This is a genomic window from Streptacidiphilus rugosus AM-16 (assembly GCF_000744655.1).
Taxonomy (GTDB): Bacteria; Actinomycetota; Actinomycetes; order Streptomycetales; family Streptomycetaceae; genus Streptacidiphilus; species Streptacidiphilus rugosus.
The window spans coordinates 4873612-4927904 of sequence record NZ_JQMJ01000004.1; the positions used below are offsets into that span (position 1 = coordinate 4873612).

At 70.0% G+C, this 54293-nt stretch carries 67 protein-coding genes and 2 pseudogenes (1 of these 69 running past the window's edge); 41 read left to right on the plus strand and 28 right to left on the minus strand.

Annotated features, from left to right (window positions below; genetic code table 11):
* From BS83_RS31340 to BS83_RS31365, 6 genes are all read left to right on the plus strand, one after another.
* A protein-coding gene (locus BS83_RS31340) for a hypothetical protein (protein ID WP_051944390.1) crosses the window boundary here: on the plus strand, positions 1–279 show its final stretch. The gene continues 519 nt to the left of window position 1, outside the view; 279 of the gene's 798 nt are visible here — the last part of the coding sequence; the start codon falls outside the window, past its left edge; it ends in the stop codon at positions 277–279.
* A 6-nt stretch (positions 280–285) separates the two neighbouring features.
* Positions 286–954, plus strand: a complete 669-nt coding sequence (locus tag BS83_RS31345) for a class F sortase (protein ID WP_063774409.1) — start codon at positions 286–288, stop codon at positions 952–954.
* Positions 955–972: 18 nt separating this feature from the next.
* Positions 973–1653 (plus strand): hypothetical protein, encoded by a 681-nt coding sequence (locus BS83_RS31350; RefSeq protein WP_157597386.1) that lies wholly within the window; start codon positions 973–975, stop codon positions 1651–1653.
* A gap of 39 nt (positions 1654–1692) precedes the next feature.
* Complete coding sequence (locus BS83_RS42975; RefSeq protein ID WP_063774263.1) at positions 1693–2112, plus strand: cupredoxin domain-containing protein; 420 nt, start codon at positions 1693–1695, stop codon at positions 2110–2112.
* A 10-nt stretch (positions 2113–2122) separates the two neighbouring features.
* Positions 2123–2590 (plus strand): hypothetical protein, encoded by a 468-nt coding sequence (locus BS83_RS31360; protein ID WP_051944393.1) that lies wholly within the window; start codon positions 2123–2125, stop codon positions 2588–2590.
* Positions 2591–2743: 153 nt separating this feature from the next.
* Positions 2744–3670, plus strand: coding sequence for a hypothetical protein (locus BS83_RS31365; RefSeq protein ID WP_037606777.1), 927 nt, complete (start codon positions 2744–2746; stop codon positions 3668–3670).
* 16 nt (positions 3671–3686) lie between these two features.
* Here the strand turns inward: BS83_RS31365 and BS83_RS31370 are convergent, their stop codons facing one another.
* Entirely contained in the window at positions 3687–4061 is a 375-nt protein-coding gene (locus BS83_RS31370; protein ID WP_037606779.1) for a hypothetical protein, read from the minus strand.
* A gap of 701 nt (positions 4062–4762) precedes the next feature.
* On the opposite strand from BS83_RS31370, the gene BS83_RS31375 reads away from it, so the two are divergent.
* Positions 4763–5764, plus strand: a complete 1002-nt coding sequence (locus BS83_RS31375; RefSeq protein ID WP_232248536.1) for an acyl-CoA desaturase — start codon at positions 4763–4765, stop codon at positions 5762–5764.
* 581 nt (positions 5765–6345) lie between these two features.
* On the opposite strand, the gene BS83_RS31385 is transcribed toward BS83_RS31375, so the two are convergent.
* The 3 genes from BS83_RS31385 to BS83_RS31395 form a co-directional block, all read right to left on the minus strand.
* Complete coding sequence (locus BS83_RS31385) at positions 6346–7482, minus strand: SPFH domain-containing protein (RefSeq protein WP_037606782.1); 1137 nt, start codon at positions 7480–7482, stop codon at positions 6346–6348.
* A gap of 133 nt (positions 7483–7615) precedes the next feature.
* Positions 7616–7987 carry a hypothetical protein gene (locus BS83_RS31390; protein WP_037606784.1) on the minus strand — a complete coding sequence of 124 codons (372 nt, stop codon included), beginning with the start codon at positions 7985–7987 and terminating at the stop codon, positions 7616–7618.
* Positions 7988–8107: 120 nt separating this feature from the next.
* Positions 8108–8758, minus strand: a complete 651-nt coding sequence (locus BS83_RS31395) for an MIP/aquaporin family protein (RefSeq protein ID WP_084715153.1) — start codon at positions 8756–8758, stop codon at positions 8108–8110.
* Between the two features lie 65 nt (positions 8759–8823).
* On the opposite strand from BS83_RS31395, the gene BS83_RS48430 reads away from it, so the two are divergent.
* Positions 8824–8952, plus strand: coding sequence for a hypothetical protein (locus tag BS83_RS48430; RefSeq protein WP_269664875.1), 129 nt, complete (start codon positions 8824–8826; stop codon positions 8950–8952).
* Positions 8953–9405: 453 nt separating this feature from the next.
* On the opposite strand, the gene BS83_RS31400 is transcribed toward BS83_RS48430, so the two are convergent.
* Positions 9406–9828, minus strand: a complete 423-nt coding sequence (locus BS83_RS31400; protein WP_232248537.1) for a hypothetical protein — start codon at positions 9826–9828, stop codon at positions 9406–9408.
* Between the two features lie 118 nt (positions 9829–9946).
* Here BS83_RS31400 and BS83_RS31405 point away from each other — a divergent pair, with 118 nt between their 5' ends.
* The 3 genes from BS83_RS31405 (at position 9947) to BS83_RS46745 (ending at position 10830) form a co-directional block, all read left to right on the plus strand.
* Positions 9947–10168, plus strand: a complete 222-nt coding sequence (locus BS83_RS31405) for a hypothetical protein (protein ID WP_037606786.1) — start codon at positions 9947–9949, stop codon at positions 10166–10168.
* A 107-nt stretch (positions 10169–10275) separates the two neighbouring features.
* Positions 10276–10632 carry a PRC-barrel domain-containing protein gene (locus tag BS83_RS31410; protein WP_037606788.1) on the plus strand — a complete coding sequence of 119 codons (357 nt, stop codon included), beginning with the start codon at positions 10276–10278 and terminating at the stop codon, positions 10630–10632.
* A gap of 30 nt (positions 10633–10662) precedes the next feature.
* Positions 10663–10830 carry a hypothetical protein gene (locus tag BS83_RS46745; protein WP_198035338.1) on the plus strand — a complete coding sequence of 56 codons (168 nt, stop codon included), beginning with the start codon at positions 10663–10665 and terminating at the stop codon, positions 10828–10830.
* A 220-nt stretch (positions 10831–11050) separates the two neighbouring features.
* Here BS83_RS46745 and BS83_RS31415 read toward each other — a convergent pair whose 3' ends face one another.
* Positions 11051–11701: an integrase core domain-containing protein gene (locus BS83_RS31415; protein ID WP_332262359.1), complete on the minus strand. Its 651-nt coding sequence runs from the start codon at positions 11699–11701 to the stop codon at positions 11051–11053.
* 301 nt (positions 11702–12002) lie between these two features.
* On the opposite strand from BS83_RS31415, the gene BS83_RS31420 reads away from it, so the two are divergent.
* Entirely contained in the window at positions 12003–12197 is a 195-nt protein-coding gene (locus tag BS83_RS31420) for a hypothetical protein (RefSeq protein ID WP_157597387.1), read from the plus strand.
* Between the two features lie 635 nt (positions 12198–12832).
* Here BS83_RS31420 and BS83_RS31425 read toward each other — a convergent pair.
* Positions 12833–13087 carry a hypothetical protein gene (locus BS83_RS31425; protein ID WP_037606792.1) on the minus strand — a complete coding sequence of 85 codons (255 nt, stop codon included), beginning with the start codon at positions 13085–13087 and terminating at the stop codon, positions 12833–12835.
* A 44-nt stretch (positions 13088–13131) separates the two neighbouring features.
* Positions 13132–13455, minus strand: coding sequence for a hypothetical protein (locus tag BS83_RS31430; protein WP_037606794.1), 324 nt, complete (start codon positions 13453–13455; stop codon positions 13132–13134).
* A 719-nt stretch (positions 13456–14174) separates the two neighbouring features.
* On the opposite strand from BS83_RS31430, the gene BS83_RS46750 reads away from it, so the two are divergent.
* Positions 14175–14453, plus strand: a complete 279-nt coding sequence (locus BS83_RS46750) for a helix-turn-helix domain-containing protein (protein WP_232248767.1) — start codon at positions 14175–14177, stop codon at positions 14451–14453.
* 4 nt (positions 14454–14457) lie between these two features.
* Positions 14458–14634, plus strand: coding sequence for a hypothetical protein (locus BS83_RS46755; RefSeq protein WP_232248538.1), 177 nt, complete (start codon positions 14458–14460; stop codon positions 14632–14634).
* Between the two features lie 483 nt (positions 14635–15117).
* Here the strand turns inward: BS83_RS46755 and trhA are convergent, their stop codons facing one another.
* Entirely contained in the window at positions 15118–15900 is a 783-nt protein-coding gene (gene trhA, locus BS83_RS31440) for a PAQR family membrane homeostasis protein TrhA (RefSeq protein ID WP_198035341.1), read from the minus strand.
* A gap of 27 nt (positions 15901–15927) precedes the next feature.
* Between trhA and BS83_RS45885 the strand changes: the two genes are divergently transcribed.
* The gene (locus tag BS83_RS45885; RefSeq protein WP_157597388.1) at positions 15928–16089 is read left to right on the plus strand and encodes a hypothetical protein; all 162 of its coding nucleotides are present in this window, start codon (positions 15928–15930) and stop codon (positions 16087–16089) included.
* Positions 16090–16350: 261 nt separating this feature from the next.
* Entirely contained in the window at positions 16351–16587 is a 237-nt protein-coding gene (locus tag BS83_RS31445) for a hypothetical protein (protein ID WP_157597389.1), read from the plus strand.
* A gap of 184 nt (positions 16588–16771) precedes the next feature.
* Here the strand turns inward: BS83_RS31445 and BS83_RS31450 are convergent, their stop codons facing one another.
* Entirely contained in the window at positions 16772–17365 is a 594-nt protein-coding gene (locus tag BS83_RS31450) for a TetR/AcrR family transcriptional regulator (protein ID WP_037606798.1), read from the minus strand.
* Positions 17366–17527: 162 nt separating this feature from the next.
* Here BS83_RS31450 and BS83_RS31455 point away from each other — a divergent pair, with 162 nt between their 5' ends.
* The 5 genes from BS83_RS31455 to BS83_RS31475 all read left to right on the plus strand — a co-directional run bounded on the left by BS83_RS31455 (position 17528) and on the right by BS83_RS31475 (position 23649).
* Positions 17528–18160, plus strand: a complete 633-nt coding sequence (locus BS83_RS31455; RefSeq protein ID WP_037606800.1) for an NAD(P)-dependent oxidoreductase — start codon at positions 17528–17530, stop codon at positions 18158–18160.
* 249 nt (positions 18161–18409) lie between these two features.
* Positions 18410–19675: an IS701 family transposase gene (locus BS83_RS31460; RefSeq protein ID WP_037601117.1), complete on the plus strand. Its 1266-nt coding sequence runs from the start codon at positions 18410–18412 to the stop codon at positions 19673–19675.
* Positions 19676–19839: 164 nt separating this feature from the next.
* Entirely contained in the window at positions 19840–20172 is a 333-nt protein-coding gene (locus BS83_RS31465) for a hypothetical protein (RefSeq protein WP_198035342.1), read from the plus strand.
* Between the two features lie 378 nt (positions 20173–20550).
* Positions 20551–21843, plus strand: coding sequence for a hypothetical protein (locus BS83_RS31470; RefSeq protein ID WP_037606802.1), 1293 nt, complete (start codon positions 20551–20553; stop codon positions 21841–21843).
* A gap of 807 nt (positions 21844–22650) precedes the next feature.
* Positions 22651–23649: a hypothetical protein gene (locus BS83_RS31475; RefSeq protein WP_157597390.1), complete on the plus strand. Its 999-nt coding sequence runs from the start codon at positions 22651–22653 to the stop codon at positions 23647–23649.
* Between the two features lie 89 nt (positions 23650–23738).
* Here BS83_RS31475 and BS83_RS31480 read toward each other — a convergent pair whose 3' ends face one another.
* The gene (locus BS83_RS31480; protein WP_198035343.1) at positions 23739–24776 is read right to left on the minus strand and encodes a tyrosine-type recombinase/integrase; all 1038 of its coding nucleotides are present in this window, start codon (positions 24774–24776) and stop codon (positions 23739–23741) included.
* Positions 24777–25326: 550 nt separating this feature from the next.
* On the opposite strand from BS83_RS31480, the gene BS83_RS31485 reads away from it, so the two are divergent.
* Positions 25327–25797 (plus strand): carboxylesterase family protein, encoded by a 471-nt coding sequence (locus BS83_RS31485; RefSeq protein ID WP_037606806.1) that lies wholly within the window; start codon positions 25327–25329, stop codon positions 25795–25797.
* A 279-nt stretch (positions 25798–26076) separates the two neighbouring features.
* Here BS83_RS31485 and BS83_RS31490 read toward each other — a convergent pair whose 3' ends face one another.
* Positions 26077–26640: a DUF6529 family protein gene (locus BS83_RS31490; RefSeq protein ID WP_232248539.1), complete on the minus strand. Its 564-nt coding sequence runs from the start codon at positions 26638–26640 to the stop codon at positions 26077–26079.
* 131 nt (positions 26641–26771) lie between these two features.
* Positions 26772–27902, minus strand: coding sequence for an NHL repeat-containing protein (locus tag BS83_RS31495; RefSeq protein ID WP_232248540.1), 1131 nt, complete (start codon positions 27900–27902; stop codon positions 26772–26774).
* A gap of 623 nt (positions 27903–28525) precedes the next feature.
* Between BS83_RS31495 and BS83_RS31500 the strand changes: the two genes are divergently transcribed.
* Both BS83_RS31500 and BS83_RS31505 read left to right on the plus strand, forming a co-directional pair.
* The gene (locus tag BS83_RS31500) at positions 28526–29113 is read left to right on the plus strand and encodes a COG4315 family predicted lipoprotein (protein ID WP_037606810.1); all 588 of its coding nucleotides are present in this window, start codon (positions 28526–28528) and stop codon (positions 29111–29113) included.
* A 222-nt stretch (positions 29114–29335) separates the two neighbouring features.
* Complete coding sequence (locus BS83_RS31505; RefSeq protein WP_198035344.1) at positions 29336–29866, plus strand: hypothetical protein; 531 nt, start codon at positions 29336–29338, stop codon at positions 29864–29866.
* Positions 29867–30363: 497 nt separating this feature from the next.
* Here the strand turns inward: BS83_RS31505 and BS83_RS48435 are convergent, their stop codons facing one another.
* On the minus strand, positions 30364–30492 hold the full coding sequence (locus tag BS83_RS48435) for a hypothetical protein (protein WP_269664876.1): 129 nt from the start codon (positions 30490–30492) through the stop codon (positions 30364–30366).
* Positions 30493–30780: 288 nt separating this feature from the next.
* Here BS83_RS48435 and BS83_RS45890 point away from each other — a divergent pair, with 288 nt between their 5' ends.
* Positions 30781–30972 carry a hypothetical protein gene (locus BS83_RS45890; protein ID WP_152627562.1) on the plus strand — a complete coding sequence of 64 codons (192 nt, stop codon included), beginning with the start codon at positions 30781–30783 and terminating at the stop codon, positions 30970–30972.
* 112 nt (positions 30973–31084) lie between these two features.
* Here the strand turns inward: BS83_RS45890 and BS83_RS45895 are convergent.
* Positions 31085–31297 (minus strand): annotated as a pseudogene (locus BS83_RS45895) (IS30 family transposase); the annotation flags it as partial.
* Between the two features lie 301 nt (positions 31298–31598).
* Here BS83_RS45895 and BS83_RS31520 point away from each other — a divergent pair.
* From BS83_RS31520 to BS83_RS49020, 4 genes are all read left to right on the plus strand, one after another.
* Positions 31599–31847, plus strand: a complete 249-nt coding sequence (locus BS83_RS31520) for a hypothetical protein (RefSeq protein WP_037606818.1) — start codon at positions 31599–31601, stop codon at positions 31845–31847.
* 336 nt (positions 31848–32183) lie between these two features.
* On the plus strand, positions 32184–32594 hold the full coding sequence (locus BS83_RS31525) for an STAS domain-containing protein (protein ID WP_157597393.1): 411 nt from the start codon (positions 32184–32186) through the stop codon (positions 32592–32594).
* A 431-nt stretch (positions 32595–33025) separates the two neighbouring features.
* Positions 33026–33541: a DUF3040 domain-containing protein gene (locus tag BS83_RS44445; protein WP_084714443.1), complete on the plus strand. Its 516-nt coding sequence runs from the start codon at positions 33026–33028 to the stop codon at positions 33539–33541.
* A 35-nt stretch (positions 33542–33576) separates the two neighbouring features.
* A complete protein-coding gene (locus BS83_RS49020; RefSeq protein ID WP_084714446.1) occupies positions 33577–34152 on the plus strand; it encodes a universal stress protein in 576 nt (191 codons plus the stop codon).
* Positions 34153–34278: 126 nt separating this feature from the next.
* Here the strand turns inward: BS83_RS49020 and BS83_RS31535 are convergent, their stop codons facing one another.
* The gene (locus BS83_RS31535; protein WP_051944396.1) at positions 34279–34698 is read right to left on the minus strand and encodes a hypothetical protein; all 420 of its coding nucleotides are present in this window, start codon (positions 34696–34698) and stop codon (positions 34279–34281) included.
* Positions 34699–34785: 87 nt separating this feature from the next.
* Entirely contained in the window at positions 34786–35061 is a 276-nt protein-coding gene (locus tag BS83_RS31540) for a hypothetical protein (protein ID WP_037606822.1), read from the minus strand.
* A gap of 484 nt (positions 35062–35545) precedes the next feature.
* On the opposite strand from BS83_RS31540, the gene BS83_RS31545 reads away from it, so the two are divergent.
* From BS83_RS31545 to BS83_RS31565, 6 genes are all read left to right on the plus strand, one after another.
* Complete coding sequence (locus BS83_RS31545) at positions 35546–36163, plus strand: DUF5994 family protein (RefSeq protein ID WP_051944397.1); 618 nt, start codon at positions 35546–35548, stop codon at positions 36161–36163.
* Between the two features lie 5 nt (positions 36164–36168).
* Positions 36169–36339, plus strand: a complete 171-nt coding sequence (locus BS83_RS45900) for a hypothetical protein (RefSeq protein ID WP_157597394.1) — start codon at positions 36169–36171, stop codon at positions 36337–36339.
* Between the two features lie 115 nt (positions 36340–36454).
* Entirely contained in the window at positions 36455–37456 is a 1002-nt protein-coding gene (locus BS83_RS31550; RefSeq protein WP_232248541.1) for an SPFH domain-containing protein, read from the plus strand.
* Positions 37457–37720: 264 nt separating this feature from the next.
* On the plus strand, positions 37721–38119 hold the full coding sequence (locus tag BS83_RS31555) for an STAS domain-containing protein (protein ID WP_232248542.1): 399 nt from the start codon (positions 37721–37723) through the stop codon (positions 38117–38119).
* A 353-nt stretch (positions 38120–38472) separates the two neighbouring features.
* Positions 38473–39210 (plus strand): ANTAR domain-containing protein, encoded by a 738-nt coding sequence (locus BS83_RS31560; RefSeq protein ID WP_051944398.1) that lies wholly within the window; start codon positions 38473–38475, stop codon positions 39208–39210.
* A gap of 5 nt (positions 39211–39215) precedes the next feature.
* Positions 39216–39956: a GAF domain-containing protein gene (locus BS83_RS31565; protein ID WP_037606824.1), complete on the plus strand. Its 741-nt coding sequence runs from the start codon at positions 39216–39218 to the stop codon at positions 39954–39956.
* Positions 39957–40163: 207 nt separating this feature from the next.
* Here the strand turns inward: BS83_RS31565 and BS83_RS44455 are convergent, their stop codons facing one another.
* Both BS83_RS44455 and BS83_RS46760 read right to left on the minus strand, forming a co-directional pair.
* Positions 40164–40337, minus strand: coding sequence for a CsbD family protein (locus tag BS83_RS44455; RefSeq protein WP_084714452.1), 174 nt, complete (start codon positions 40335–40337; stop codon positions 40164–40166).
* 42 nt (positions 40338–40379) lie between these two features.
* Positions 40380–40919, minus strand: a complete 540-nt coding sequence (locus BS83_RS46760) for a hypothetical protein (protein WP_063774265.1) — start codon at positions 40917–40919, stop codon at positions 40380–40382.
* A 170-nt stretch (positions 40920–41089) separates the two neighbouring features.
* On the opposite strand from BS83_RS46760, the gene BS83_RS31575 reads away from it, so the two are divergent.
* Positions 41090–41794 (plus strand): TetR/AcrR family transcriptional regulator C-terminal domain-containing protein, encoded by a 705-nt coding sequence (locus BS83_RS31575; protein WP_084714455.1) that lies wholly within the window; start codon positions 41090–41092, stop codon positions 41792–41794.
* 79 nt (positions 41795–41873) lie between these two features.
* Here the strand turns inward: BS83_RS31575 and BS83_RS31580 are convergent, their stop codons facing one another.
* The gene (locus BS83_RS31580; RefSeq protein WP_037606825.1) at positions 41874–42398 is read right to left on the minus strand and encodes an inorganic diphosphatase; all 525 of its coding nucleotides are present in this window, start codon (positions 42396–42398) and stop codon (positions 41874–41876) included.
* Positions 42399–42849: 451 nt separating this feature from the next.
* Between BS83_RS31580 and BS83_RS42405 the strand changes: the two genes are divergently transcribed.
* The 3 genes from BS83_RS42405 to BS83_RS31595 all read left to right on the plus strand — a co-directional run bounded on the left by BS83_RS42405 (position 42850) and on the right by BS83_RS31595 (position 44596).
* Entirely contained in the window at positions 42850–43245 is a 396-nt protein-coding gene (locus BS83_RS42405; RefSeq protein WP_051944399.1) for a CBS domain-containing protein, read from the plus strand.
* A gap of 61 nt (positions 43246–43306) precedes the next feature.
* Positions 43307–44272 carry a ribose-phosphate diphosphokinase gene (locus BS83_RS31590; protein WP_051944400.1) on the plus strand — a complete coding sequence of 322 codons (966 nt, stop codon included), beginning with the start codon at positions 43307–43309 and terminating at the stop codon, positions 44270–44272.
* Positions 44273–44323: 51 nt separating this feature from the next.
* Positions 44324–44596 carry a hypothetical protein gene (locus tag BS83_RS31595; RefSeq protein WP_037606827.1) on the plus strand — a complete coding sequence of 91 codons (273 nt, stop codon included), beginning with the start codon at positions 44324–44326 and terminating at the stop codon, positions 44594–44596.
* Between the two features lie 39 nt (positions 44597–44635).
* Here the strand turns inward: BS83_RS31595 and BS83_RS46765 are convergent, their stop codons facing one another.
* The 5 genes from BS83_RS46765 to BS83_RS31615 all read right to left on the minus strand — a co-directional run bounded on the left by BS83_RS46765 (position 44636) and on the right by BS83_RS31615 (position 48116).
* Positions 44636–44803, minus strand: coding sequence for a hypothetical protein (locus BS83_RS46765; protein ID WP_170183521.1), 168 nt, complete (start codon positions 44801–44803; stop codon positions 44636–44638).
* Positions 44804–44834: 31 nt separating this feature from the next.
* Positions 44835–45191: a PRC-barrel domain-containing protein gene (locus BS83_RS31600; RefSeq protein WP_037610249.1), complete on the minus strand. Its 357-nt coding sequence runs from the start codon at positions 45189–45191 to the stop codon at positions 44835–44837.
* A 53-nt stretch (positions 45192–45244) separates the two neighbouring features.
* Positions 45245–46225: a magnesium transporter CorA family protein gene (locus tag BS83_RS31605; protein WP_037606828.1), complete on the minus strand. Its 981-nt coding sequence runs from the start codon at positions 46223–46225 to the stop codon at positions 45245–45247.
* 82 nt (positions 46226–46307) lie between these two features.
* Entirely contained in the window at positions 46308–47576 is a 1269-nt protein-coding gene (locus tag BS83_RS31610; RefSeq protein WP_037606829.1) for an ATP-binding protein, read from the minus strand.
* 57 nt (positions 47577–47633) lie between these two features.
* The gene (locus tag BS83_RS31615) at positions 47634–48116 is read right to left on the minus strand and encodes a DUF5994 family protein (protein WP_037606830.1); all 483 of its coding nucleotides are present in this window, start codon (positions 48114–48116) and stop codon (positions 47634–47636) included.
* A 286-nt stretch (positions 48117–48402) separates the two neighbouring features.
* Between BS83_RS31615 and BS83_RS31620 the strand changes: the two genes are divergently transcribed.
* The gene (locus tag BS83_RS31620) at positions 48403–48660 is read left to right on the plus strand and encodes a hypothetical protein (RefSeq protein WP_037606831.1); all 258 of its coding nucleotides are present in this window, start codon (positions 48403–48405) and stop codon (positions 48658–48660) included.
* A gap of 387 nt (positions 48661–49047) precedes the next feature.
* On the opposite strand, the gene BS83_RS31630 is transcribed toward BS83_RS31620, so the two are convergent.
* Both BS83_RS31630 and BS83_RS31635 read right to left on the minus strand, forming a co-directional pair.
* A complete protein-coding gene (locus BS83_RS31630; protein WP_037606833.1) occupies positions 49048–49446 on the minus strand; it encodes a hypothetical protein in 399 nt (132 codons plus the stop codon).
* Between the two features lie 548 nt (positions 49447–49994).
* A complete protein-coding gene (locus tag BS83_RS31635; RefSeq protein WP_232248543.1) occupies positions 49995–51332 on the minus strand; it encodes a tyrosine-type recombinase/integrase in 1338 nt (445 codons plus the stop codon).
* 679 nt (positions 51333–52011) lie between these two features.
* Here BS83_RS31635 and BS83_RS49025 point away from each other — a divergent pair.
* A pseudogene (locus BS83_RS49025) lies at positions 52012–52171 on the plus strand (ISKra4 family transposase); the annotation flags it as partial.
* 156 nt (positions 52172–52327) lie between these two features.
* Here the strand turns inward: BS83_RS49025 and BS83_RS31645 are convergent.
* Complete coding sequence (locus BS83_RS31645; protein WP_157597395.1) at positions 52328–53584, minus strand: HEAT repeat domain-containing protein; 1257 nt, start codon at positions 53582–53584, stop codon at positions 52328–52330.
* Positions 53585–54293: the final 709 nt, after the last annotated feature.

Here is a 54293-nt window from a genome sequence, read left to right on the forward strand (position 1 = left end):
ATCGTGGTCCACGGCCTGGATCCGACGACGCTGAGCGCCAAGGCCCAGGCCGAGCCCAGCGACCTGGTGCCCTCGCTGCCGCTGGCCGCGACCTCCCCCGCTTTGTGCGGGCCGCTGGCCGTCTCCCAGATGGCCATGGTTCCCAGTGGTGGCGTGAACACCGGTGGCGGCGGGACCTCCGGAACCCACGACGTGGGGCTCTACGCGGCCGGTGCGGGCCTGGCAGCCGCCGCCGGAGGCGTGCTGGTCCTGCGTCGACGCACCAACGTCGAGAAGTAGATGCCCATGTCCTGGGCGGCACGACAGTTCGGTCGTGGCCGCCGGCGCCTGCTGGCGTCGGCGGCCGCCGCCCTGCTCACGGCGGCGGGAGGGACGGTGGCCCTCGGCCTCTCCGGCCAGCAGCACGCGCCCCAGCCGCCGGCCTCGGCCGCGCTGCCGGCCGCCGCGCCGCGCGCGACCACCAGCGTTCCGACGGCACCGGCCGCCCACGCCGCGACTCCGACCGCGATCAGCATCCCGGCGATCGGCGTGCACCATGCACTGCTGAGCCTGGGTCAGAACTCTGACGGCACCCTGCAAGTACCCCCGATGTCGGACGTGTCGGCCCCCGGCTGGGACCGGAACTCACCGAGTCCCGGCCAAGTCGGCCCCGCGGTCATCGTCGGCCACATCGACGGCACCACCGGGGCTGAGGGCGTGTTCTACGCACTGGGTGCGCTGCGTCCCGGCGACACCGTGGCCGTCACCCGGAGCGACGGCACCGTGGCCGTGTTCCGGATCGACGGTGTCAACACCTACTCCAAGGCCGCATTCCCCACCCTGACGGTCTACGGCAACACCACCGATCCCCAGCTCCGGCTGATCACCTGCGGCGGTCGGTTCGACCACGCCACCCAGCACTACCTGGACAACACCGTCGCCTTCGCCACCCTCACCGGCATCCACCGGGGCTGACCACACGAGGAGGAGACGATGAACACCCGAAAACGAACCGTCGGATCTGCCGCGGCCCCCATTGGACGACACGGCATCCGCGTCTGCGCGCTCGCCGCCGCGGCCGCGATCGGGGCACTGGCAGCGGGATGCGCCTCGGGGAGCGCCCTCAGCTCCGCCGCATCCGGCGCGGCCGCATCGGCGAGCGCACCGGCGCACGCCGACGTCCTGACGCCCCCGAGCGCTTCGACGCCGCCGGGGATGCCGATGCCCGGCGCGGCACAGGCCACCGCACCCTCGGCGACCGCGCTCATGGTGTGCTCACCCGAGATCCGCAAGGACGTCACGAAGATCCTGACACCGGCGAACGCGCCCACCACGACCACCACCTGGACCGACCACCTCTACACCTGCACCTACCACCTGCCGACCGGCCAACTCGTGCTGACGGTGAAGGAATCACCGGACGCGGCGAGTGCGACCAGCTACTTCGAAGCACTGCGTACCCGCCTGGGCCGCACCACGCCGCTGACCGTCGCCCAGGCCCTGGGCAACCCCGGCTACGAATCCCCGGGCGGCACGGTCGTCATCCTCAAGGACGGCAAGACCCTTCGCGTCGACGCCACCCGCTTGCCGGCCGCGTCGGGACCACACCACCTCTCCCGGTCCGATCTGGCCTACGAGATCGCCAGCGACATCCTCGGATGCTGGAACGAGTAGCCCACGATCCACGGCCCGGTTCACCCGCAAGGAACTGACATGCCAAGAATTCCGCTCCGCGTCGCGTTGCCGGCAGCCGTGCTGCTGCTGGCCGCGGGCGGCTGCTCCTCCGCAACCGTCCGGTCGAGCCAGACCCCGGCAGCACCCCCGAGCGCTCACAGCGCGCCCAGCAGTCCGGGCACCTCGATCTCCCCGCCCACCGCGACGACCGGGCAGATCGTGATCGACAACTTCGCCTTCAGTCCCACGAACCTGACCGTGCACCCCGGGGAGAACATCACCGTGATCAACCACGACTCCACCACACACACCCTCACCGCGCGTTCCGGCGGCGCCTTCGACACCGGCGCCATCAACCCGGGCAAGTCGGCGACCTTCACCGCGCCCACCGCCGCTGGCGCGTACCCCTACGTCTGCTCCATCCACGCATCCATGCACGGCACACTGACAGTCGGCTGAGGAGCCCGTCATGGCCGCACGGCACATCGTCCTCCGAGGCACCGCGGCAGCGGGCCTCGCCGTCGACGCCTCCATCCACCTGAAGCTCGCCCACCAGTACGCCCCGGTCGCCTCCTCCACCATCAACGAAGGCACCCTGTTCCGCATCGAGGCCACCGCCGCCATCGTCGCGGCGCTGCTCGTGCTGCTGTGGCGGCACCGGTTCGGCGACCGATTCGCCTGGCTGACCGCCGCCGCCGGACTCGCCGCGATCCTGTTCTACCGCTATGCCGACCCCGGAGCCCTCGGCCCGCTGCCCGACATGTACGAGCCGATCTGGTTCACCGACAAAGTCTGGGCTCTGCTCGGCCAGGCCACTGCCCTGGCGGCACTCACCCCGTTGATCGCCAGACGAAGCCGCCGGCACGGCGGGCACCGCGTTCACCACCAGGCCGAAGACACAGCAGCCGGGCCAGTTCGCGATCGTCCCGGTGCGTGACCCCACCCGAGGTCCGCCGCCGCGGCCACCGACGCCTGATACCCGATACCCGACATCTGGGCGACACCAAGGTGCTCGCCGCCGTAACCTCGCGCGTGTCGAGGCCCCACCAGGCCCGCCGCGCGCACGCACCACCCGGCCCTGGAGGCCGCCATGACTGTGACCCGCCGACACATCCAGATCGTCCTGGGAGTGCTCTGGCTCCTCGACGGCGCCCTGCAACTGCAGCCGTACATGTTCACCAGCGGCTTCGCCCACCAGATCATCGACCCCGCCGCCACCGGACAGCCCGCCGCCGTGGCCGCGTCCGTCCACTGGGCCGCCCACCTGATCGCCGCCGCGCCCGCCCTGATGAACACGGGATTCGCGCTCGGCCAACTCCTGCTCGGGGCCGGATTGCTGTGGGCGCGCACAGCACGCTGGGCACTGGCCGCCTCCATCGCCTGGGCTCTTGCGGTGTGGCTTCTGGGCGAGGGTCTCGGCGGCGTGGCCGGCGGCCACGCCCTCCTGCTGACCGGCGCGCCGGGGGCCGTGCTGCTGTACGCCCTGGCTGCGTCCCTGGCCTGGCCCAGGCCGACCGACCAGGACCGCCCCGGCCGGCGGTGGCGCAGCGACGTACCGCCTTCCGCCTGGGCGGCTCCGGTCTGGGCCGTGCTGTGGATCGGCGGCGCGCTCCTCCAAGTCCTTCCGGGCAACGGTGCGGTGGCGGCCATTGCCTCCTCGGCCGACGCCGCACCGGGCCCGCTGGCGTCGCTGGACCGTACCGTCGCCTCCGCCACGACCGCCTACGGCACCGCGATGACTGTCACCCTGGCGCTGGTCATGGCAGCGGTGGGCCTGGCAGTCCTGGCCCCGAGGCCCTGGCGTTCTGCAGCCGGGTGCGCTGGCATCGTCCTCGCGCTGCTGTTCTGGGCGCTCGGACAGGGTGCCGGGCTGCTCACCAGCGGTCACTCCACCGACCCCAATGCCGGGCCGCTGGTCGTCCTCCTCGCCGTCGCCGTCCTCGGCGTCCGAACCGACCTCATCGGCTCTCGTCCGCCTCGAACGGAGACGGCAGGTGTGTCGCGTGCACGGAACTGATGATTTGCAGAGCCTGTCAGCCCGCGAGCGGGTCCGGTTCTGCCACGCGGCTCAGGCCCAACTCCTGCTCCAGTTGCCTGATTTGCCGCTGCCGCTGCCGTTCGGCGGCCCCGCCGCTCTTCCCGGTGGGCGGTGCCGGGCGCAGCACGGCCATTGTGATCAGACGGCGCGCCAGCAACAGCGGCGCGCTGACCGGCCAGGAGGCTCCTACGAGCAACGCGATCGCTTTGGCCTGATCGCGCTCCTGGCGGCGGAAGAGGCCTTCGGCCGCGGCGTCCGGTCGGCCTTCGGCACGCCGGGCTACGAAGACTGCTCGCTGGCGGGCGAAGACGCAACGGGCGGTCCAAAGGGCCACCGAAGCGTAAATGATCAGAGCTGTCGCCACGAGCATGATGCCGTCCTTCTACTCGGATCACCGGTGTGCCGCACCTACCCCAGGCGCGCGTCCGAAATCGTCCGAGTCACGGGCATCGTGGGCCCCGCGCACACCATTGCGCCCGAATGTTGATGACCACGGGATGGGGTAGGCGCGCGGGGAGTCGGAGCAAGGAGGCGCACGTCGATGCTGAAACCACCATGGCCAAGTGGCTCGGAGCCGGCCGTCAAAGCACCGACCCCCTCCCCCGCGACGAAGGCCACCGCAGATCCCTTGCCCTCCACCGGTGAGGGCGACCGGCTTGCGCACATCATCTGCGTACGCTGCTACCCCGCCTTCGACGGCGCCCGCGAGGCTCCGCAGGACGCGGTTTGCATCTGCGGCAAACCCGTGAAGGCCGGGGACCGGCGCCCCGAGGGGAGTGCGACGCGGTGCGTCGTCTGCCGCGAACTGCGCGGCCATCACGAGCGCGAACGGCACGCGACCGGGCGGTGACGGCGCAATGGCGCCGCGCCCCGCCGGCCCGAGGTCCGAGGAGGTCCGCACGCGAGGCCTGCCGAGGCCGGAAGTCCGTCGCAGAACGCGCTACGCTGGAGACAGGCACCGTCCAAGCGTGCGATCAACACCGCGAGCGCACTGTGAGACCGTCTTCGACGATGTCGTCCGGCTGCCCCTGACCCTGGCTGCGTCGCACTTCGAGACCGCCAGGAGCGTCGGTGTCCTCCCTTGCCGAACACGCGGCGTCGCCGTCGCTGCGCAGCACTGCGGCGAGCGTGCGCCCGACCTATACCGGCACGGAGCCCTTCCCCGCCGCACCGGCCGCTGTCGAGCGGCGGCCGCAGGGCTGGCAGGTGATCATCACCGCGGTGATCGTGGCGTTTCCGTTCCTTGCGGTCGTCCTGGCGGCCTGGGTCCTGTGGGGCCGGCTGATCGGCCCGCTCGATATCCTGCTGGCCGTGGCGCTCTACACCCTCACCGGCCTGGGCGTCACCGTGGGATTCCATCGCTGCCTGACCCACCACAGCTTCACCGCCGCTCCCACCCTCAAGGTCGTGCTCGCCGCAGCGGGGTCGATGGCGTTCCAGGGCGATGTGATCAGTTGGGTCGCCACGCACCGGCGCCACCACGCGTTCACGGACCGCCCCGGTGACCCGCACTCGCCCTTCCGCTACGGAACCACGCTGCGTGGCCAGCTCCGCGGCCTGGCCCACGCCCACGTGGGCTGGCTTTTCGCGGGCGACGCCACCCCGGCCGAGCGGTACGCGCCCGATCTCCTGTCCGACCGCGCCATGCGCAGGGTCTCGGCCGCATTCCCCGCCCTGTGCGTGCTCTCCCTCGCCCTGCCGTTCGGGCTGGGATGGGCCATCGGCGGCACGCTCCACAACGCCCTCACCGCCCTGCTGTGGGCGGGCCTGGTCCGCGTCACCGTGCTCCAGCACGTGACCTGGAGCGTGAACTCCCTGTGCCACATGATCGGCGAGCGCCCGTTCCGCACCCGCCGCCACGACCGCGCCACCAACCTGTGGCCGCTGGCGCTGCCCTCGTTCGGCGAGAGCTGGCACAACCCCCACCACGCCGACCCCACCTGCGCCCGGCACGGCGTCGACCCTGGGCAGATCGACCTGAGCGCCACCGTCATCCGCCTCCTGGAACGGGCCGGCTGGGCCACCGACGTCCGCTGGCCCACCCCCGCCCGGCTGGAAGGCCGCCGACTGTGAACCACCCGAACAAGGCCGGCACTCATGCCCCACTCCCCTCGGATGCGGGCGCGAGGCCCCCGGCCAAGCGTCGACTCCGGACTTCCAGATCCTTCCTTGAGCAGATCGATGACCTGCTCAAGGAAACCGCTCAGGGGGACACAACGGCGTTCTCCGCCCTCTACGACAAGCTCGCACCCGCCATCTGGCTCGCCGCCCTCTCCGCCTGCCAGGACCAAGGCAGTGCATGCGCGGCGACCGAGGAGGTCTTCGTCCAGGTTTGGCGAACCGCGCCGTCCCTGGCCGTCCGATCCGACTGCCCCGTGAGCGGTCTGCTCGAAGTCGCAAACCGCGTCCTGCGCCGACACGCCCGGAATCCGGCCCTGTGACGGCCTCGACTACTCCGTCGCCCACCTTCCCGGTTCCTGTATGGGCGCCGAACAACCCGACCTCTTGATGAAGGATCATCAGGTGATGTCTTCGGCGGTTGGTGAGGGTGTTGCGCGTCGAGTCGGCGTGCTCCGCCGTCCGTGGGTGCTCGGCGATGACCTGCGCGAGGAGCCCTGGTCTCTGTCCGCGCGACTCGTAGCGTGTCGGGCGCGTCAGTCGACCGGACCGATCCGTTTGAGGGGTCCGCCTTCGCCGTTGGCACGGGGCCGAGATGTGCCCAGGTTCTGGCGGACCGAGTCCAAGATGGTCAGGCCTTGGCCGACCAGCCCGGCGGCGATCTCGCCCAGGCCGTCGGTGCCGTTGAGCACGTTGACGTTGGCGCCCTTGAGGCCGCCGGCGGCCTCCTTGACGATCAGCGGCAGCTGGTCGATCAGGAGTCGGTCCAGGGCGACCCGGTCGTTGGACGCCGCCGCCTCCGCCTGGATCTTCATCCGCTGCGCGTCGGCGAGCGCGAGGACGCGGATCCGTTCGGCTTCCGCCTCTGCGGGCCGCACGATTTCCGCCACCAGCTGCTGCTGGCGCAGCTCGGCAGCGCGCTGGGCCAGCTCGGTCTGGGCCGCGAGCACCTCCTGCTGCGCATGGGCTGCTGTCAACGGTCCGGCCTGGGCGGCTTCCGCCTGGGCCCGGTCCACCTCGGCGGTGTACTGCGCCGTGACGACCGCAGTCTGACGGGCGTACTCGGCCTGGTTTCTGGCCGCCGCCTGCTCCGCCTCGGCGGAGGCCTGGGTGGCGGCGGCCTGGGCTATCTTGGCCTGCCGCTGGATCGCGGCCTGATGCGGGGCGGCCATCGCTGCGATGTAGCCGGTCCGGCCGTCGTCGATGGACTGGATCTGCAGCGAGTCGACGATCAGGCCGATCCTGGCCATCTCCGGCTTGGAGGTCTCCAGCACCTCGGTGGCCAGCTTCTGCCGCTCGGTGACGATCTCCTCGACCGTCATCGAGCCGATGATCGAGCGCAGGTGACCGGCGAAGATCCGGCCGGTCAAGACCGACATCTGGTCCTGGTCGGACAGGAACCGCTGGCCGGCGTTGACGATGCTCTCCTTGTCATTGCCGACCTTGAACGCGATCACCGCCCGCACCGTGAGTGCGATGCCCTGGTGGGTGACGCAGTTCTCGTGGACCTCCGCCTCGCACATGGCCAGGGTCAGGAAGCGGGTTTTGCGGTAGACCGGCAGCACGAACGCGCCGTGCCCGGTCACCACGCGGAACGGGGCGGTGCCCATGCCGCGCCGACCTCCGGAGATCAGCATCGCCTGGTCCGGAGCGGGAACCCGATAACCGAACATGGTCATCTCCTCTGCTGTGGAGCACCCCTCACGGTTCCGACGGGAACCACCATTGGGGCGGCTCGGTCCTCCAGGCCCCTTTCGTCCCGGGATCGGGTTCGGCCCCTGGCCGCGTCGTCGAGGTAGTCAGAGATCAACGTGCGGGCGTGGTCGCTGAGGGCGGTAGCCCGCCGAAGGTGAATGACGGGTGAGATCGAGTGTCCGTCTCAATGGGGTCGGCTGCGGCTTTGGTGGCCAGCCCGGAGGACGATTGGAAGGGGCCGTCTTCGTCGTGGGCCCACAAGGCGATGGCGTCGGGATCGCCTTCGGGGCGTTCTTCCCAGATCCGAACCTCCACGCGATGGGGCATGGGTTCCTGGGTGAACTGCCGAGCCTGCAGTTCCGCCAGGAGGTGCTGCCGGGCCAGCTCCTTCGCGCTGATGGGCAGGTTTTCAGGCTCGCTTGGGGCGATTATGCGGGCGTTATCCCACGCTTCTTCTGTGATGCGGAGTTCGCAGTAGTACATCAGGACCTCCTTGTGGGCGCGACTACCCACATCCCGGCTGCGCAACCCCCGGCCAGGCGCCCGGCCCGGGGCGTGCCTGCCTGGGCCGGATCTGCCCGCTCCTTTGCCTTTGCTGGGGTGTCAGCGGTGCTTCGTGGTCGGCGGCTGGAGGATGCCTTGGGCCGCTTTGGAACCGCCCCGGCCGCCACCGGATCCTCGCAGAATGAGAGCGGCGGTGACCGCGACAAGGGCCCCGAGCAGTGGCGCGGTGAGGTAGATCCACAGGTCGTGCAGGTCCCCGCTGGCCTGGGCGGGTACGAGGGAGCGGGCGGGGTTCATGGACGCTCCGCTTACGGGACTGGCCCACAGGCCGGCGAGCACGATGTATGCGCCGACACCGACTGCGGACAGTGGTCCTGGGTTCTGTGCGCTGGAGGCGGTGCCCAGGATGGTGCTCACCAGTCCCAGGCTCAGCACCGCTTCGATGACGAAGGCCTGGGCCAGGGTGAATCCGGGCCCGGGCAGCGTCGTGCCGAGGTGCGCGACGTTGCCGAAGATCGCCCGAAGGACCAGGCAGGCCAGCAGCGCGCCCGCGCACTGGGCGGCGATGTAGCCGGGCACGCGGCGCCAGGCGAAGTCGCTGCGGAGCGCGAATGCGATGCTCACCACCGGGTTCAGGTGGGCTCCGGAGACAGCGCCCAGCATCCACGCCGGGCGGGCATACTCGGGCTCGACGGGCCTGCCGATCGGAACATTGGGCGTGGGCTGAGTCTGTGCCTGGTGGTCTGGCATGATGCGGTCCACGAGCAGACGGCGTCCTTACCCTGGCTGAGGAGGAGGCGGCCTCGGACCGCAAGGTGCACCGGTCGGCCTGGGAGACGCTGCGGCGCGCGGCGCTGCTCGGCTTCCTGCAGCCGGAGGGCGCGCGCCTGGTCGACGAGCTCCACGAGCCGTACCCGGCCTGGCGTGTGGAGTGGTCGAGGTGAGCCCGATCGAGGCAGAATCTGGTGGCAACTTGCCACGGGTTACCCGCGTGCTGCCCTGGCCGCCGCGTCGTTCTCGGCTGCCGCGGACAGGTGCCCGCACTGCGACTTCCCGTTCGACCGCACGGAGCATCACGTGCGCTGCCGGGGCTACATCGTCAGCGCCGCGGACATGCCGTCGTGCTCATGCCCGTGCGGCGAGGCCCGGCGGGCGGCGGCTGCGGGGCCGCAAGCCGAATGCGTTCTACGACCGGCCGCGCTGGTGGCGGGACCTCCACCCCGAACGCCTCCACGCCAGCTGGAAACAGCGCTCCTGGTAGAGCCACCCGGCCGGGTGCCCGACCCCCCAGGCGATCCCGGACGGGCCGTGATCCGCAGGGGCCGTGGAGGAACCTGTGGACACACGATGGCCCCCGACGCTGCGGACTGAGCGTCGGGGGCCATCGGCGTTACTGCTCAGAGGCTGACCTTGCTCAGGCCGGCCTGGACGTCTTCGAAGTTCATCACCGGGATGAACTCGACCTTGGCGCCGAGCTTCATGAAGAATGGCTCCACGATCTTGGGGATGTCGGACGTCTCCTTGAGATCAAAGACGATGAAGGCGGTGCGGCAGCCGTCCTTCGCACCGAAGTACGCGGCCTCCGGGTGCAGGGAGCCAAAGTCTCCTCCGTGATCTCGCCGAGGCGCTTGTCCATGCTCGCCCGGTTGCCCTTCGCCATGTCCATCTGTGCGGTGAACAGAACTCGCATGTCGCACCCGTTTCTTTCGGTTTTGCGGCACCTGTGTGCCGTCAGCCCCAGGCTCATCGGACCGCGCCGAGATCGCCCGGCGGGCGGGTCCATTGGTGACCGGCGGTAGTCGCTCGGCCGCAGCCTCCAACGACTGCGCCCTGCCGCGAATATCAGCGCCGAGGCCTCGTCGTGTTTGGTGGCGGGATCTGTGGGCAGTCGCCCGACAGGCCGCGGTCCGACCGTGGCCGTCGTCCTTGGAGGCCTGCATGCTGTACGAGCTGCGCGAGCAATTCATCACCTCCGAGGACTGCATGCCCGCAGGCAAGTGGCACATCGTTGAGTCCGGTTGGATGCGCGCCTTGTGCGGGCACTCCGTCGCCCTGGACGAGGCCGCGAGGCCGCTGGCGGACCTCAGCGACATCGACTTGGACTGCGCCTGCGACAAATGCGAGCAGATCCACCGCGACATCGCCGCCCGGGGCCTGTGAGCGGAGCAGGTTTGCCCCCGCGGTCTCCGGCAAGCCGCATCCGCGGACGGCCACAAACTGGAACTACGCAGGCCACCCGTGGCTGACCTGCCGAAGGGAGTCGTGCCGTGATCGAGGCAGCCGACATCCGTGAATGGCGCACGCACCAGGTCATCGACCCCGGCGGCCACAAGATCGGGGTTCTGGAGGCCATCTACGTGGACACCAGCACCGACGAGCCGGCCATGGCCACCGTCCAGGTCGGCCTGCCCACCCGCCACCGCCTCGTGTTCGTCCCCCTGGACGGCGCGATCGTCGGCCCCGGATACGTCAAAGTCAGCTACGACAAATCCCTGGTCAAGGACTGTCCCGCGATCGGCACCGACGATGTGCTGCCGGCCACCGATGAGGAAGCGGTCTTCCAGCACTACGGCCTGGCCTACCAGTCGGGCACCGCGGGTGAGCGGCAGCTCGCCCGCCGCTGATCCGTCCGCCGCGCACAGGAGCCGCCGACCATGGTTCTGTTCCTGCTCGTAATCATCCTCGCAATCGTGCTGGGCATCATCGGTGCCGTCGCACACGGGCTGCTCTGGCTCCTCGTCATCGGTGTCGTGATCCTCGTTATCGACCTGGTGTTCGCTGGGCTGCGGTTGCGACGTTCGGGGCGCACAGCGCAACGCTAGCCCCAGCGTGCTGACGCACCATCCCGCGGGCAGCAGTGAGCGGGAGCGGGTGCGCGCAGCGATCGAGTGGATCGGGAGAAGTCCGCCCGGCGGACCGCGGCAACGTGGGCTCAGGGTTCGGCGGTGAGCGAGTGCAGGATCTGGGTGAGCCGGGTGGTGATCTGCACGTGGAGCTGGTCGAACTCAACTTTGCGCCTGCCGATAACCTCATCCATGCAGCTCAAGCAACATGTCGGTACTCGTGGATGACCCGGCCAAGACGATCTCTCCGACGTATCTCCAGGCGGGCGATCGCCCCCGGTTCGAGTAGTTCGGGCACTGCTCGCAGTGGCGCCGCCTGGTTCATGGCTTGGTGGGGCCGGTGGGTGTTGTGATGCTGCTCGAACTCGTGCCGTGCACGGCGCAGGTGGCGTTCGTTCCAGATCAGGGTCCGGTCCAGGAGTTCGTGGCGGCAGGTCTGGACCCAGCGCTCCATGAGGGAGTTCATGCGCGGCGTCCGGATGCCGGTGAGGACGACCTGGATGCCGGCGTCAGCCAGGATCTGATCGAACTGTGCCGGATATTTCGCGTCCCGGTCCCGGACGAGGTATCTGACGGTGGCTCCGGCGTCCTCCAGGTCCATGACCAGGTCCCGTGCCGCCTGGGTGACCCAGTTCGCGGCGGGGTGCGCAGCAGTGCCGAGGATCCGGACGCGGCGGGTGGCGTGCTCGATGACCGCCAGAATGTACTGGCGTTCACCGGTCAGAGTGACCGTCTCGATGAAGTCGCAGGCCAGCAACGCATCGGCCTGCGTACGAAGGAAGTCCGCCCAAGTGGTCACGCCGCGGTCAGGCGCAGGATCAATACCTTCGGCCTTGAGGACCTCCCACACCGTCGAGGCGGCGACCTTGATACCCAGCGTGGCCAGCTCGCCGTTGACCCTGCGGTAGCCCCATCACGGGTTCTCGCGCACCAGGCGCAGGATCAAGAGCCGGATCGAGCGGATCGTCTCCGCCGGCGTCTGCGCCGAGCTGGAGACCGGGCTCACCGCTGGCATCGTCCTCGTCGACCGCGCCGCCCTGGACCCGTTCGCCTACTGGCTCGCCGCCGCCGAGCTCCGGCGCGAACTGCTGCCCGGCGCGGACGTCGACCGGCTCCGGGACCTGGTCACGGTGCACTGCCGCGGCTACGACATGATCCTCGCGACGGTGCTCGACGAGGAGATCCCGCTAGGCGACCACCGCGACCGCGACCCGCTGCTTCGCCGCGAGGTCGACCGGGTGATCCACCGAGAGCTCGCCACGCTGTGCCTGCGTCACCAGCGGCTCACGAGTGAGCCCGGCGACCAGGGAACGGCGATCAAGGCGGTGCTCGCCGCGGTCGCCTGACAAGCTGCCCGGCCGGATGCACCGCCCCCAGGCGACCCCGGACGGGCCGACCGCCGGCTCGCAGTGGAAGCGGGGCCGGCAACACAAGATCCCCTGGTACCGAGCGGACTCTCGGTACCAGGGGCATCGTCGTATATGGGGAAAGGGACGTGTGGGCTTCCCGATGGGGCCGTCCGGCCCAAGCCTGAGCCCGTGCGCGCGTGCACCGTCATACCAAGCAGGTGATCCGGATGCCCTGCCTGGCCGCCCTGCTGCCGAGTGGCGGTCCTGCGGGTGTCGGGGTGGTGCTGGCCGTGCCCCCGTCGTGGTCTCGCCGCCCCAACTCTCCGCCTACTACCCAGGCAACGCAGGTGAGAGTCATGGCCTACAGGCTGAAAGCCGAGTATGAGTTCCGGACCGTGGCTGCGTGGCACGTTGTGCCCGACGGAGAGTCTCGGGGCTTGTGCGGTGCACCCCTGGCGCCCGCTGCTCCCACGCGGCCAATCAGCGACCTCGAGGTCGCGCGCGACGCCTGCCAGGCCTGCGAGGCGCTGCACGCTTCTCTCCGCACCCAGCATTCCCGGGCGAAGGCTTCCGAAGGTGGTACGGCGGGCTGACTCGGGTCGCGACCAGCTCCCTCCTCGAGCCCGGTTGGTTCAGGGCAGTCCGATGGCGCTCTCGGTGTTGATCTCGAAATAGTCGTTCTCGGCGATTCCGGTGGTCGCGGGGTCGATCAGGCTGCGAACCTCGTCGACGGACGGGGCCTCCCACAGGCAATGGGCGTGGGTCCCGTCGACCGCCGGGAACACCTGGTGACAGGCCAGGCCCTTCGGGAGGTCTCCCAGGAGCTCCTGGGCGCCGGCGAAGAACTTCTCCGGGTCGGAAATGGTGTGCGTGACTCCGATCAGCATGCTGCTCACCTCTTGGTTCGTGATGCTGTGGATTCGGCCGGACCCTACGGCCAGGGGGTCTCTCGGGCCTGAAGGGTGCGTCCGGCGTAGCGGAACCCGTTGATGCCGCGCTTGGCCATCCACTGCTCGAGCACGGTGCGGTCCGCGAGTGCCTCGGGGTATGCCGCGAGTTTCGCACTGGCCAGGCGGCGAGTTGCCCAGAGCAGCGCCCAGGCGGCGGTGGCCGGCTCCATGGTCGCGCGTTCCCGCCAGAGTTCCTGTCGCTGTCGCAGGTGTTCGGCCGCGTCCGTTGATGTATCGGGGCCGCCGGCTTCGATCAGTGCGGCGGTGAAGTAGCTGGTCATCACGCGGTCGATGTTGGCGTCCATAGCCGTGCCGCCTTCCGAACCCCTCCTTCATCATCCATCGCTGTCAGGCAAAGCGATAGTGCCGCAGGTCGTGAATGCCGCTGGCCTGGTCCGAGCGCGATGAAGGTCCGGGGCTCGTACCGACGCCGTTGACGTGCGGGAGGAGCCCCGGACGGGCCCGTCCGCAGGCGGGCCAAGGGGCGGACGGCCGCCAAGGTGGGAGAGGCGGCGCGTCCTGCTCTCACCGTGCGTCGGGGGGTGCACGCCGAGGAGGAGGCGCGCCGAACGCATCCAGGTGAAAGAGAGACCGCCCGGACGGCGAGGCAGGGCGGTCCCCTTGTCCGCCGGCCGCGGGAATGACGGAGCGGCGGATCACGGAGCACCAGCCGCGCAGCAACCAGCTTGACCAACGAAGCCAGCAAGAGCACCACGCCCAGAACAGCGACGTCCAGGACCACCTTCCACGTCCAGATGCCCGCTGGGACAGGTCGGTATCGCTGGCGCACTCGCGTGCGAAAGTGCCTGCCTTGGTGGCTTGTCAATCGGGGCTTCCCTGGCAAGGGCGCGCAAAACTGCGAATCGCATGAGTGGTACAACCACGATGGCCGCGTTGCCCGGTGCTACCACTGCGAGGTCGGCGAGCGGCCCTGGGGGCGACGTCCAACAAGCCGCGTCCTTCCCGGGACAGTTGATACGGCTGCGCTCCTGAACCAGGTTGCCTCCGAGATCTGATCTTGGAGGTGCTCGTGGGGCGTCGTCCGGAAGTGTTCGTCCGGCCGGTGAGCATGGAGGAGGGCCGCCGGCTGCAGCGGATCGGCCGGACCTCGAAGGATCCGGTCCGGCTGCGACGGGCGATCGTGATACTGATGTCCGCGCAGGGCGGGTCGGTGCGGGACATCACCTCGCTGCTGCAGGTCGGCAAGGACTACGTGCGCGATGTCGTCCATGCCTTCAACGAGCGGGGGTTCGACGCATTGGACCCAAAAATGGAGCGGGGGACGCCCAAAGGCGATCCGTGACCAGGTGCGCGAGCGCATCTTCCTGATCGCCCGGACGTCCCCCGCAGACTGGGGCATCACCGCGTTCTCCACCTGGAGCCTGGCCAAGCTCGCCGCACACCTGGTCGAGCGCAAGGTCGTCACCGCGGTCAGCCGCGAGACCCTGCGACGGATCCTGCGCGAGGGCAGGGTCTCCTGGTAGACGACAACGACGTGGAAGGCCTCCACGGACCGGGAGTTCATCGCCAAGATGCACCGGGTCCTGGAGCTCTACGACACGCCGCCTACCGACGGCCGGATGGTCTGTTTGGACGAGTTCGGCCCGCTCAACCTTCAGTCCCGCAAGGGGAAAGCGTGGCGCATGGCGCGTTCGCCGCGTCGGCTGAGGGCCACCTACAACCACTACGACGGTGTGATGCACATGTTGGCGGCCCTCGACCTCGCTACCGTGGTAGCCGAAGACCGCCAAGCCGTGGGGCGCAGAGCGTGGGCGCTGCCGGTGTTGGCCAGGACGCCGGCCACGCCAACGACCACTGCGGCGATCAGGAGGATGAGTCCAGGAATGACGATCATGGCGCGCTCCGAAGATTGCCTGCGGCCTTGGAATCGGGCGTGCGCCACTGGTTCGAGCGGGCGTCCAGGAAGAGTCACGGTCATAACCGCACGGGCGGGCTCGCCCCGCTGGTCATGTTGTGACAATGAGGATGGCCGTGTAGTGCGATGCGAGGGCGGCGATGGTGAGGCTGTGGAAGACCTCGTGGAAGCCGAACCAGCGCGGTGAGGGGTCGGGGCGCTTGAATGCGTAGACGGCGGCGCCCGCTGTGTAGAACAGGCCACCGGCAATGATGAGTGTGACGACCAGGATGCCGCCGGTGTGCGCGAAGGCGGGCAGGTAGAACACGGCTACCCAGCCCAAGGCGAGGTAGCACAAGGTGTAGAGCCAGCGTGGCGCCTTGATCCAACAGACGCGGAACGCGATGCCGGCAGCGGCCCCACCCCACACCAGGGACAGCAGCACCAGTCGCCGGCCCGCGGGCAGCAGCATGACCGCCACAGGCGTGTACGTACCGGCGGTGATCAGGAAGATGTTCGCATGGTCCAGCCGCCTCAGCACGGCCTCCCCGCGTGGACCCCATGTTCTCCGATGGTAGAGCCCGCTGGTACCCAGCAGCAGGCAGACGGACAGCGCGTACACCGAGCTGGCCGCTGCCGCCGTTGGGCGCGCGAGCGCGATCAGGACGATGCCGCCGGCCAGCGAGAAGGGGAACATTGCGGCGTGCAGCCAGCCGCGCAGCCTCGGCTTCGGCTCAACCCCCGCACACTCCACCAAGCCTTCCGACCCGGCAGCCAGCCGGACGGTTGCGGCGCGTGAATCGACCACCGGGGTGCGGAGAGTGTCGGGCCTGGTGACGGAGCGGTCATCGCGCTCGCGTCCGCATGCCGGCGGCTGCGCGTCTTCAGCGATCACACCCTCATGTTATGAATCCGACGAAGGGTGCCGCGGCACCGGCACGCGGCAGCGATCGGCAGGTCAGTCGTCGGTCGTGTTCTTGGATGCGGCGCGGCGATCACCAAGGGCGTGATCATCAGCCTGGGCGGGACGCTCGCCTGGGCCCTGGTCAACTGGTTCACCAGCACGGCCTCCCGCTCCCTGTAGCGAGGGTTCGCAGTTCGCCGGGGCACGTTCGGCGCGTAGGCGCCTCCCCCGGCCGACTCTGCGTCTGCCGCTAGGGGTCAAGGGGTCGCAGGTTCAAATCCTGTCGTCCCGACCGCGTTTTTGCAGGTCGGAGGCCGTTTCCACCGGAGGTGTGAGCGGCCTCTTCCGTTGGCGGTCGTATTTGGTCGTCATATCCCGGCTCGGATTTCGGAGTGAGCTGACGGGGCTTCAAGCGGCCGGACCGTACTGGCCGGTGCCGGCTTGACGATGCCGGCGGCCGGGCCGGGTGGTCGGCTGGTGGTCGTGGCGCCGTTCCGCGTGGTCGAGTTCCGCTGCGATCGCGTTGACGGCCTGGCGCCCTCCCCCCGTACCGCGTTCTGGGCCTGCCGCCTGGGTGACATGGCGCCGATCTTCGAACGCGCCCAGGCCCGGCGCGAGTTGCCCGAGGGTTACGACAGCGAGGTCGCGCTCGCCATGACCGGCGACGGCGTGTACTAACGGCTCCTGGCCACCGGCGGCGACGCCGACGCCCAGTGGATCGAGCGCGTAGTGGCGATGCAGGGCATCCGCCGGCCGCAGGCATGAGCGCCGCACCGTTGGCGCGCGACAACTGACGGGCGGCACCCGGGGACCTCGCCCGTGGGGCCTCGCGGCCGGGCCGCTGACCGTGAGCCGCGCCGGGTCAGGCCGGATCGGCCGCAGCCGGCTGGGAGCGGTTGCCCGCTGCGAAGCCGGCCAGCATCAGGGTCAGCCAGCGTTCGCGGGCGGCGGGGGGCGCGTCGGCGGGGGCGGTGTGCAGCAGCAGGTAGACGTCCTCGATGGTGATGTCGGGGTGCATGTCCCCGTCGGCCTGGGCTCGGGCGACCAGCTTGCGTCCGGCGTCGGTGGCGCGCTGGAGGCGGTCGCCGGTGAAGCGGTACTCCTGCACCATCCGGTCGGCGGCGGCGCGGATCGCACGGTCACGCGAGGCGTGCTCGACATAACGGCCGGCGAGCGCCCGGAACTCGGCCATGGCCACGGCCTCGCCACTGTCCACCCGCGCCCAGGCGTCCTCGGTGAGCTGGGCCAGGTCATCCAGCGCGCCGCTGAGCACGGCGTCGATCAGGGCCGCCTTGTCCGGGAAGTGCCGGTACAGCGTGCCTGCGGCGACCCCGGCAGCCTCGGCGATCGCATCGGTGGACACCCCCGCGCCGTACTGGGTGATCAGGTCCCGGGCACTGTCGAGGATCTTCTTACGGTTGCGCAGCGCATCCGCGCGCAACGGCCTGTCCTGCATCGTTCCTGCTTCCCGTCCAAGTGGTGCGCCTCGGTCCATCATGCCGCTTGCCAAAACATGAGCGCTCCCTCACCATAAAGGTGGGCGCACGCTCATCATAGCTGCCTGCGCTCTCAGCCGCCTCGCCGCGAGGCGGACGCACGCAGAGGAAGAGACCGAACCATGCAGCTCACCGTCCTCGGGGCCACCGGCCCCACCGGCCAGCAGGTCGTCAAGCAGGCCCTGGCCGCAGGCCACCGCATCACCGCCCTGGTCCGCGACCCGGCCCGACTGCCCCAGCGTGAAGACGAACGCGTCACTGTCGTGGTCGGCGACGCCACCTCGCGCGCGGACGTCGAGAAGGCCACCCGGGGCAGCGACGCCCTGATCTCGGCCCTGGGCCCCGGCAAGGACTTCAAGTCCACCCTCGCCAGCCAATCCGCCGGCCCCGTCCTCGAAGCGGCAGCCGCCGCTGGCGTGCAACGCCTGATCTGGCTCTCCGCCCTCGGCGCGGGCGCCAGCGGCCGGCGCCAGTCCCGCATCCAGGCAAGTGCCTCGAAGCTGTTGATGAGCAAGCTCATGGCCGACAAGGGCACCGCCGACGACGCCATCGCGCGCAGCGGCCTCGCCTGGACCATCGCCATGCCCGTCATGCTCGGCAACGGCGCCGCCACCGGGACCTACAAGGCCCTCCCCCTGGACAGCGGCACCACCCGCATCGGCGGAAAGATCAGCCGCGCCGACCTCGCCGACGCCCTGCTCACCGCCGCGACCACCACCCAGTGGACCCGCCAGCGCATCATCCTCACCCACTGACCCCCGCCTGGGCGGGCACCTGCCGACGACCGAGCCGGCACCCGCCCGATCAAGGGCAAGGATCACCAGCTCGGTCCGCGTCTGTGGACAGGTGGACCAGCTGTGACCGAGGCCGGTGGCATGGCCGAAAGTCGAAGTTCGTGTGCAGCGGCCCGGTGCGATTTCTGGGCGATCAGGGTCGCTAGTAGGGCTTGGTCAGGTGTACGCGCTGGTGGCGTGTCCTGGTGGGGTTGCGCGCGTTGATGGTGTGTGACACCTGGGGAGTTGGATCAGGTCCGGGAGGACCTGGTGGCGTTCACGGCGGAGATGTTCGAGGCGTTCGCGCGCACCGATCAGCACCGCTGGGGGCAGGCGTATGTGCGTGGGCTGCTGTTGGACGGGCGGCGCAAGTCAGTGGAGCCGATGGCCGCCCGGCTGGGAGAGGACGGAAACCGCCAGGCCCTGGCCCATTTCGTGACCTCCAGCCCGTGGGACTGGGCGCATGTGCGGGCGAGGCTGGCGTGGCGGATGCACGAGGCGATCGACCCGAGCGTGCTGGTCGTGGACGACACCGGGTTCCTCAAGGACGGCGACGCTTCCGCGGGCGTGTCGCGGCAGTACACCGGCACCGCGGGCAAGGTCACCAACTGCCAGGTCGGCGTGTCGGTGCACCTGGCCCGCGACCACGCCTCCGCGCCGGTCAACTGGCGCCTGTTCCTGCCCAAGTCCTGGGACCCGGGCTCGGATCAGGCCGACCCCGTCAAGGTCGCCCGCCGGGATCGCTGCGGCATCCCGGCCGACCTGGGCCACGTCGAGAAGTGGCAACTCGCGCTCGACATGATCGACGAGACCCGCTCGTGGGGCGTGGACGTGCCGCTGGTCCTGGCGGACGCGGGCTATGGCGACGCTGCCGCGTTCCGGCTGGGGCTGAACCAGCGCGGTCTGCACTACGTAGTCGGGATCTCGACCACACCCACTGCCCATCCGGCTTCGGCCCGCCCGGTCACGCCGCCGTACAGCGGCACCGGGCGGCCACCGGTGCCGAAGTACCCCGAGGCGGCCCGCTCGGTCAAAGCCCTGGTCATCGAGGCAGGGCGAAGTGCGGCACGTCCGGTGCAGTGGCGCGAGGGTTCACGTCCGGGCACGGGCCGCAGCGGCTACAAGCGCATGTACTCGCGTTTCGTGGCCCTGCGGATCCGCCCCGCCGGACGCGAGATCCGCGACGCCACCCAGGGCGTGGAACTCGCCGAGTGCTGGGTGCTGGCCGAATGGCCCGCGAAGGAAGCAGAACCGGTCCAGTTCTGGCTCTCCGACCTGCCTGCCGACACCCCACTGACCACCCTGGTCCGGCTGGCCAAACTGCGCTGGCGGATCGAGCACGACTACCGCGAGATGAAACAGGCCCTCGGCCTGGCCCACTTCGAGGGCCGCACGTTCAACGGCTGGCACCACCACGTCACCCTGGTCTCCCTCGCCCACGCGTTCTGCACGCTGCGCAGGCTGACCACCGCCCCAAAAGACGCGGCGCCGGCCTGAGCCTCTACCAAATCGTCCGGGAGTTGCAGTTACTCCTCGCCACCTGGGCCGGCGCCTGCCCTACCTGCCACCGCGACATCCCCACACCCATACGAACCTGACCAAGCCCTACTAGTGCCGTGACCGCATTGGTTCGCCGGGTGTGGTCCGGCAGGATCTCGCTCATGTTCGAAGAGAAGCTCGACGCGCTCTCGCAGATGATGGCTGAGCACATGGCCATGCCGTTCCCGCCAGGCTTCCGTGGCCTGGACATCAAGGACCAGGACATGGTGATGCTGGGCGCCGACACCTACGGCTACTGCCTGGGCGTTCTCAAGGGCCCGCTCGACGAACACGGCGGCAGAGGCTTGATCCGGCTGATGGCAGTCTTCGAAGGGGTACTTGCAGCGCCCCCGTCCCACGTCAGGCGGCCAAAGCCACCACTGATGACGCTAGGGATCACGGGCACGAGCGAGGAGCCTGCCAGCACCCCCCTTCGAGACAGCACAGGAACGTAGGAACGGGTGGAGCCGGCTCCACCCGTTGGCCCTGCCGCCGGTCGGCCACCTGCCGCACAGCTCGTGCATTCCCTCGCCGACAGCGCCGAGGCCGGACTGCGTCCGTGCAGGTCAGCCGTCTGCTCGGCCGTCACCCCAGGTGCGCGCGTCCGCGGCCCGTACAGAGTTTTCGTGGAGCCAGTGGTGAGGGGGCTCACCCGCGGACGGTCCCCGGCCCGTCTTCCGTGGGCCCTGGCGGAACCTCAGATAGCTGGTGCACGCCGCGCCTTCCGCTGAATGGCCGTGTTGCCGCGACCCGCGCCGGTGACGGCGGTTGCATGAGAACGGACGCGGACCGCACTCGGCCGAGTCATGTCATGACGTAGATCGGGAGCCACATTGAAGACCACACTCGCGGGGACGACGCTCGCCGCCGTCGGAGGACTGCTGATCGCCGCCCTCGCACCCCCGGCCGCCGCGCAGGCCGGTACCGCCGCCCACGTTCCCTGCGCCGGCCCCCACGGCGGCGCCGCCGGCCTGGTCGCCGCGATCCGCGCCGCGAACCGTCGCGGTGGCGGCGTCATCGAGCTGACCCCCGGCTGCACCTACAGGCTGACCGCGCCCGACAACTCCCAGCCCATGATCGGCGGTAACGGCCTGCCCGTCGTCACGAGCCGGATCACCATCGAGGGGAACTGCGCCACCATCAGCCGCAGCCGTACGTCCAAGGCGCCGTTCCGTATTGTGGAAGTCGCCGGTCCGAAGGGTGATCTCACCCTGCGCGATCTGACCCTCACCGGGGGCGCGGCCCCTTTCGGCGGCGGGATCTTCAACGACGAAGGCGCCGTCACCCTCGACCACTCGCTGGTGACCCGCAACACCGGACAAATGGGTGGTGGCGGCATCGCCAGCGGCATCGGGCCGGACCACCCGAACGACATCGGTCCCATCGGCACCCTCACCCTCGACCACAGCGACGTCACCGACAACAGCGCCCTGCCCACCGGTGGCGGAGGCGGCATCCTCAACCGCGCCGGCACCCTGTCGGCCTACCAGAGCCGGGTGAGCGGCAACCATGCGGGCAACGGCGGCGGCATCGCGAGCGGCCCCGGCAACGGCGGCGTCGCCGGCAACAGCATCCTGAAGCTCAAGTACACCCAGGTGAACGACAACACGGCCGTCAACGCCCAGGGCGGGCCGGGTGCCGGCGGCATCGCCAACGGCGGCAGCGCGGCCCTGTTCGCCACCGAGGTCGACGGCAACCGGGCCCCCGGCGGTCTCGGCGGCGGCATCGTCAACCACGGAAAGATGACGATCGACAACAGCCGCGTGGTCGGCAACTCCGCACCCACGGACGCAACGGGTCACCAGGGCGGGGGCGGGGGCATCCTCAACGCCGACCTGGGCACCCCGGGCTCCCCCATCCCGGACAGCGGCGTACTCACCATCAGCAACAGCCAGATCAGCCGCAACAGCGCCAGCGGCAACGGCGGCGGAATCTTCAACAATCTCCCCGGCCAACTGCCGGCCGCCCTCACCCTGGACCACAGCCGGGTCACCGGGAACGCCGCTGACACCGGCGGCGGGATCTTCAACTTCGGCGGCCCCGTCTCACTGAAGCACACGGTGGTCCGCGACAACCGTCCGGACAACTGCAGGCCTGCCGGGAGCGTCCCGCGCTGCGTCGGCTGAATCAAGCCGGACTCGGACGAGGCTCTGTCATCCCCCGGCGGCAGAGCCTCCCTGCCGCCCGCCTCGGCGCACCTTCAGCGCAGGCGGCCGGGGGTTCGACGTGCCGTGGATGTACTGCTCCAACCCGGTCGACGGCGAACTGACGGCCGGCTGCTTGAGCAGGTTGCCGTGCACCGGGCTGGGGGTCAAGGGGTCGCAGGTTCAAATCCTGTCGTCCCGACTTGCTTAACCGCAGGTCGGAAGCCGTTCTCACCTGAGGGTGGGGACGGCTTTTTCGTGCGTGTCGCGGGGTGGTGGTCGCAGGGTGGTCGCACCTCGTCCGGCCGCGGAGCGCAGCACGGCCGCCGGCCGAGGCGGTCAACTCACCGGCACGTGAGCGGAGTTGGTGCTCGTGTCTCGATCGGCAGCCCGGCCTGCGACGCATGAGAGCCTCCACGCAAGGGTGATCAGCGGGCTTCCGGTTGACGTCCGCGGGAGAGGCGCTTCGATCCGGCATCCCACCTGCCCCGCTTTGTCCCGCTTTTCCGGCCCCGAATGGTGCTGGCGAGCCTTGGACGGCTCCCACGGGCTGCGACCACCATGCGATCACGCGGCGCCTTCGGGTCGTTCTGACCTGGCGCTCCCCCTTTGGGGTTCATCAAACCCGCTGCCCGGTCCACGGTCGAACCCCTGGGCTCTCGCACACGCGATGTCCTGCCTGGTCAGCCACAGTGAGCCGGGGCGGAAGCCCCTGCACGGATGCAGCCCGTTCCCGATTTTGCGTTCGCCCGGAGGCGGCCGTTGATGCCACCGTCTCCTTTTCGGCGGATGCGTCTGGGGCAGATCCTCGCCCCCACTATTCCGCTCGGGCCTTTCGCGAAATCTCGGCTCGAATTCTTAGCTCCTGCATCCGGCAATGGTCTGCTGCACGGCGAGCGGGAATGCGGCCGATTGCGTTCGGCCGCAGCGGTCGTCGGCCAGGAGTGGCTTCTGGAAGAAGCGCTTGGCCGTCTGTGTGGTCACTGTGCGTGGCCAATCCCGGAAGACGACCCTCTGATCGGGTTCATCGAGGCGTTGAGCCATCTCCGTGCGGGGACGCCCGACGGCACTGCGCCGGGCAGCCCGGTGTCCCGAGTGGATACGTGCCGTCAGTGGCGGCAGTGGCAGACCCAGTTGCTGCGCGTCGCTCCGCTCGCGGAGGCGTATCCGTGGCTGCGTCCGTGGGCCGATCCACTGCGTGCGCGCCTGGCCGAGCGCGTGGAGGAGGCGCGTCACGCGTTCGCTGCTCTCCTCGACCCTGTCGCCCTGATGGAGTCCGCCTGCGCGGCGCTCCTGCCCGATCCGAGTCCGGACACCGGTGCTGTGTTCGCCATGCTCGGCGCGGACGCCCCGTGGCTGATGCAGGAGGCTTGGATCCGGTGGCAGCAAGCGTGTCTGGACGGCTGGGACGGACCGTCAGCGGCGGCACCCGCGGCTTCCGCCGTCTTCTACGACGCATTCGGCGCCCGCCGGCGAGGCCGGGCCCAGACTCTGGAATCCGTCGGCGTGATGACGACGCGGTGGGCCGCGGCAGCTGCCCAGGCCGCGCGAGATCAGCAGGAAGTCCCCGGCCCGGCGGTGACCGTGCGGGTTCCTGTCCTTGGAGCAGCCGGAGCCGAGACCCTGGGCGGGGATCCGCTGAGCCCGTGGGCGGCCGGGGCCATCGCCACCTACCAGGCGTCCGCCGACTGGCCGGCCGGGACTGTGCGCCTGCAGTGTCCCGAATCGGTGACCAGACTGCTCACCACGCTCACTCCGACCGCACGAGCCAGGCGGCCATCCGCCTGACCTCCGCGACTCCGGGCGCGACGCCGCTGTGCCTCGGGCTGGGCAGACCGCACTCAGGCGCAGCCCGCCGAGCCCGAGGGTTCGATGCGTCAGGCGACGCTCAGGCAGCCACCCGGGTCGTCGCCGTCATCGGGCTCGGACTCGCCCAGCGCTGCGTCCAGCGCACTGGCCAGCGTGTCGACCGCATCGTCGGACGCGTACTTGAGCAGGTGCCCGTAGATGTTGAGGGTGGTGGCGAGAGTGGAGTGCCGCAGTGTCTTGGAGACCACGCCCAGCGGCACCCCTTGCATGATCATGATGGTCGCCGCGGTGTGCCGCAGGTCGTGCACGCCGATCAGCGGCACCTCCGCCTCGGCCGACCTGCGCCGCAGTTGGTCCAGCACGTACTGCGGGCGCAGTGGCGCGCCGTCCACGGTCCCGAACACCAGCCCTTCCAAGGGCGACCCAGGCGGGAGCAACGTGGCCTGGTGGCAGGCTTGCCGCTCGAGGGCGGCGATCACCCGGGGCGACAGGCTCACCCAGTTCCGGCTTGCTGTCGTCTTCGGCGGGCCCAGATGCAGTTCGTTGTTGCCGACCGCAGCCAGAGTCCAGCGCACGAACGCCTTGCGCTCCATGAAGTGCACGTCCGACCAGTGCAGGGCCATCGCCTCGCCGCGGCGCAGTCCGGTGCCCAGGATCAGCTCGAACAGGTTCCACAGCTGGTCGGCGTAGTGGAGCTGGTTGTGGTGCAGGAACCTCGCGGCCTGGGCCGGGTCCCAGCACTCGCGCTCCGGTGAGGCCGGCCGTGCCGTGATCGCGTGACGCGCCGGGTTGTAGGGGAGCCGCCGGGAGCGCACCGCGTGGCTCAGGGCGCTGCTGAGGGTGGCGCTGATCCGGTAGACCGTCACCTGCCCGCGCCCCTTGAGCCGCTCGCCGGTCGCCCACTCCTCGATATGGCGCCCGCGCAGGTCGATCAGCCGCATCCTGCCGAACGCCGGAATCAAGTCATCGTGGACGTAAGCCCGGTAGTTCGCGATTGTGGACGACTTCAGCGTGTGCTCCTTCAGCGCGAGCCACTCCCGCAAGAACCCGGCCACCGTCACCCGCGGATCCTCCAGCACCCCCGTCCGCTCCGCTGCCAAGAACACCCGCAGTGCATCCCACGCATCCGCCTCGCCGAGATAGCCGCCGCGACGCCGCGTGTGACGCCTCCCGTCCCGCGACGGAACATCCACCGCATACGTCCACACGCCATGCGCGTCATCAGCGGCCAGTCGCGGACACGATGCCCCCAACTGCCCGCCGTCCCCACCTCGGCACCCGCAACGCCGGTACACCCGCCCACGAGCCCCACCGCCGGTCATGAAGACAACTCCCCTCGAAGTGATCACAAAGGGACAAGTGCCCGGCAAGCCACCATACGATCACCCAGCCCGGCCCGGCGCGCGAAGCTCTCACCAGCGCAAACACCAATGCGACCGCGCGTCGGAGCACCCCTGGCCCTTTTTCGGTTCGGCTGGGCCTCGGCCGGGACGCCCGCCGGTGTAACGACGGTCAGGCGAGGTCACCGGCACGTGACTGAAGGCGCGTGATCTGGATTTGGGGATCAGGCGGGTGCAGCACTCAACGAGTTCAACCTGACCACCGTCCCCCAACGGCGCCATCGACGCCCTCGACGTCGACCAGGCCGTCGCGACCTTGTCGGCGATCCGTCCGAAGGCCGCCGAGATCCTCGAACTGTACGGAGTGAACCAGCCCGGGACCACGGCCGGGCAAGCCTTGACCCAGGCGCAAACGGACCTGACGTTCCGCTTGCCCGCACGGCGGGTGGCCGCCGCCCACCAGGGCCGCACCCACTTCTACGAGTTCGGCTGGCGATCTCCTGCCCTCGGCGGAAGGCTCGGCGCCTGCCACAGCCTCATCCTGCCGTTCATGTTCAACACCTTGTCCCTCGACACCGGCCCGGACCGCATGGCGGGCCCGAACCCGCCGCAAGAGCTTGCCGAGCGTGTTCACCGGGCCTGGATCGACTTCGCCACCACAAGGGACCCGGGCTGGCCCGAATACGGCCCCGACCGCCAGTTGATGTGGCTGGACACCCCCAGCACCACTCGCCCCGACGACGTGCCGTGGGCCAACGTCGAGCGCTTCGAACCCACCCGGGCATAGAGTTCCGTCTGGACGTCGGGCTCAACTACCGCTGCCCGTCCACGAATCGCCAACGGGCAAGTGTCGTCTCGAAGGGCTCCCAAAACCCGGAATACGGCGAGGATGCCCAGCCTGACCCGATGGTACGTGGGGCATCCGGGCAACCCGGTCGGTCAACGCCGTCACGGCCGACGGGCCGAACGCACCACACCGCAGAGATCAATCTCCCAGAAGGCCTCACTCGCGTGAACACGGTGGGTGAACGCCACGCACCGGCACCTTCGGGCAGTCCGCCCTGCCTCAGAACCCGGGCATCTGGAAGTCGTTGAAGAACCACAGCGCGCTCGTGTACCAGATGACGACGACCGCGACCACCAGGAGACCGCCGGCGAGCGGCAGAAGCCATCCGACCCGCAGCCGGGAGCGAACGAACACCACCTTGGCCGCGAACGCGCCGTAGAAGAAGCAGGCGGAGAGGGAATGGACGGCCGCTCGCACAGGAGTGAGTTCGACACCATAGGTCTGAACGCAGTGGACGGTGATGGGGATCGTGCCGAGGAACACGAGGGCACCGACCACCCGGTGTGCGCGCGGAACGGCCTTCGGTACCGTCCTGACGCGCGGAAGCCGCCGGTACATCCACAGCGCCAGCAGGAGCTGGACCATCGCCAGCCCGAGGATGGCCGTGGCCAGTCTGGCCTTGAGCCGCACCGCGTCGGTCAGATGCTGCCCGAAGAGGCCGCTGGCGTAGTCGGGTGTGATGGTGCGGCCGACCAGGAAAAGCGCCAGTGCCACAGCAAGGGCCAGTGCCGAAGCCGAGCCCACCACGATGCCCGTCCTGCGTCGGTGCGCATCCGCGTCCACCGCCCATCCTCCGTCCAAAGAGCCGGTGCGAGGGAGCGAACCACTCGACCGACAGCCCCCTTACGGAGGTCTGCCCAGGTCAGCGGTCCGCACCGAGTGCCACGCGAGACGCGGCGTTAATGGCGGTCCGGTTAGCGGAGCTTGTCGAGCTGGTTGGTGGCGTCGTCCACGAAGTAGACGGCGTTCTGGTTCAGGCTCACGGCCAGGCCGAAGAGGGCGCCCGCGCCGGGCGGGGTGCCGCTGGAGTCCAGTTGGCGCCAGGCGATCTGGTCACCGTGCGGCGTGGTCTCGACGATGTTGCCATCGTCGGCGTTCACGGTGAGTACGTCCTCGCGGGGTGAGATGGCCAGTCCCAGGGGGCCGTTGAGGTGGCCGCCCTTGCTGATGACCCGTCCGATGCCGGCGCTTCGGTCACGGTGAAGGGAGTCGGGGATGACGGTGATCCGGTTGGCGGCGGTGTCGGCAACGTAGAGCGTGCCGTGTCGGCCCAGTCCGACGCCGGTGGGCCCAACGACAAGCGCGGCGGGATCGGTCCGTTCCGGGAAGCCTGATCCGATGACGCGGGTGTCGACCCAGGTCGGCGGATCGTCGCCGCACCGGTTCAGGGTGATCCGCAGGACGGTGCCGCGGTGGACCGTCCTGCCGCCGGCGGCCACGGTGCCGTTCAGGACGTTGGTGACGAAAAGGTCCGTGGTGTCCCCGAAGCTGGCCGCAGTCATGTCCCAGGGGCCGTTGATGCCGTGGCCGGCCAGCGTCTCACGGACGTGTCCGCGGCTGTCCAGGACCAGCAGGCATCCGGCCTTCGCCGTGGCGGGGGTGCCGTCGGTCGTGGGCAGGCTGCCCACGACGACCCAGCCGCCCGGCAGGACCGCCAGCGCGGTGGTGGGCCCGATTCCACCGGGACAGCTCCCAGGCAGATGGTTGGCGTCGATGCGGGCGAACGGTCGGACCCGGCCGCCGGGGGCGACCTCGACGATCGTGGTACCGGTGCCCTGGAGGTTTTTGACGTTGTTGAAGTTGCTCACCAACACGTCGCCACGGTGCAGACGGCCCACAGACGATTCGACCACGGCGGTGCCGTACGGGTTCACGTCCCCGTTGCCCGGAACGGTGGACGCCACCGTGGAGATGCGGTGGAGCCCTCCCAGGAACGATCCCGCGGCTCCGGCCGGGGACGCTCCAGTCACCGTCAGAGCTCCTGCGGCCAGTCCGGCGGCCAGCATCGGCGCCACCAGCGACCTGCAGCGGATTCCGAGTCTCACGCCCACCTCCAACAGGGGACGGCCACCCTCACCGTCTCGTCACACACGGTCGCGATCCATCACAGCACGCGCACGGTCGGGCCGGCACACGACACGCACACCGGTCCGGCCTCGGCCTCGCCCGCCCCCGACAACGGACGTTCGCCGGCCGAGCAGCGGCACCCGACAGCAGTGGCTTCGCGGTCGCGAACGCGTGGCGCCACAAGCCGCTACAACACTCCCGGCTTCCTGCGGCCGGCTCCTGACACGCCCCCAGCGAGAGAGCACACGCTCAAGCGTCGTGGCCACCGCCGAGTGGAACCGCGCCGAGGCCGTCGAGAGGCGCCGCAAGGAGCTGCCCGCGCCACCGAGAGCCGGCGCACGCCGAGGAGGTGCTCCGTTTGATCGGGTGCACAGCGTCGTCCTCCCCGGGGCACCGGTCGGCCGATACCCGACGGGTCCATCCCCGGTTACGGCAGTCGGACGCCACTGCGGACTCTTGGTCACCCGCACGCGTGAAGGTCGGGCGTGGGGCTGATCGCCCCGGGCAGCGGGGCGGCATTCGTGCGTAGCGTGGTTCCGCGACTCGCCGTCGGCGGGTCGGTGGCCGGCGCCACCGCTTCCCCAGGGCCAAGAGGTCTGTCATGAATCGTGCCATCACACTTGCGGTCGGGATGGTCGCCGTCGCGGCCTGTTCTTCCGGATGCAGCAGTTCCGGTACCACGGCTTCCTCGACCTCGCCCGCCGGCACCAGTGCCTCGACGACCACCACCGGCTCGGCCGTGCCCAGTGGCAGTGCGGCCACCCCGACCGGAGGCGCCGCCACGGTGAAGACGGCGAGTTCGCCGCTCGGCCAGATCCTGGTCGACGGCTCGGGCAGGACGTTGTACCTGTTCAAGGCCGATACCGGGACGACCTCGACCTGCAACGGATCCTGTGCCCAGGCATGGCCGCCGCAGACCACGACGGGGAAGCCCAGCAGCAGCGGAGTGACCGCATCCCAGGTCGGAACGACCACCCGAACCGACCACTCCACCCAGGTGACCTACCACGGCCACCCGCTCTACTACTTCGCCGAGGACACCAAGCCCGGCCAAACCAACGGCCAGGGCGTCAACGCCTTCGGCGCCTCCTGGTACGTGGTCAGCCCCAGCGGCACCCCGGTCACCAGCGCCGCCTCGGCGTCTGCGTCGGCATCTGCCGGCTCCACGAGCGGCGGGGGCGGGTACTGAGACCCCTACCTCACTTCCGTCCCCTCGACGACGAGCAACGGCGGAGTGTCGCCCGGCGGGTGCCACTCCGCCTCGGACGATCGTCAGATCTGACACTTCGGAGGAGAGTTGGCCAGGGCGACGGGCACTGACTTCGTCCGGACCAGGCGGAGCCTGCACGGACTCGCCGAGTTGCTGATGGCTGGGCCCCAGTTCCGCCGCAGCGGGACGATCCGGCTTCGGGTGATCCCAGGCGGATTCGCCACCACCAAGGAACCGGACATCAGGGTGCAGGACCTGCGCCTGATCGCGGGCGGACACACACTCTCCCTGGCAGGCAGCTACGCGGACCTGGCCCGCACCGCCGGGATCACCCCCGGAGCCCCGGTGGACCTCTACCCCCAAGGAAGCGACATCGCCACCGAGGACACCATCGAGGTCGATCCGCAGTCCGCTGGGCGGATCTCCGACGTCCTCGCACTCGGCCTTCAGGCGCTGGGCCACTTCGCCCCGCACGAGACCGCCGTGCTGTGGCCCGAACACTTCGACCTCAGCGTTACCTGGGACGAGGTCAACTTCGGCATCTCCCTCGGCGACGCATTCGCGGACGAGCCCTACGCGTACGTCGGGCCGTGGACCCCGCCGCAGTCGGACGCGTTCTGGAACGCGCCCTTCGGCGCCGCACGTCCCCTGAGCGGACTCTCCGACGCCCCCGCACTCGAAGCCTTCTACGCAGAAGGCCGTCGCCTGGCCCACCAGGCCCGTTCGGCCTGATGACACTGCGCCTGCCGACAACCTCATCCGTGCCAGTTCAGTCGCCATGTTGGTACGCGTGGATGGCGCCGACAAGCCGGTCCCTCCGGCGTATGTCGAGGTGGGCAAGCTGCCCGAGTTCGAGCGGTTCAGGCACCGGACGTAGTGGCGCCGCCGGGTCCGCCCTCAACTACGTGGGATGATCGGGCACTTGTTCGAGCAATCCGGGCAGTATCAGGCCCGACCGAATCAGCCGTACAGTCTGTGGTGGAATACCTGCTCCTTGGTTGGTGTGAGCGTGCGAATCCGTGTGCGTGGGTGACTGCTCGGCCTGACCGATCGACAGGGTCCGCTTCGGCGGCGATTGTTCCAGCTGCCCCAGCCCCCGGCGGCGTCCCACAGGAGACGGCCGAGGAGACCTGGATGGGCGCGCGCGACATCAATGCCCGATCGACGGCTGACCGCCAACACCTGCGCCGGTGCGGGATCGGGAGCTCGGCCGCACTCGCGGTTGAGCGTCACGACGGGCAGGGCAGGACGACGATCAGGTTGACCGGCGAGCTGGGCCGGGACTCGGGCCGCTCCTGCGCCGGGAGTCGGCCGGTTGTCTGGCCGGTGGCGTGCACGGCATCCCGGTGGCTCGCCATGGTCGCCCTCGACGACTGCAGCGGCCTGATCGCACTCCTGCAGGCCCACCGGCGCGAGGCCGTGGTCGGGGCGGCGTTGCGACTGCACGACCCCAGGCCCGTCGCGAGCATATGCAGATCGCGGCGCGAGGCGTTGCGGCTGCGAGAGGATCTGTCCTCGTGCGCTTCATCGACCGGCTCTCCCCGAGTAACCAGCGGAAACTCGGGCGGTCGGGCAGCAGCGCCGTCCGTCACGGCGGTGGCGACCGGGACGAGCCGGGGCTGTCTCAGGTGAAGTCGGAGACGGACATGACGAGGCTGACTGTCTCCCAGGTGATCGCCTGCCTGGTGCGGGCCGTCCGGTGCGGCGACGCGCGGATGGCCCAGGAACTTCTGTCCCGGTTCAGCACGCTGGCCGAGTTGGAGGACCTGATGGAATTGCGGGCTGCACTGGAGGCGGACCTGCGCAGCGGACCGGACCGCCCCTCGTTCAGGCCGTGAGTAGTTTCGATGCAGGACACCCACTTTGGTCGGTCGGGATCTGCCCGTTTTGGCGTCGCCAGCGCTCGTGTTCAGTTGGCGGATTCGCATGATCGTCGCAACATTGCTGGTCTCATGCTGTCAGAGCGGCGGCGAAGGCGTGGGCAGGACTTCGCCATCCCAGGGTCTTCCGGGGCCGGTCGTTGAGCCGTTCCTCGCTTGCGCGTATTTCATCGGCGGTGCGGACGGACAGGGCCGTGCCCTTGGGGAGGCATTGCCGCAGCGGGCCGTTGATGTTCTCGTTCATGCCGCACTGCCAGGGGCTGGCTGGGCAGGCGAAGAGGACACCATCCTGGAAAAGCGGCGCCAGTTCGTCGCGGCGGGCCGTGTCGATGCCCTGGTCCTACATCAGCGTCATCCTCGCGGTTTCGGGAGGGCCGCCGTCGCGGCCGTGACGGCGTCGCGAACGTTCGCGGAGTCGTGCCCGTCGGGCAGCGGGATGAGTCGCAGCGGAGCGTGTGCGGCGGTCGACGCGTGGCGGCCGATCCGACAGGTCGCCCTCTCCTTGTGCCGAGTACGGCGCTGGGCTCCGGCCCGAGCCAACGCACGGAGAGGCGGCCGGGACGACCCCGGCCTACGGTGGACGTGTGGACGGCGAGATCACTGCGCAGGACCTCAAGAACGTGCTGCGGGCGCTGGCCGAGCTGTTCGAGGAACTGCGGCGCTTCCCCACCGACCGGGACGTCGTGCAGCGCACCGGCATGCCGGTGGACGACGTGGGGCGAACACTGAGGACCCTGGCCGAGAACGAGATGATCACCGAGCGGAGCGAGGGCGGCCACCGTGTGGTGACCCGGGTGACCCGGGTCGGCGTGGCGTTCGCGAGTGAGACCTGAACGGTATGCAGCCGGCCACCAGGGGCGGCGTGGCGGACGAGATCTTCGAGCCCATCCGGCCTAGGGCGCGGACTTCGACTCCCCGTGGACCTGGCTCGAGAGGAACACGGCCTCGGCGGAACTCAGGTGTCCATGCGGCCCAGTACCGGTCTGCTCCGGCAAGCCGTACAGTCCGTGGTGAACAGTGGACTATCTGTTCTCGGCTGGTGTGAGCATTCGAGCGTCCTGCGTCGAGGTGCCTCCGGCCGACCGACTGAGCTGACCGCTTCGGCGGTGATCGTTCCAGCTGCCCCAGACCCCGGCGGCGTCCCAGAGGAGACGGCCGAGGAGATCTGGATGCCCACGAACCACATCACCGGCCGATCGAAGGGGGCCCGCCGTCGCCCGCCACCCCGGTGCGGGGCCGCGGTGCCGACGGAGACACTCACCGTCGAACGGCACGACCGGCACGGCAGGGCCGAGATCACACTGGCCGGCGAGATCGACATGGCCTCCGCGCCAATCGTGCGCCACGCACTGTCGCGCTGCCTGGCCGACGGCGTGCACGCCATCGAGGTCGACCTCGCCCAGGTCGGCTTCTGCGACTGCAGCGGGCTGAGCGCGTTGCTGCAGGCCTACCAGCGAGCCACTGCAGCCGGAGTGTCCTTGCGGCTGCGCGACCCGAGACCTGTCGTGGCCCGGCTGATCGCGCTGGCCTGTACCGACACCCCCCTGCTGCACCTGGGAGGCGCAGGAGGGGACTGCTGACAGCACTCGTCCCGACGGATGCCGACGCTGCGTGCGGCAGGCCCCCTGCCCCGCCCCCCGTCTCGTCGTGCGCGGCTCCGACGACGGCACGGTGGACCGAGTGGCGACCCCTCCGGCCTGGCAGACCGTTGCTTCGGCTGCTCCCCCGGCCGCTCTGTGCGGTACCAGGCTGCTGCGGCACAGCGTAGAGTCGATGGCGGAAGTGCGTTGTCGGCGGGTTCGGACGCCCGAAGCCCTGTTCTCCGGCGTCTCGGGCAGACCGACTGAGCCGGCCGCTTCAGCGGCGAGCGCTCCAGCTGCCCAAGACCCCGGTGGTGTCCCAGACGAGACAGCCGAGGAGTCCGGGTGTCCGCGAACAGCATCACCCGCGCGATCAAGGACGAACGCGGACCGCTCACCCGCCGGATGGGCGTTGTCGGCGACGAGGGCGGATGTGGTCAGGTGGCGTCGAAACCCTCGGGGGCCTGCAGATCGTGCAGGCGACGACGCTGCCCGAACGCACCCGGTTGCGGCTGATCTCAGGAATCTCGGCCGGGCTGGTTCGATTCGCTGCCGACCTGTTGTCGGCGCGTGTTGTCGGCGCCTGGTGTCGAAGAACCGGAACGCGGGAGGCGCACACGATGCTTTCCCAGCACGAGCGACGCGCATTGTCCGACATCGAGGAACACCTGCGCGCGAGCGAACCCGAGCTGGTGCGCCTGCTGGAATGCTTCCATGCCTGGGCTCCGCCGCAACACCGCCGCCGCGGTGTCCGCCGCGTGGTCGGGCCGGCCGGGCTGGCACTGGGCGCCTTCCTGCTCGCCGTGGCGTTCACCGTGCGCAGCGCGGACGTGCTGCTGCTGGCTGTCACGATCCTGTTGGCGGACGCGGCCTGGTGGACCCTCCTCGCCGTGACGGCACTGGCCAGACAACGGATACTCAACAACCGCGAGTCTCATCGCCGGTGACTGCGGGCCAGGTGAAGTGAGGGCGGTGATCGACTGTGTGGGAGCGGCACATCGGGCGTGTCGTCGTCGGTGTGGACGACTCGCTCGCCGGGCTGCGGGCACTGCGCGAGGCCGTGGAGATGGCACGTCTGCGCGGCATGGAGGTGTGCGCGGTCCGCACGTATCCTCCCCCTCCGGAACCAGGAAGCGGAGGGTGGAACACCGGGACGGACGGGATGGATCCGCAATTCTTCGCAACGCAGGACCCCCGGTCGGCGCTCGAGAGAAACGCCCTGGCAGCGGCTCGGCATGCCTTCGACCAGGCGATGGGCGGTGTGCCACGTGACGTCGTGGTGTCCATCGAGACCGAGAGCGTTCCCCTCCACCAGGCGCTGGTGGCGGTCGCGTGCCGGGACGAGGACGTGCTCGTCGTCGCCGGACCGCGTCGACGTCACTCGTGGTGGCCGCCCCGACGGTCCGTTGCCCTGCGTTGCGTCACCCGGGCAGGGTGCCCGGTCCTGATCGTCCCCGCGCCACGTGGAGCACGCGAACCCGGCAGCCACTGGCAGCCCTGGCGCCGGTGGCAACGCCGACGGGAGTTGGACGCTCTCCTCGACGAACTCACCGCTTAGGGCCCCTGGCCACGGGCATGCCCACTGCCCCTGTTCGGGCGCTGTAGACCGTGAGGTCCGGAGGTCCGCACCGCTCGGTCTCAGGAAGAGCCGCGCCTCGACGAGGACGAGGCTGCTCCTCGGTGATCACACCGGGGGCGGAGCAGTCAGGTCCGCGTCGGCACCGCGCGGCTCGCACGTCACCAGTGCCTCGTCGACGGCCCCGCGCAGGCGGGCCGCTTGCTCCTGCGGATCGGCAACGGAGAGGGCGACGCGGGCGAACTCGGCCGGCGGCCGCAGCTCGACCATCAGGACAGGACCACGCCATGGACGTACCGCGATCCAGTCACGCCCGGCCGGGTGCCGCCACACTCCCAGCCACGCCCTGTCGGGGATCGACAGTCCGCTCTCTCTGCTGCCGCGCAGGCAACGCCATGGCTCGGCGAGCACCTCGACGCGCGCCACGGCGGCGAGCGGTGCCCGCACGAGCCCGTGCCGCATCACTGCTCGTTCCCGCCAGGAGGGCCGGACCACCAGGTCACCGCCGTGAATCGTCACCCGCGCCATGGCTGCCTCCGGTCCGGTCCGGGCCCCGGTCCCGTCGCTCCTGTTCCGCGAGGCGCCGTCGCAGGACGTCCGGGTCCGTCGTCACGGCTACGCCCCGCGCCCCCGCTGGACCGTCTTCACCGCTGCCTGGTGCAGGCTCCGCGCGGTCTCCTCGTCGCCCGCCGGAAGCGGACTGCCCTGCAGCGTGTACCAGTCCTCGGCCCCCACGTACTGCACCGTGATGCTGGCCTGCCCGCCGCTCCAGGTGGTGTGCACGGTCACCTCGCCCTGGAGGACGTCCCCCTCCTCCGTCTGCACTCCACCGTGCCCGGAGAAGATGCCCTCGGTGGTCCAGGTCGCCCATGTGTTCGCGCGGGTATTCACCAGTGGGCTCCTTCGTCCTCGGCCCTCAGCGGGCCTGCGGCACGATACGTGGGGCGGTCTGATGAGACCCCTGCATACGGTCCCGGGCGCCCGGGGAAGCCTCGACTGCCCAGGAACATCTTCTGGCATCCGCGCCCGGCTGTCCTGGCGGACTGCGTGGACAGCCCAGTCGGCCGTCCCGGCGTGCCGCCCTGCATCCGGCTCAGGGCTGCGCTGCGCGCCGCGCCGCACCGGCCGATCCCGAGACAGGACAGGGCAGCGGCGAAGGCGACGAACAGGACGACCGTGACGGCCACCGGCGGCCCGACCTGGTACGGCCTGAGTGGCCTGGGCCGGATCGGGCGCCTCGCATCGGTTCACATCGCTGCCGCAGGGTAGAACAAAGGTACCGAGGGTTTTCCGCACACCGGCTGCAGTGCCCCTGTCGTTCTCGGCGAACGCCGACGCCGGGCCTGCGCGCGGGTCCGGGGACAGGACGCGCATCATGTCCGTGTCACTCATGCGACCACCTTCGGTCGCCCTTCCCCCGCCCCGCACGGAATCCCCCGTGCTGCGCCTCGCCCTGCGGCCCGCCGCCGGAGGCGGCGGCCTCCCCGTCGGCGCCCTGGACGGCGCCTGGTGGCCGCACTCCGACGACCTCCTTCGCGAACTGCCCTCACTCATCCCCACGTTGGACCGGGTGTGGGGGCGGATCACCAGGGTCAACGTGAACCCTCGCCACTGGGAGTCGCTGCCCCGCGAGGTTCCGGTCCGGGGACATGTGGTCAAGGTCGGCTGGTTCACCACCGAGCAGGACCCGCACAAGCTCCTGCTCCTGTCCTACCGCACGGGCCGTTGGGACCTGCTCGTCATCCCACCGCAAACCAGCCAGGCGGCCGCCGCCCGGCTGATGGCCGCCGCGGGCGACCCGGCCGGCTCGTCCGCTGCGAGCGCCCTGCTCGCCGCCGAACGCGACCGCAGCGTCAACGACGCGACCAACGCGGCCGACGCCCCGGCCCGTGACATCGGCGCGGAAGCCGCATGGGAATCCGAGGGCGGCGCGGCACGGTCCGTTCCGCTGATCATGCCCATCGGCCGCATCAGCGTGTCCTCAGGCAGGTGAGAACGGTGACGACGCTCCTCACCCTGCTCGTGATCGCCGCCATGATCGGCGCCGGCGTGCTGCTGATCCAGCTGGCCAACGCCCGCCACGCCATGTCGCCGACGGCAGCCCAGCCGCACCATTGGCGCCTCCACCGACGAAGCCCCGCGGCCCGGCCGACACTTCACCGTCCCTGACGGCGACGCGCCGGACGCTGCTCCTGAACCTGCTTCGCCGCGCGGACGGGTGTCCCAGCTGGCGACACCCGTCCGCGCGGCGAAGCGTGACGAACCATCGAAGGATGTGAACATCGTGATCATCCTGATCACTGTCGCGGTACTCCTCGCGATCGCCGCCCTCGTCCTGGTCTCGCTCAGCCTGCGCACCGTCCAGCAGTACGAGAAGGGTGTCGTCTTCCGGTTCGGCCGGCTCCTGCCGGGCATGCGCGATCCGGGCTTGCGGCTGATCCGCCCGATCGGCGACCGGATGCGGAAGGTCTCGGTCCAGACCGAGGTCCTCGGCGTCGCCACCCAGGGAGCCATCACCGCCGACAACGTCACGGTCACCGTCGACGCCGTCGTCTACTTCCGCGTCATCGACCCCGTCAAAGCCCTGGTCAACGTCAACAACTACCCCCACGCCGTCTCCCAGATCGCCCAGACCTCGCTCCGCTCCGTCATCGGCCGCGCCGACCTGGACACCCTGCTGTCCGACCGCGACCAGATCAACGCCGAACTCAAAGAGGTCATGGACGCCCCAACCGAGGAACCCTGGGGACTGCGCATCGAACGCGTCGAGATCAAGGACATCGCCCTGCCCGACCAGATGATGCGCTCCATGTCCAAGCAGGCCGAGGCGGAGCGTGAACGCCGCGCCCGCGTGATCGCCGCCGACGGCGAGTTCCAGGCCTCCCAGAAACTCTCCGAGGCGGCCGCCGTAATGGCCGACACTCCCGGCGCACTCCAACTCCGGCTGCTGCAGACCGTCGTGGACGTCTCTGCGGAGAAGAACAGCACCCTGGTGATGCCTTTCCCCGTCGAGATGCTGCGCTTCTTCGACACCCAGTCCCGCCCGGTGCCCGCCCCGGCCGAGACCCGCCGCGAGCTCGCCCCCTCGGACGCCGAGCTCCTGCAAGCCCTGCTCCACCCCGTCCCCGTCCAGCAGGGCTTCGACTCCGCGCCGGCGATGCTGCCCTCACAGGCCCCGCCGTTCGGCGAACTGGGCAAGGCCCGCCTGCGCGCCGACGTCGCCCGTACTCGCGCCGCTTCATGGCCCACTGCCTTCAGCCCCGACGAACCGCTCACCCGGATCTGACCCTGCCCGGCCCGGGCCGACCGCGGGAGGAGTGGGACGCGCTGCGACGAGGCTCCGGGGTCCGTGACTGGTCCGCGTGACAGCAGACGGCCTCGGCACGTCGTAGAGTTCCCAGCAGAACACCTGTTTGCCTGGTCGGCGCGCACGGTCGAGGCCGGTACGACGCGGCTCCCCCGACGCCCGGCCTCAGGTCGCAACTGCGGCCTTGCTCCGGCTGCCCCAGCCCCCGGCGGTCTCACGGACGAGACAGCCGAGGAGATCTGGATGTCCGCGGAAAGCGTCGTCACTCGACGCCTGATGGTCAGCCACAGCCTTCCCCAGCCCCGAGCGGGGGCGGCGACGTTGGCAGTCGAGCGGCACGATCGCGGGAGCAGTGCGGAGATCACCCTGATCGGCGACATCGATCTGGATTCCGTCTCACTGGTCCGCCGAGCCCTGACGCGGTGCCTGCTCGATGGCGCGCGCACGATCGATGTCGAGCTCACCCACGTCGGCTTCTGCGACTGCAGCGGCCTGAGCGCGTTCCTGGACGCCTACCACCGCGCCGCGGCCATCGGAGCATCCGTGCGACTGCACCACCCGGCACCGCCGGTTGCGCGATTGCTCGCCCTGACCGACACCGAGAGCCTCCTGCTCGCGCCGCAGCCCGCGCGCACGGCGTAGAGCCGCCCAGCCTCCGTCGCCTCCGTCGCGGGCAGGGCCGGTGGCGCAGATCCCCGACTACTGTGTTGCCATAAGTTCTCTGTGTTGCACGGGGAGACCCGCTCGACGCAGCGAGGAGGTCGCGATGGGCCGCACCAGCGAGACCCGCGCCCTGCTCCCCTCGGCGTCGTCGCCGTTGCGGAAGCTCGCCTCGTCGCCTGGGCACCGGTGCGACGGAGAGCGCGGTACGGTGGTCGCACTGGTCGGGAGTCGTAGGGATACGGGGGCACGCGCTATCGCCGTCAACTCGGCAGCCCCTTCGTTGTCGGGTGGCGATCTGCAACGTCCCAGGTCCTTCCGGAACAGGACAACCGGTGATCAGTGACGGCATGGCCGAGGTTCTGCGGCTGCTTCAGCGCGAGGAAGGGTTCGACGCCGCAGCGGACGTCGCCGTGCTGGCCGCGGTGACCCTGGGCGTGACCGGGCTGACGGTCTCCCTGGCGACCGGGGGTGACCGGGCGGAGCTGATGTGGTGCACCGACGATGCCGCCGGCAGCTTCGAGGACCTGCAGTTCACTCTCGGCGAGGGCCCCGGCCCCGAGGCCGTGCGCGGCGACGCGATGGTGCTGGTGCCCGACCTCGCGCTGGTGCGGCCCGAACGCTGGCCGGCTCTGAGCGTGGAGGCAGCCGGCCTGGCGGCGCGCGCGGTGTTCTGCTTCCCGATGGGCATCGGGGCGATCCGCGTCGGTGTGCTGACCCTGGTACGCCGGACGGCCGGGCCGCTGACCGACGGGCAGGTCGGTGACGCGCAGGTCCTGGCGCATGCCCTGGCCGGGCGCGCGCTCGGCAGCGTCGTGCCGGGCCCGAACGGGGCCGCTCCGGCCGATTCCGCCGATACGCTGCTGCACGCCGTCGTGCACCAGGCCACCGGCATGGTCAGCGTCCAGCTCGACGTGTCCCTGCCCCAGGCTCTGGTGCGGCTGCGCGCGCACGCCTACAGCAGCGGCCGGCCGCTCACCGACGTCTCCCGGGACGTGGTCGCGCGGCGGCTGCGCCTGGACCTCAACGGCAACGGCGACGGAAATCCGTTGCCCGTCTCAGACAAGGACTGATCGCCATGGCCCGCGAGCAGCAACTGACCAAGGTCTTCGTGGAGGCCGCCGACTCCCTGATCGATGACTTCGACCTGATCGACTTTCTCCAGCGGTTGTCCGAGCGCTGCGTGGAACTGCTGGACGTCGCGGCGTGCGGGGTGCTGCTGGCCGACGAGCACGACGTGCTGCAGGTGCTGGCCGCTTCGGACGAGAACACCCGGCTGCTGGAACTCTTCGCCCTGCAGCACGACCAGGGTCCCTGTGTGGAGTGCTACCGCAGCGGCCGGCCGCGCACCAACATCGACCTCGCGGACCCGAACGCCTCGCAGGCGTGGCCGCAGTTCACCCCGGCCGCCCTGCAGTCCGGCTTCCTGTCCACCAACGCGATCCCGATGCGGCTGCGCGGGCGCGTCATCGGCGCGCTCGGCCTGTTCCAGACCAGGGGCAGTGCCCTGAGCGACGCGGACACCGCCCTGGCCCAGGCGCTGGCGGACGTGGCCACCATCGCCATCCTGCAGCAGCGCACCCTGGCCCACAGCGAGACCGAGCGCGGACAGCTCCAGTACGCACTCACCAGCCGGATCGTCCTGGAACAGGTCAAGGGCATCCTGGCCGAGCGCTGGCAGGTCACCCCGGACCAGGCGTTCGCAGCGTTCCGCGCCTACGCCCGCTCCCACCACCACCAGCTCTCGCACCTGGCCCGGCTGATCGCCGACGGCGAGTTCGACACCGACCAGATCCCCCGATCACCGCGGCATCGCTGACCTCACCAACTCCGGGACCCGGAGCGGCCTACCGCAGCGTTACCAGCGGTACCAATGGCTGCGGCTGCCCGCGGTGCTGCCCTGGCCTCGGAAGACGAAGCCGAGCAGCCGCAGGGCGCGCAGGGCGAATCCGGCGCCGCCCAGGTCCAGTGGACGTAGGCGGCTTTGCCGATTCGGCTGCCGGGGGCGGTTGTGTGGCACTCCAGGTCAGGGCCTGAGCGCGTCCTTGACCTTCGCGCCGGCCTGCTTGGTGTTGCCCTTGACCTGGTCGGTGCGGCCTTCGGCCTCCAGGGCGCGGTCACCGGTGGCGCGGCCTGCGGCCTTCTTCGCGCCGCCCTTGACCGCTTCGGCCTTGTGGGCGAGCTTCTTGGCGACACTCATGCCCGAGTTCCTTTCGCGAGGGATTCGCCGTTCGGCGGGGGCCTAGCGGCGCGTGAGGTGGTACCCGAAGAGATGCAGACCGCGGGTGCCTCCGCCCGACGGCGCGGGAGCGCCATCCGATGCCGCGATCGCGCGCGTACCCGACGATCCGGAAGGAACGCGTTTACGCTGGTCGAGTTCGCGCTGGTCGATCAGGTCGTCACGCTGTTCCGCGAGGTCGTCGCGTTCCTGCGCGACGGCTGCCGTCCTTGCGCGGGCGGTGTCACGCTGCCCGGCCAGAATCTCGCGGTCCTTGTCCGCGGCGACGGTCTCGCGGCGGGATTGCCGCAGGTCCCTGCGCGCGTTCAGGCCGCGGCGTGAGGTGCGGCGCGCGCCGGTCAGGAGCAGGCCCAGCCCGAGCATGGCCGCTGCGCCGACGATGATGCCGAAGAGGAAGAGCGTTCCCGTGGAGCCGGTCATGTGGTGGCCGAACACCGAGAACGCGCCGTTGACGGCGTGGGTGCTGCCGGTGTTGCCGAAGATTCCCGCCACGGCCATGACGGCCGCGACGACGAGGATGAGGAGTCCGAGAACAATGATCATGACGTTTCCTCCCATTATGGGATATACGCCGTAGACCTACAGTTAACTCCCGATCTACACCGCTGTCTACAGTGTAGATCTACGAGTTCATGTGAGATCGTAGGTCTACAGGGCCTCGGAGCCTTCTCGCACGGCGACGAAGCCCGCCCCCGGCGGAGGAGGGTGACGGCATGGACACGTCCTCAATCGGTGCTGCACTTCGGGAACCCGAGGCACATCCGGACGGCAAGCTCACCCGCGAGCGAATGCTGGCCTGCGCGCTGGAGATCGTCGACCGCGACGGCATCGAGAAGCTGTCCATGCGCGGGCTGGCCCGCGCGCTCGGCCGCGACCCGATGAGCCTGTACCGCCATGCGGAGAACAAGGCCGCGTTGCTCGACGGCGTCGCCGAGACGGTCCTCGCCGAGCTCACGGTGGACCCCGCAGACCCCGACTGGACCGCCCAACTCCGCAGTGTGGCACACCAGTTCCGCCGAATCGCGCTGACCCACCCTCACGTGGTGCCCCTGCTGGTCACCCGTCCGCTGGCCACACCACTGGCACTGCGCCCCCGCGGCACTCTTCGCCCGCTCGAGGACGTCCTAGACCTGCTGACCCGCGCCGGCTTCAGCGGAGCCGACGCCCTGCACATCTACCGCGCCCTCTTCGGCTTCCTGCACGGACACGTCCTCAACGAACTCCAGGAGCTCGTCGAGAACCCCGACGAGACCGACGACCTGCTAAGGCTGGGCCTGCACCGCCTGCCGATCCACGAGTTCCCCCTGCTCCGCAGCCTCGCCTCGGTCCTGGCCTCCTACGACGGCGCCGCGGAACTCGAACGCGGTCTCGACATCCTCCTCAGCGGGCTCAGGTCATCCATGACTACCGCGATGTGACGGCAGTACCCATCGCGGGAGCCATGATGTGGCGACGGCGGCGGACCGCCCGCGCGAACCGGAGTTCGTACGGCGCCGGTCAGCTGTGCGTCGGGGTCGCCCCGGACTCGTGCTCCCGCGAGGGGCCGGTAGCCGGCCTGGCTCGTGCCGAGGTGATCTCCTCTTCGGCCGCCGACCGGCCGAGCCAGGAGGCGCCGTCGAAGGACTTGCCGGGTTCCAGGTCCTTGTAGACCTCGAAGAAGTGCTGGATCTCCCGGAGGTCATGGGGGAACACGTCGTCGAGCTCGTGCAGGTGGTTCATACGGGGGTCGGTGGCTGGGACGCACAGCACCTTGTCGTCCTCGCCCCGCTGGTCGTTCATGCGGAACATCCCCAGCGCACGGCAGCGGATCAGGACCCCCGGGAAGGTGGGTTCGCCGCCCAGGACGAGTGCGTCCAGCGGTTCACCGTCCAGTCCGAGAGTGCCCTCGACGTAGCCGTAGTCGGCCGGGTAGCGGGTGGAGGTGAAGAGCATCCGGTCCAACCGGATGCGCCCGAGAGCGTGGTCCATCTCGTACTTGTTGCGGCTCCCCTGGGGGATTTCGACGACGACAACGAAGTCCATGTCCCGCTCCTGCCGACGGCACGGATCAACGGGCGAGCCTGAGCCGCCCTCGACGCCTCACCGCGCAGCCGCGGAACACCGGCGCACCATGACGGCCGACTCCAGGCTACGGCCGGGGCTCGCCTGCCGACGGGGCGACACCGCGCGGAACGGAAGAGCCGGCCCGGTCGGCAGCCGGGTATCGCCGATCGGCCCCCTCCGGCCAGGACAGCGCCCAGGGTTAGCATGGACTCGAGGGGATGACGCACACGACGGCAGACGCGGTGCGTCGTCTGCCCCACCCGTCGGCACATCAGGACGCGCCACCGCCCACCCTGCCTGATCCCTCCGCCCAGGCGTCGAATCCGCCCAGTCCCCGACCTGGGCCCCGGCCTCGAGCCCGGCCTCCCTGGCCAGGACACCCCGAGCGTCTCGAAGCCGGGAGCGACCCCGAGCACCAAGGGAGACCCCGATGGCGTCCACCCTCGACAAGTCCCCGGACCGTACCCACGCCGCCGACGTCATGGTCCCCGCCGACCTGCAGGTCAGCGACCACACCGCCGTCGACAAGGCCCTGGACATCCTGCACAGCGCCCACGTGGAGCACCTGCTCGTCCGAGGCGACGACGGCCACTGCGTCGGCCTCGTCACCAAGGACGACCTCAGCGGCTACCTGTCCCAGCCCTGGTACAGCCAGCACGCCCGGCTGCGCGACCTCGTCCGCCCGCTCGAACCCTTCGCGCACCCCGACACCCCGATCGACGCCGTCGCCAGCGCCATGCGCGAACACGACGCACACGTCTGGCCCGTCGTCGACGCCGACGGCTTCGCGCTGGGCGTCATCACCGCCGAGCAGCTCAGCAGCTGACCGACTGGCCGCCCGGGGGCGGGTCGCGGAGAGGAGTCGTCGTGGCACACGCGGATCGGCGATGAGGCCTCGGATCGTCGCGGGGACAGGCCACCGAGCCCTGGCGCAGGCCGTCGCGGCAACGCTCGGTACCGAACCGGTGGCCTGCGAGACCGAACGTTTCCCCGACGGCGAACTGCGGCCCGTGGTGGGCGACGTGCAGGGCGCGGACCTGTACCTGGTCCAGCCCACGGGGCCGCCGGTGAACGACAACCTCGTGGAGCTGCTGCTCCTGCTCGACGCGTGCCACCGGGGAGGCGCGCGCAGACTCACCGCGCTCGTACCGTACTTCGGCTACGCCCGGCAGGACCGGCGCACCACCGCCGGGCAGCCGGTGGGCGCCCGCGTCGCCGCCGACCTGCTGGTGGCCGCAGGCGCCGACCGGCGGGTCGTCATCGATCCGCACACCGCCGCGCTCGAGGCGATGTGCGGCGTCCCGGTCGAAGTGCTCACCGCCGTGCCGCTGCTCGCGGACGCGCTGGGCCAGGAACTGTCCCGGGCCGCCGTGCTGGTCGCACCCGACCTCGGCGCGGTCAAGCTCGTCGAGCACTACGGCCGCCTGCTGCGCCTCCCCGTGGCCGTGGTCCGCAAGACACGTGTGTCCGGCACGCAGGTGCTGGCCGAGGAACTGGTCGGACGCGTCGCGGAGCGACCTGCGGTGATCATCGACGACATGATCAGCACCGCAGGCACAGTCGAGACGGCCGTGAAGGTCCTGCTCGCCCACGGCGCCGTCGCCGACATCACCGTGGCCACGACCCACGCCCTGCTCGTCGGCGGCGCCCGGGACCGGCTCCGACGGCTTCCGATCCGCCGTCTGGTCGTCACCGACACCCTTCCCGTGGAGCCTGCCGGAGGGTTGCCGCTCCAGGTGTGCTCCGTGGCTCCGCTGCTCGCCGATGCCGTCGACCTGCTGCACGGCGACGAGCCCGCCGTGGCGTCCCCGGTCCAGGGTGGGGTGGGCGGCATCCGGGCGTACCCGGGGTGACCTGGGGTGGGTCGTCTCGCACATCCGCCGCGAGCCGCGCAGGCTGGGTGCATGACGATGGACATCGACCTGGAGGCCCTGACCGACCGGATCATGGACGACGCCCGCAGGGGCGACCGGGCAGCCGTGGAGCAGGCCCTCGCCGCCTGGGGTATGAAGGGCATGGCGGCGGGATTCCTGGTCGCGCAGCAGCAGGACGTCCGGCTTCTCCTCGACGGCCAGGTCGAGCGGCTGCTCGACTACGCGAGGGCGAACGGGGCCACGCCGGAAGCGCTGAAGTGGCTCCAGGAACAACTGGACGGGGCACAGCCCCCGGCCGGCTAGCACAGCCGCGCTGCCCGCTCCCGGCGCCCGGCGCGGGCGTCAGCGCTGGGCCTGGCGCCCCGATCGCCTCCAGCGCCAGCCCAGGTAGATCAGATCGGCCACCAGGAGCACCGCTCCGATGACCAGGAGGTACAGCAGGCCCTTGGCGACGGCGCCGACGATCCCGAGCACGATCGCCACGATGATCACGAACAGGAACAGAGCCATCACGCCCACCCTTCCGTGCGGGGCATGTCGGTCAGCGCCGTGCGAGTTGCCGCTCGCCCGCCGCGCCGGGCTGGTAGGACAGGCCGTAGTGCCGGAAGATCGCTTCCTCCTCCGTCGCGGGCAGGACGTCGTCCACCCCGATCGCCGGGCACCCCTTCACTTGCGACTTCGCGTAGTTGACCCGGACGTACCCGGGGCCGACGACCGCTCCGTCCAGGGGAACGAAGACGAGCCGGTGACGGGTGGGCAGGCCGACCTGCACCGTGGCCATGGCCGGCGCGTCGGTGGTGGTGTCCACATAGACCGCCTCCATCACGCCGATCTTGTGGCCGCCCGGGTCCACGACGTCCCGGGTGCGCCATTCACGGATGTCCGCAGCCTCGATCACCATGTGGCCCCCTTCCTCGGGATGTCCCCATTCAGCTTGCCCCCCGACTCCGGTCAGAGCCAGTCCTTGCGTTTGAAGGCGACGTACAGCAGCACCGAGAGGACGACGATGACGAGACTGGAGACGAGGAATCCCGACTCGTTCCCGAAGCCGGGGTAGGGCAGGTTCTGCCCGTAGAAGCCGGTGATCGCGGTCGGGACGGCGATGATCGCCGCCCAGCTGGTCACCTTCTTCATGATCATGTTCATGCGGTTGGCCTGGACCGAGAGGTTGGTCTCCACCAGGGAGGTGAGCATGTCCCGCAGCGACTCGGTCCACTCGGTGACGCGCAGGACGTGGTCGTAGACGTCGCGGTAGTACGGCATCAGCGGCTCCGGCACCACCCCCAGGTCCGGGCGCATCAACGAGTTGACGACCTCCCGCATGGGAAGCACCACCCGGCGCAGGCGGACCAGCGACTTGCGCAGCTCGTACGAGCGCCGCTGCACCTCCTGGATCTGCTTGCGTTCCTCGCCGAAGAGCAGGTCGTCGAGCTCTTCGATGCGGTCGTCGAAATGCTGTACGGCAGCGAAGTGCCCGTCCACCAGGTAGTCGAGCAGGCCGTACAGCAGCAGGCCCACGCCGGGCGCCGGGGAAGCGGCGGCGGGCGCCCGGTCCCAGCGGGCCACCACCTCGTCGATCGGCAGACCGGTGTCCTTGCGGACGGTGATCAGCGCGTTCGCGGTGATCAGTACGGCGATCTCACTGGTCACCAGGCTCACGCCGTCGGGCGCGACGGAGACCGCGTAGGCGCTGAGGAACTGGTGTGACCGGTAGCTGTCCAGTTTCGGGCGCTGTCCGGTGTGCACGGCGTCCTCGAGCGCGAGCTCGTGCAGCCCCAGCTCCTCGCCCACCGCCGCGAAGTCGGCCGGCTCCGGTCGACACAGGTCCAGCCACACGACGGCGTCCGGCTCCGCCAGGTACCGCGAGACGTCGCTCACCGGGAAGCCCTCGCGGGCGAGGACGCCGCTTCGGTAGAGCCGGGTACGGGCCATGCTCCGACCATAACCGCGACACTTCGGCAGGGCCGGACGCGGCCGACGCCTGCGGAGTGTCACCCCCCTGCGCCGCGAGTCCTCAGGTCCGGCCGTACCGGGTCGCGTCGTCGGCGAACTCCCGGGCCATCTCCTCGGTCACCGTCGCCCGGGTGCTGCCGATGGCGTCCAGGTAGTCCGCAGTGGTGGGACGTGCCCGTTCGCCGGTGTCGAGAGTGCGCTCGAAGACCGTCTGGGCGACCCCCCGGGCGACCTGCTTGATGTCGGCGGGAGTGAATCCGTCGCTGGCGTCCGCCAGGGCTTCCGTGTCGGCGTCCGTGCCCGTCTTGGCGATGTACCCGGTCCACAACGCGATGCGGGCCTCCCGGTCCGGCGGCCCGACCGGCAGGACGTAGTCGAAGCGGCCATGCCGCAGGAAAGCCGGGTCCAAGGCGGAGACCGCGTTGGTGGCGCACACCAGCAGCCTGCCGTCACGCTCACGGAAGCTCACGATCGACTTGAGGAGCTCGTTGACCACGCCGACCGACGCCGGGTCCGCGAGGTTGCGCGTACTGGCGACCTCTTCGACCTCGTCGATGAAGACCAGCACCCGGTCGAGCTCCGCGATCTGCCCGAAACGATGCCCGAGGCCCGTGGCGAGCCCACCCTCCAACGCCAGCCGTGAGGGAAAGAGCTCGACGAACGGCCACCCGAGCCGGCCGGCCACCGCTCGGGCGAACGTGCTCTTCCCCGTTCCGGGTGGCCCGAACAGCACCACCGCCCGGGGAGGTTCCACGCCGTGCTCGTCCGCGACCTCGGGATTGGCCAGCGGGAGCACCAGACGCCGTTCGATGAGCCGCTTCTCGTCGGTCATGCCTCTCAGCTGCCCCCAGAGACCGGCATCGGGCACCGATCCCCCCAGCGACGCCAGAACCGCTGAGCCCTGTGCGCTCACCACGGCGACCTTCTCGAAGTACGTCAGGCCCTGGTGGGGGGAGAAGCCCGAGTTGCCCAACGCCGTGGCACCGGTCGCCTCCGCCGAGAGAACGGCGGCGACGATCCTGGCTCCGGCCGCCTGGAGACGATGCTCCAGTGCCGAGACCAGCGCCGTGCCGAGGCCCAGGTTGCGCCAGGCCGGATGCAGGGCGACGCGCAGCACCCAGGCCCGGTCCCCGTCCACCCGGCCCACCGCCGCACCCACGAGATGTCCCTCGGCCACCGCGACCACGCTCGGATTCCCGGCCTGCAGCGCGGCCACGACCTCCGAGAGACGGAAGACAGCGGGCGGGTCCGCGCCGGCGTTCTCGCCGTCCAGCCGCACCACTGCCTCGAGATCGTCCGGCGTGGAGTCACGGACATGCCACACGGCCACAGCCGGATCTCGGGGATCGTAGTCCCCAGGCTTCCCTGTCGTCCGGCGGTCCACGGGTCACACCGCAGGTGCGATGCCGGTCTTGACGAAGATCTGCCGGGCCGAGTCCGAGGCGCCGGCCAGCACCGCCGCGGCCATGGCGGCCTGGGCGGCCGCAGGGTCCATGTCGGGCGGCACGACCAGGAGCACGAAGTGGTCGTGGGCGCCGCGGGTGAGGATCACCGTGTCGTCGCCGACCGGGAACCAGTCGATATGGACGACCCGGTCGTCGACGGTCATCCGTCCCGGCACCTCGTCCCACGCGACGGCGTCCAGGCCCACCCGTTCGATCGGTCCCACGGACTCCGTCACCGCCGTGATGAGTGCCGGAAGCTCCGCAGCCAGGTCGCGTGAGCGCGGCCACCAGGCCCCGTCGTGCGCCCCGAGCCGCGACGCGGTCGTCTCCAGCCGCAGGACCACCGCACCGGGCGCCCGCGGCCAGTCGTTCCCGTCCGGCAGCAGCCTTCCCGCTGACGGCGTGATGGAAGGATCGACACTCATGGGACACCGCCTGTCCGCAACGGACCACCCCGCCCGACGGCTGACGTCGCTCCGCCAGGCAGAGGCCGACGCGCCGAGCCGCTTCCGGGGCCGATTCCACGCTACTCCGGTGGGGCCGGAGTAGCGTGAAGGCCGTCGGGCGCGCCAAGCCCTGCCCCTGGCTGCCGTGGCTCCCGGCGGTCGCAGGGTCGACGATCCACGGTGGGGCGGACCCCGGAAGCCCGGCCGGCGGTCGGCCACCGACCGGCCCACACCATGTCACCTGTCCCTGGGGAGTGGAGGACCTGTGCAGGACGAGCCGTTGCCGCCGCTCGGGCACGCCGACGTCCGCGTCATCGCAGCCACGCCAGACGCCGCGCGCCAGGTCGCGCTTGTGCTGCGCAGCACGTTCGTGAGCACCGAACAGCGCAGCTATCCGGCGGGGCCGGACGGGACCGGTACGAGACTGCACCTCACAGTGGACACCACACGCGCCCCCGAAGCGCCCGGTCCGCTCCCCGACCGTTCGTCCGGCGGCGACCACCCACACCCGGGCGAGGTCTGATCCCGGAGCGAACTGTCCCCGTGCCATGCTGATGATCAGGGACCTGGGGCCGGTCCTCTCCGGCCCGGCGCGGAGTGGGCTGAAAGCACCGAGGGTCTTCCGAACACCGGCTGCGGTGCCCCTGCCGTTCTCGGCGAACGCCGACACCGGGCCTGCCCGAGGCAAGGTCTCAGCTCTGGTCATCGGTCTCTCTGGGAGCCCGCGCCAGGGCGGTACGGCAGCGCAGACACAGCTGACTGACTTCGATGTCTTCGCAGTCAGCATCGGTCATCGGGCGCACCTCTGCGATAGATGACAACAGTCTGTGGCAGAGGGCGGCGCCGTTGGCGTCGGGGACGATGTGCCACAGTACGGCGGTCGCGACTCCGTACTCGGCCCTCAGCGTGGTCATGGCCGTTGACCTGCTTCCCCTCTTTCTTGGCGCACTCCGGCGTGGACGGAGCGGATGAGTCGCTGCTGGGGTTCGCTCAGTCCGCACAGGCCGGTCATGGTGTCACCGGGGATGTCATGGGTGCCGCAGATGGCCAGGGCGCCGTGGATCGGCGGATCGGGGCTGCCGAAGGCGGCCATGAGCGCCTGGCCGACCGGGTTGGGTTGCCGGCCGGAGGCACGGAGGCCGTCCTCTGTGTAGCCGCACAGCCCTTGGGCTCTGCCCTGGGCGCGCAGGATGGTGAAGGCGATGGTGCTCGCCTGCGCGGCGTTGGGGTCGTTGAGCATCGCGCGGGTGTCGCCGTCACGGAAATGGAGCCGTCCGTCGGGATCGATGAGGGCATAGATACCAGGCATGGCGAACTGTCCTCCTGTTCCAGGAGGTTTGGGCGCCAGTTCCAGGCGCGGCGACGTGCCCTCCCGTTCGCTGACCTCGACGTCGGTGTCGTCGGCTTTGGTCCAGGGCAGCTCGGCCTCGACGAGGGAGGCGTATCCGGTCTCGTGCGTCTCGGTCGCGGTCGGCCAGACTCAGCGGAGATCTGGGTCCAGGATCCACTCGAAGAGGTCGTCGAACTCGGCAGCGATCGGCTGGCCTCAGCCTACCCCTCAAGTCCACGACAGCCACGCCGGACGCCAGGTGATCAACCTGGCGGCATGTGCACGGACAAGGCCACGTAACGGTCAGTAGCACTCGCCGCCTTCAACAGCACCGGCCAAGAGGCAGCCTCGTCTCAGCTTCCGAGACACCATCGTCGCGGACACGCCCGCCGCCCCTGGGGACCAATTGGGGACCACACACTCCGCACGCCCGCGCACGATCTACCCAAACCCAACCCTGACACCCGTGATCGACGTGCACAACCTGGACAACGAGGTGTTTTGTGAGGCTCTCGCTGGACTGGGGGTCAAGGGGTCGCAGGTTCAAATCCTGTCGTCCCGACCAGCGTTTTCGCAGGTCGGAGGCCGTTTCCACCGAGAGGCGGGGACGGCCTTTTCGTTGTGTGCGTACCTGGTGGTCGCAGTGTGGTCGCGGCCCGCGGCGGCCACGTTGACCGACTCTCGCAATTCGCCTGGCCTGGAATCGGTTTGAGCTCGATCAGCTGGTTCCGGCACCCGGCCGCGTGATCGTCCTGTGGTCGCAACACCGCTCGGAGCACCACAGCAGGCGCCAGGATGGCGCGGTCGGCGCGGTCCAGCGTGTCGTCGATGGTGTCGACGGCCTGGCGGGCGGCCTGGGCGGTGAGGTGGGCGTAGATGTTCGCGGTCGTCGAGAGCGTGGCGTGGCGCAGGGTCTTGGAGACCACGGTGAGCGGCACGCCGTTGGTGATGGAGATCGTGGCGGCGAGGTGCCGCAGGTCGTGGATGGCGCAGCGGGGCACGTCGGCCTTGTCGCAGAGCCAGTAGAAGCGCCGCAGTACGTAGGCCGGGTGAAGCGGCCGACCGTCGGCGCGACTGAAGACAAATCCTCCGTGGTCCTCTCCCCCGTTGCCGACCAAGTCGCACAGGGAGGCGCGGTCTTCGAGGGCGCGGGCGACGCGGTCGGAGAGCGCAACCCAGGTCTTACTGCTGCGAGTCTTCGGACTGGTGAGGACCAGTCGGTTGTTGTCCACCGCCGAAAGGGTGCAGCGGACGAAGAGGATTTGCTCCCTCAAGTGGACATCTTCCCAGTGCAGTCCGAGTGCTTCGCCCTTGCGCAGGCCGGTCCCGATGATGACTTCGACGAGGTCGGCGAAGAGCGGGTCGAGCATGTGGCAGCAGCGCAGGAACCGGGCCGCCTCGTCCGGGGTCCAGATGCGGCGTTCCGCGGCGGCCGGCCTGGGGATGACGGTGGGGCGGGCAGGGTTGCGGGCGAGACGGTGGTGGCGGACGGCGTCGCCGAGCGCGCTAGAGAGGGTGGCCAGGATCTGGTGGACGGTGACCTTCCCGCGTCCGCGTTCGAGCTGGGTGTGGACGTAGCCAGCCAGGTGGGCGTAGCCGAGGTCGTCATGGAGCACGTCGCCCAACGCGGGGATGAGGTCGTTCCTGATGTAGTCGCGGTAGCGCGCCAAGGTCGTCGGCTTGAGCCGGAGCTGCTTGGCTTCCAGCCAGGCGGTGAGATAGTCGGCGAGCGTCTGGTTGGGGTCGGCGTTGAAGCCGACGGCCGTCCCCTCCAGCAGCCGGCGCAGGGCGGCACGGGCGGCCGGCTCGGTGGGGAAGCCGCCTCGACGGACCGTGGTGCGGCGGTCGGTTCCGGGCAGGTCCACGGCGAAGGTCCAGGTGCCGTGGCGCGGGTCCGAGAGAAGCGTCGGGCAGCGGGCGCCGAGCTGGCGGTGCTGGGGATCCCGGCATCCACAGCGACGGTAGACACGTCCACGACCTGCGATCGCACGCATGGTGATCGCCTCCCAAGCAGCGCTGACGGAGGGACTCCATTCTCGATCCCCTGATCCCGGGTGCGACCACCGAGCGACCACTCTGCCGCTCGCAGGCCAGCTGGCCTGCGCCGATCAGCTATCGAGGCGTTCCTTCACGGCGTTCGGGACCAGGCCCGAGCCACCGCAAGACCCGGATAGGTGCCGCGTGCAACGTGCGTCCCCTACCCGGCGGCTCAGCGGAGCGCAGACCAGTCGTTGAGAACTGCGGCCGTGTCGGCGAGAGCCGTGTCTACCAGTGTCGACAGATCACCGGAGTCAGCGCATGAGGAGAAGTAGACCGGCGCCAGCCCAACAGCGAGTCTGCCAGGTCGAGTGCGTCGGCCGGGATACGCATGTCGAGGCCGTAGTGCATCAAGGTGTTGCGGAACGGCTCCGGCGATGCGGCCCGCGTGGCCGCGGAGATGACCGCCCAGGCTGAGCGGGAACAGCTGACAATCTCCCGGCGCAAGGCCGTCGACGCCTGCCATCGCTATCTGACCGGCCACCTCGACCACTGCACGACAACACCGCGCTCAACAACGGGTGGCCCATCGCGACCGGCGCGGTCGAGGGCGCCTGCCGCCGCTTGATCGCCGACCGCCTCGACATCACCGGCGCCCGCTGGGGTCTGCACGGAGCGGAAGCCGTCCTCCGACTGCGCGCCTTCGTCTCCAACGGCCATCTGGACCACCTCTGGCGCTTCCGCGCCTCCCGTGAGCACGAACGCCTCTACCCCGCCCCCGACCAGCGGAAAGTACGCCCTGCCTGCTTGATCGCGACCGGCGCTCGAGACGAACGGAACCCGGCTCAGTGCGCAGCTGGCATGAACCAACCAGGCCGCCTCACTACACCCGACCATCGGGATTCGAGGCTGCTGCGATGTAGGCACGCAGGTCATCCGCGCTGGTCGGTACTGTCCAGTGCTCCAGGGCATGCCTGCCGGAGTTCGACCAAGTCTTGCCCTGGTCCGCGATGTAGCGCAGAACTTGCTGCTGCGCCGGGTTCAACTCCTCGAAGGCAACTCGCGGTTCGACAGGATCAGCCGGCCACGGCGACTCGTCCTCGGCGGAAGCGCCTGGGAACACGCGCGGGATCAGTGACGTCTCCGTGTAGTGCGTGTCCTCCGACCACTGGCTGCCGACACAGGTGGCCAGGCCGGTCAACACAGCACCGACCCCACGCGGCGTCGTGGCTTCGGAGGTGTCGGCCAGAGCCATCGTCGTCAGACCCAAGTAGGAACCGGATAGGAACGACATTGTCCTGGTCTTCTCCGGCGGGCAAGCGGCCGCGTGGAGAAGGACGTCGACCACGGCCGGCTCATCCATCCCGAACCTTGTCAACGCGAAAGCGGCGGCCCAACGCAGCTCGGCGACCGCGCTCTCCAGGTAGCCCTGGAGGAAGGACACGACGGCCGGATCACCCAGCAGCCCCAGGGCGACCAGCCCCGTCGCGGCCGCGCCGGGCACGACCTCATCGACTATGAACGCCTTCAACAGCGGGATCGTCACCGGAGCAGACTCCGGGAACCAGGCCAGGAGATTCGCTGTCTCTGCCCGCAGCTCCGGGCTGTCAGCCCGGAGGAGAACCGCGAGAGAGGGAAGTGCCTCCTTCACCGCATCGTAGGAACGCACCGCGGCCTCAGCCTGGCCGAGCAACTGCCGGCAAGACTCCTGACGCTGCTTGCGTATGTCGGCGTCAGGCGCCTCTGCGATCCACTGGGCCCACTCGTCGGCCTGGCTGCGCAGGTTCTCCCGGTCTGACACGTCCTCGCGTGGGTCGTAACCGCTCGGCAGGTGGTCGTCTTCAAGCCCGATCGCGATCGAGCACAGCAGCCCGACAATTTGGTCCCGGTGCGTCTGTCCTGCATCCAATGCCATGCGCACGAGGAACGGAATGGTGTGCACCGCAGCCTGATACCGCGTCCCCTGATGCACGATGTGGTTCGCGAGCTGAGCGATGGGCGGGTACCTGCCCTCCCAGTCTCCCGCCTGCATCGCTCGCAACTGATCGGGGACATCGACGGCAAGTCCATAGGCGTGCCAGAGTTCAGCCCACGGCACATCGTCCAGGCCCGCGAGGGACCCGTGATCCATTCCTGCCATGCCGTCCTCCTGCAGGGGTGTCGCCGGGCGTGGAGCCGACGCGTGGATGCTAGCGACTTCACCTGAAGAGCCGTCGCCTCACGCGCCCCATTCGAGCCAGGCAATGTCCTCGCACGCTTCCGCCTGCTCGAAGAACGAGGCCATCCCGCCCACCCGCCGCAACCGGCAGGAGCCATCCTCAGAACAGCCCGCTCAGCCGTCCCCCAGCACGCAACCCGGCTCCGGAACCATGGGCTCGTAGTTCGCGACCTGAGCCAAGTTACGAGCGCGAGCTTCGAAGTGCCGAGCGAGCGAGGTCGAGCGGCGCAGGCGATGGACATCACGGCCCTTCGCCGACAGGAGTACTGGACCGCGTAGGCATCGCCCGTCACCGCACTGGGTGCAGCTCCCATGCGGGGCAGTCGAACTCGGGCGGGCTGATGCCGCCGTGCCCACCGCAGGGTGCAGGGCGGGAGCTCGTGGCCGGTGGTGCCGGGCTCGTGGCCCCAGCCGGCGCAGTGCGCGCAGAGATCGTGTTCGGGCGGCGGGCAGGTGCAGCTGGTCATGCCAGACGAGCGGCCGACGGTCCGGTTGCAGAGTGCTCCACCTGCGTGGCATCACGCCATCCGGCACAACCCGCGGCCGGGGTGATCGTTGGGCCGGTCGTGATCAAACTTCCACTCCGCCGAGCTGCCCTCGCCGCCGCTGCCATCGCCCTGTGCAGCGGCGC

Coding starts and splice junctions, on each gene's coding strand:
- BS83_RS31345 (WP_063774409.1), top strand. CDS start 286: ATGTCCTGGGCGGCACGACAGTTCGGTCGTGGCCGCCGGCGCCTGCTG.
- BS83_RS31350 (WP_157597386.1), top strand. CDS start 973: ATGAACACCCGAAAACGAACCGTCGGATCTGCCGCGGCCCCCATTGGA.
- BS83_RS42975 (WP_063774263.1), top strand. CDS start 1,693: ATGCCAAGAATTCCGCTCCGCGTCGCGTTGCCGGCAGCCGTGCTGCTG.
- BS83_RS31360 (WP_051944393.1), top strand. CDS start 2,123: ATGGCCGCACGGCACATCGTCCTCCGAGGCACCGCGGCAGCGGGCCTC.
- BS83_RS31365 (WP_037606777.1), top strand. CDS start 2,744: ATGACTGTGACCCGCCGACACATCCAGATCGTCCTGGGAGTGCTCTGG.
- BS83_RS31370 (WP_037606779.1), bottom strand. CDS start 4,061: ATGCTCGTGGCGACAGCTCTGATCATTTACGCTTCGGTGGCCCTTTGG.
- BS83_RS31385 (WP_037606782.1), bottom strand. CDS start 7,482: ATGTTCGGTTATCGGGTTCCCGCTCCGGACCAGGCGATGCTGATCTCC.
- BS83_RS31390 (WP_037606784.1), bottom strand. CDS start 7,987: ATGTACTACTGCGAACTCCGCATCACAGAAGAAGCGTGGGATAACGCC.
- BS83_RS31395 (WP_084715153.1), bottom strand. CDS start 8,758: ATGCCAGACCACCAGGCACAGACTCAGCCCACGCCCAATGTTCCGATC.
- BS83_RS31405 (WP_037606786.1), top strand. CDS start 9,947: ATGCTGTACGAGCTGCGCGAGCAATTCATCACCTCCGAGGACTGCATG.
- BS83_RS46745 (WP_198035338.1), top strand. CDS start 10,663: ATGGTTCTGTTCCTGCTCGTAATCATCCTCGCAATCGTGCTGGGCATC.
- BS83_RS31420 (WP_157597387.1), top strand. CDS start 12,003: ATGATCCTCGCGACGGTGCTCGACGAGGAGATCCCGCTAGGCGACCAC.
- BS83_RS31425 (WP_037606792.1), bottom strand. CDS start 13,087: ATGCTGATCGGAGTCACGCACACCATTTCCGACCCGGAGAAGTTCTTC.
- BS83_RS31430 (WP_037606794.1), bottom strand. CDS start 13,455: ATGGACGCCAACATCGACCGCGTGATGACCAGCTACTTCACCGCCGCA.
- BS83_RS31450 (WP_037606798.1), bottom strand. CDS start 17,365: ATGCAGGACAGGCCGTTGCGCGCGGATGCGCTGCGCAACCGTAAGAAG.
- BS83_RS31455 (WP_037606800.1), top strand. CDS start 17,528: ATGCAGCTCACCGTCCTCGGGGCCACCGGCCCCACCGGCCAGCAGGTC.
- BS83_RS31465 (WP_198035342.1), top strand. CDS start 19,840: ATGTTCGAAGAGAAGCTCGACGCGCTCTCGCAGATGATGGCTGAGCAC.
- BS83_RS31475 (WP_157597390.1), top strand. CDS start 22,651: ATGCGTCTGGGGCAGATCCTCGCCCCCACTATTCCGCTCGGGCCTTTC.
- BS83_RS31500 (WP_037606810.1), top strand. CDS start 28,526: ATGAATCGTGCCATCACACTTGCGGTCGGGATGGTCGCCGTCGCGGCC.
- BS83_RS48435 (WP_269664876.1), bottom strand. CDS start 30,492: ATGGCGAGCCACCGGGATGCCGTGCACGCCACCGGCCAGACAACCGGC.
- BS83_RS45890 (WP_152627562.1), top strand. CDS start 30,781: ATGACGAGGCTGACTGTCTCCCAGGTGATCGCCTGCCTGGTGCGGGCC.
- BS83_RS31525 (WP_157597393.1), top strand. CDS start 32,184: ATGCCCACGAACCACATCACCGGCCGATCGAAGGGGGCCCGCCGTCGC.
- BS83_RS44445 (WP_084714443.1), top strand. CDS start 33,026: ATGTGGTCAGGTGGCGTCGAAACCCTCGGGGGCCTGCAGATCGTGCAG.
- BS83_RS31535 (WP_051944396.1), bottom strand. CDS start 34,698: ATGGCGCGGGTGACGATTCACGGCGGTGACCTGGTGGTCCGGCCCTCC.
- BS83_RS31545 (WP_051944397.1), top strand. CDS start 35,546: ATGTCCGTGTCACTCATGCGACCACCTTCGGTCGCCCTTCCCCCGCCC.
- BS83_RS31555 (WP_232248542.1), top strand. CDS start 37,721: ATGTCCGCGGAAAGCGTCGTCACTCGACGCCTGATGGTCAGCCACAGC.
- BS83_RS31565 (WP_037606824.1), top strand. CDS start 39,216: ATGGCCCGCGAGCAGCAACTGACCAAGGTCTTCGTGGAGGCCGCCGAC.
- BS83_RS44455 (WP_084714452.1), bottom strand. CDS start 40,337: ATGAGTGTCGCCAAGAAGCTCGCCCACAAGGCCGAAGCGGTCAAGGGC.
- BS83_RS46760 (WP_063774265.1), bottom strand. CDS start 40,919: ATGATCATTGTTCTCGGACTCCTCATCCTCGTCGTCGCGGCCGTCATG.
- BS83_RS31575 (WP_084714455.1), top strand. CDS start 41,090: ATGGACACGTCCTCAATCGGTGCTGCACTTCGGGAACCCGAGGCACAT.
- BS83_RS31580 (WP_037606825.1), bottom strand. CDS start 42,398: ATGGACTTCGTTGTCGTCGTCGAAATCCCCCAGGGGAGCCGCAACAAG.
- BS83_RS42405 (WP_051944399.1), top strand. CDS start 42,850: ATGGCGTCCACCCTCGACAAGTCCCCGGACCGTACCCACGCCGCCGAC.
- BS83_RS31590 (WP_051944400.1), top strand. CDS start 43,307: ATGAGGCCTCGGATCGTCGCGGGGACAGGCCACCGAGCCCTGGCGCAG.
- BS83_RS31595 (WP_037606827.1), top strand. CDS start 44,324: ATGACGATGGACATCGACCTGGAGGCCCTGACCGACCGGATCATGGAC.
- BS83_RS46765 (WP_170183521.1), bottom strand. CDS start 44,803: ATGGCTCTGTTCCTGTTCGTGATCATCGTGGCGATCGTGCTCGGGATC.
- BS83_RS31605 (WP_037606828.1), bottom strand. CDS start 46,225: ATGGCCCGTACCCGGCTCTACCGAAGCGGCGTCCTCGCCCGCGAGGGC.
- BS83_RS31615 (WP_037606830.1), bottom strand. CDS start 48,116: ATGAGTGTCGATCCTTCCATCACGCCGTCAGCGGGAAGGCTGCTGCCG.
- BS83_RS31630 (WP_037606833.1), bottom strand. CDS start 49,446: ATGCCTGGTATCTATGCCCTCATCGATCCCGACGGACGGCTCCATTTC.
- BS83_RS31645 (WP_157597395.1), bottom strand. CDS start 53,584: ATGGCAGGAATGGATCACGGGTCCCTCGCGGGCCTGGACGATGTGCCG.